This window comes from Streptomyces sp. NPDC046303, from assembly GCF_055588085.1.
Map to the genome: position 1 here is coordinate 167,141 of NZ_JBVJFA010000006.1, position 53,352 is coordinate 220,492.

Genomic DNA, 53,352 nt, shown 5'->3' on the forward strand with positions numbered 1-53,352 from the left:
CGCGGCGGTCCGCCACACCCGGCGGGTGTCGAACACGTCAAAGCCGCTGCCGATGCTCGCGACGTAGAGCAGGTCACCGGCCCACACGACGGCGTGGGCGTGTCCGCCGCTGAGGTTCGTGTAGGTGCCGCCGTCGGCGGACAGGCCCACGAGCTGGACGTGCCGGTAGCGCACCGAGGCCGGGGCGGTGACGTCGGCGAAGGTGAGGCGTTCGGTGCCCCCGGGGCCGTACCAGCTGGTGACGACCGTCTTCCGGCCTCCCGCGGTGCCCTGGGTCACGCCCTGCGGGTACCAGTCGGTGGTCGAGTCGTCCTGGGCGGACCAGCAGAAGCCCTGGGCGCCGGGCACGCCCGGGTCGTGGCAGAGCGGCTGGGCGGCGGTGTTCGCCGGGTCGGCGACGACGCCGGCCACCGTGGTGCGGGTGATCTCCGGGTGAGCGGCCTCGTAGGCGTCCGCCCGTGCCGTGTCGGCGCCGGTGTCCTTCCGGAGGCCGAAGCCGGTCGTGGCGAGGGCGGTGATGCCGTTGGGCGTGGCGAGCGAGGCGTCGGGGACGGCGGGAATCGCCGCGGCGGCGGGGGGCGCGGCCGCCAGCCCGGCGGCGCAGGCGAGGGCGCCGAGGACGGCGGACGCCGCGCGGGCCCGGCGGGGGCTCCCTTGTGGACGTACGGGCATGGCGAGGCTCCTGTTCGGGCGGAGTGGAAGGCCGTACGCCGCCCGCGGACTGCTGCGGGGCGGCGTACGGGCACGGCGTGCGGAGGGCGGTGTCGTGCGGTGGAGGCGGTGTCGCGTCCTACCAGTTGGTGCCGATCTGGACGCGGGGGCCGAGGGTGCCCGTGCCGTTGATCACGCCCGTGCCCGGGTAGGTGTAGAAGGTGCCACTGGAGCCGACCTGCGCTTGGACCGCGTCGACGTCGCCGACGCCGTCGTTGTTGAAGTCGCCGCTGACCAGGTTGGTCATCGAGTTCCAGTTGGTGCCGATCTGGACGCGGGCGCCGAGGCCGCCCGTGCCGTTGCCGGGGTAGACGTACAGGTTTCCGGTCGCGACCTCGCGGGCCACGATGTCGTCCTTGCCGTCCTTGTTCATGTCGCCGGGGCTGACGATCTCGTCCATGGCGTTCCAGTTGGTGCCGATCTGGACGCGGGCGCCGAAGCCGCCCGTACCGTTGCCGGGGTAGGTGTAGTAGTCGCCCGTGTTCGCCTCGACCGCCAGGAGGTCGTCCTTGCCGTCCTTGTTGACGTCGGCGCTGGCCAGGTCGTGCATGGCGTCCCAGTTGGTGCCGGCCTGCACGCGGTTGCCGAAGGTGCCGTCGCCGTTGCCCGGGTAGATCCACAGGATGCCCGCGCTGTCGATCGCGGCGAGGTCCGTACGGGAGTCGGCGGTGAACTTGCCGGCGGTGAGCTCGCTCATCGTGCCCCAGTTGGTGCCGACCTGGACGCGGGCGCCGAGCTTTCCGCCGGTGGTGCCGGGGTAGTAGAAGAGCTTGCCGCTGGCGGACTCGACGGCGACGATGTCCGCGTAGCCGTCGTTGCCGAAGTCGCCGCCGGCCAGGTTGGTCATGCCGGTGTCGGTCGGGGTGGGGGTCTCCTCCACGACGCGGTTGTAGCGGTAGGGCAGGAAGCCGTTGCCGGTGATGTAGCTGCGGGTGTAGGTGGTCTGGCGGGCTGTCAGGCCGGAGCGGGGCTCCTCCTGGACGATCGCGGTGGTGTGGCCCGCGTCCGCCCAGCCGATGAAGAGCACCACGTGGGCGTTGATGTTGTTGAGGGCGTCGCCGGGCTTGAGGTCGTCGAGGCTGCCGAGCTTCGTGGACACGGAGGGCAGCGTCCAGGTGGTCAGGCTGTCCCGCAGGTGCCAGGCGAGGGAGACGAAGCCCGAGCAGTCCTGCCGGTAGCTCTTGCCCAGGGAGTCCCCCGTCCATTTGGTCTGGGAGTACGGGACCGCGTTGTCGACCCAGTACTGGGCGCGCTCCAGTATCTCGGCGCGGGTGATGGGGCCGTTCACCGAGGAACCGGCGGTCGCGGCCACCGGCTCGGCTTTCAGGGCCGGGTCCTGGCCCGCTCCCGGGGCGGCGTTCACGCCGGTGATCACGGCGGCGGCGACCAGAGCGGCGACGGCGGACTTCTTCAGGGCGAGGCGGTACACGGACACGACGGAACTCCTGGAGTGACGAAGGGTAAGAAGAGGGAGAAAGGGGTGGAAAGGTAGGCTGTGGGCCCCTGGAGGGGCGGGGGATCGGCGGCCGGTGCCTCCGCTACCAGTTGGAGCCGATCTGCACGCGGTTGCCGAAGCCGCCCGCGCCGTTGCCGGGGTAGAAGTAGAGCGCGCCGGTCGATGTGAGCGGCGCCTGGACGGCATCGAGGTCGCCCTTGCCGTCGCCGTTGAAGTCGGCGCCGACGAGCTGGCGCATGCCGTCCCAGTTGGAGCCGATCTGGGTGCGTGCTCCGAAGCCGCCCGTGCCGTTGCCGGGGTACGACCAGAGCCGGCCGGTCGCGTCGACGGCGACGAGGTCCTGCTTGCCGTCGGCGTTCAGGTCGCCGGGGCTGGTGAGTTCGGACATGCCGCCCCAGTTGGTGCCGATCTGGGTGCGGGACCCGAGGGTCGCGCTGCCGTTGAGGCCGCCGCTGCCGGGGTACGCGTAGAACGTGCCGGTCGCGCTGTCGACCGCGAGCACGTCGGAGCGGCCGTCGCGGTTCACGTCCATGGCGGTGACGTCCTGCATGCCCTTCCAGTTGGTGCCGATCTGGATACGGGGGCCGAGTCCGCCCGTGCCGTTGCCGGGGTACGCGTAGAACGTGCCGGTCGTACCGTCGACCGCGAGCAGGTCGGAGCGGCCGTCGCCGCTGAACTCCCCGGCCGCCAGACGGGTCATCGAGCCCCAGTTGGAGCCGATCTGGACCCGGGAACCGAGGGTGCCGTCGCCGTTGCCCGGGTAGAGCCAGAGCTTGCCCGTGCCCGCCTCGACACCCGTGACGTCCTTGCGGCCGTCGCCGGTGAAGTCGGCGGCCGTGAGGTGGAGGAGGCCCGCCGGCGCGGGAGCCTCCGGATACGGGTCGGCGTGGTCGTTGGCGAGTCCGGCCTGGCTGCCGCAGCTGCCCCAGGCACCGGCCCCCTGGTCGGCGAGGACCTTCTCCGCTATCAGGATCTGCTCCTTCTTGGAGGCCTGGTGCGGATAGCTGGCGTACTGGCGTCCGCCGTAGTGGTCCCAGTTGTTCTTCGTGATCTGCAAGCCCCCGTAGTAGAGGCCGTTGGAGCTGACGATGCTCCAGTTCCCGCTGGACTCGCACGCCGCGACGCGGTCCCAGGTGGCGACGGAAGCGGCGGCGGCGGGCGCGGTGGGCAGCAGGGCGAGGGCGGTACCGGCGGCCGCCAGGGCAGCGGCGCGGGCGAGTCGGCGTGCAGCGGTCATCTGGATTCCTCGGCTTCGTAAGGAGACGGTCAGGGGGGAGGGGTTACGACCAGCCCATGGAGTTGGTGGTGGCACCGGGCTGCGCGACCGTTCTGCCGTCGGCGACGAGGTGGGCCGAGGCGTTCTGCGCAGCGGCCGTCGCGACGGTGACCGCGCCGAGGAGGGAGAAGACGGCGACCGCGGCGGGCTGGGCGATACGAGCGTGAAGCATGACGACTGTCCTTCGCTGACGAGGGGGTGTTCCGACGACTGCCTCCGACCGGTTCGCGTCCCGCGGTGACGCTGCCCGTCTCGGCTGTGCCGGTCGGTCTCCTTCCGGCGAGACCTACTTTCGTCGCTGTTCAGACCGGGGGGAACGGGGTTCCGGTGGCCTGAAGCGTCATTGGCCGTTTTGGTCCAGACGGCCCAGTCGTAGAAGCGGTGGTCCTTGGCTCCGGCCCCCGCGGACAGCTTCTGCCAGGCCCTCTTGGGCGCCTTCCTGGCCAACATGTCGGCGCGAAACCTCCCGGCGCCCGTGGTGACTTCGTGCGAGCAGACCACCGCGAGGACGGCGTCGTGTGCCCGCGGCGGCCGGCGTAGACCAGGTGGACGGCGACCTGGGCGTTCTCGATCCTGCCCGCGGTGCCGGTGTACTGGCGCTGCACTCCAACGCTGTCGGTGCCCTTCTTCACCCCGTCGCCCGTCTCGTCGACCACCAGCACCGCCTCGTCGTCGTGCAGATGTTCCACCACGTGGTCACCCACCTCGTCGCGGGCCTGGCCGGCATCCCACTTCGCTCTCACGAGCAGGTGCTGCATGCCGTCCGGGGTTCTGTCGCCGGCCCACTCGGCGATGGTCCAGCAGTTCTTGCGCGGCAAGTCCGACAACAGGCCGAGTACCAACTTCCGGGCCCGGTACCGGGATTCGGCCCGTGTGAAGCGTCTCGCTATCCGGCTCATCAGGCCCTCGGACGCCTCCTGCCAGCAGGCAGGGTCTACGCTGTGACCTGCGGCCACCACGTGATCCTGTGTATCGGAGGACTTGTGCACCGTGGCGAAGTCTGGTGGGTCCAGTTCGACGAGCGGAGGTTGGTCGTACTGCTGTCAGGAGACGACGCGTCCGGGTTCCAGGTGATGCAGGTCGTCGCTCCGGCGGGCCTCGACATGAGCGGTCTGGGCATCGAAGTGACGGTCGGCGCCGGTGAAGGGCTGCCGCTCGAAGGCGTGCTGCGGCTCGCGTTCCCGCGTCCAGGCTTTACCCCGTGCACGTGGCTGACCACCGTGTCCCGGGACGACCTGATAGAGCGGGCGGCCGTCCTGTCCTCCAGGAAGCTCAGCGAGATCGACGATGCCCTCCAACTCGCTGAGCAAGCACAGGAGCTGACCCCGGCAACGACGGCGAAGCTCGGCGAGATAAGGGACGCCCTCGGTCGCGGTGAACTCGGGTAGATGGAGAAGGAGCCGAAGCCCGCGACAGCATGGGCGATCTCGGGTGAGATGCTCCACGCTGGACACCTGCCGCCTCGACGCCCCTCACCATCGGGATGACGATCTACGGCTGGAGTACCAGGGCCTGTGTGATGAGGAGGAACAGGACTGGTTCCCGGACGTCCGTAAGGCGATGGGCCGCAACAGGCTCGCGGAGCGGGGCGGTGAGATGGAGGCGGGGAAGAAGCGGGCGCCACGCGATCCGCTGGCTGCTCCCAGCGCCGACTCGAAGTGATCCGCTCACGGCCCCGGCCGGCCGGGCATCCCTGGTGCTGCCTGCTCATCGCGGCTGCGGTGGTGGTCGGTGCGGCCGGCTGCGGGGGCCGGGCGGCACGGCGGATCCTGTTCGTTCTCAGCGGTCGTCTTCTTGGCTGAGGCAGCGCCGGCGGTCTTCTTGGCCGCGGTCTTCTTGCCGGGGAGCTCGTGTACGGTGGCGGGCTCGCCGCGGGTGGCCTTCGTCTCTTGGACAGACTCTCACCTGATCGCTGTCGTGATCGCGCTCGTCCTGCCCGCGCGGTCGCCGCCCGTGGGGGCGCGGCGTTCGCGGGCGACTTCGCCAAACGCTTCTTCGGCTGGGGCTCGGAGTCGAGAGGGGCCCACCGCCCAAAGAACGTGCCGGAAGCCCAGCCTCGGCGACGCGTACTGACCCGGGGGTCGTCCTATGCCCGGCGCCCCGATCGCCAAGGGGGTTTGTCACCTTGCTGACTACCGTCCGCTGGCCCGCACCATAAGCGTTGACGCACGGTAGATCAGGACAATCCAAACCAGGGGACTCCCGACCGCGCCGCCTCGCTGCATCCAGGTCCGGGACCAGCAGGAGCAACGCCTACGGGAGCCCGGGTCGGCGCAGTGTCAGGGTCACGCTGACGCGACTCGACACCCGGACACATCGCCCCGGAGTGAGGGGGGCGGGAAGGGGCACACGATAGGCGCGCCGTGCCGCCGATCTCGAGAGGCTCTCCTCATGTCCTGCGTGTCCAGGCGGACTTTTTCGACGGCCAGAATGTTCTGGCTTCCTGGCCGTTCGACCGGCAGATGCTGGCCGAGGGGCTGCGCCGACCGGTCGGTGAGGGTGACGTCACGTTCCGCCCGCACCCGGGGATGGGCGGCCACGCCGTCCGGATCGGGTTGCGCAATTCTGCCGAGGGCCGACAAGGACACGCGGTGCTCCGTGCGGGTGCCGGAGCACTGAAGAACCTCCTGGCCCGCTGAAGCAGAGGAGCATCGGTCATGGCAAACGACCCGTGGAGTTTTGACCCGTCGTGCGGACAACTGGCCAGCGTCGACCTGACCGGATGGCGGGTCGAGGCCGTTGACGGACGCGTCGGTGAGGTGGACGAGCATTCCGACGAGACCGGCGATGCGTTCCTGGTCGTGAACGCGGGCGGATGGATTTTCGGGAGGCTGCTGATTCCGGCGGGCGCGGTGAAGCGGATCGACCGTGACGGGCGCACGGTCCATCTGAACCTCAGCCGGAGGCAGGTCGAAGACGCGCCGCAGTTCCTGTCCGACCAGCACCGTGCCGACCGGGAGTACCGGGAGGAGATCGTGGAGTACTACTGGAAGGCCGGGCCCTGCTAAGGGGGCTCTTTGTACGGTGGACGGACGGTCCCCGTGGAAACGACCGCGCAGACGCGCCGCCGATCCGCTCCGATGGACGGAGCGGATCGGCCGGCGTTGCAGTATCCGGGTCAGAGGGCCGCTCAGATACGGCCGCCCATGAGCTTGGTCAGCGGGCCGACCTGGGGCTTGGCCGTCGAACGGCCGACCGCGAACGCCGCTCCGGCGACGCCGACCATGCCCGCGGCAGCGCTCGCCGCGATCACCTTGCGGTTCTTGACGATGGTCCACGCGGCGGTTGCTGCAGCGGCGGCCTTGGCGGCGTTGGCTGTCACCGCCTTCTGGCTCGTCTCTAGACCGCTTGCCACCGCTCGGCCGGCGCTCTTGGCGGTCTCACCCGCTGACTGAATGCCCGTCGTCGCCGTGTCCTTGGCGTCGCGGGCAGAAGTCGCGGGGTCGGTGGCCGTCGTGGTGGCCTTCGACTGAGCGCTCTTGGCGGTCGAGGCGGCACGTTTCGCGGGCGACTTCCGGGCGGTGGTATTCCCGGCTGACTTGGCACTTCCATTCGATTCAGTCATGACTTTCCTTCTTGCCTGTCTTGGGTCGATGAAACGGGGGGCGATTCATCCCGGCAGCTCGGCGGCGCGGTTTACGAACAGGGTGTCTCGCGGGGGAGGAGCGAGCCCAAAGGGCCCAAATCCAGGTTGAGGTCGTCCATGGTCAGGCCGTACCGCTCGCAGAGTTCTTCCATCCGCTCGTGCAGGATCATCAGCGTCATTCCGATGCGCTCTTCCTCGTCCTCGCCGAGATCGCCCTGGTCGACGCGGTGGATGGCCGTGCGTTCCATCAGCTGCCGCAGTAGTTCGACGATGGTCAGCACGAGTTTGATCAGGTCGCGTTCTACTGTGTCGGGGTCGACGGAAAGCCGCTGTGCTACGGGGCTGCCCCCGGCTGTGGCTTGTTGGTCTTCCACCTCGGTCACCTCCTGGGCGCTGTGGGGCGGGCGAGGGACGGGTCGTCCTGGCCTGCGGCTCGCGGCCATGGGCCGGGCTCGTCGTGGGTGATCGACCGGATGACCGCGCGCAGGTTGATGTGGACCAGGTCCACGTCGGCGATGGAGAGGACAAGGTCGCCGGTGAGGACGGCGCCGCCGGTCAGCAGACGGTCCAGCAGGTCGATGAGTGCCACCGGCGGTCCGGACAGCCGTTCGGGTGGTTGGGCTGAGCCGTCGTTCAGGAGGGGCGTGTTCATCGCGGCGGCCTGTCGGCGGCTGGATCCGTCGCAGGAGCCGCGAAGGAATAGGGGGCCCATGGGCCGGTCACCTCCACCTGTACCCCGGCTGTCGGACGCGTCGCAGCGTGCACGGCCTGGCGGAAGCGCTCTTCGGCGTCGGCGGGCACCAGATAGGCGTGGTTGGCGATGTTGGTCCCGCGGCGGCCGGACAGCTCGCCCTGCTGAGGGCGGTGTACCACAGCCGCTGTCGCCAGCGTCCGAGCCGCGTGCGTGACCTCGTCGGCAACCGCCGCGGCGGCACGGTAGAGGTCTTCGGTGCTGTGCCGTTTCTGTCTGCGCTGTTGCAGGTAGGCGCGGCCCGGGCTCGGCGCAGTCGCCTCGCGGGTTCCCGCCGAGGGGGCCTGCGCCGCGCCGGCGGAGCCCGGATCGGCGTGGACCTTCACACCGATCTCGACGTGCCCGTCGAGCCATGCAAGCAGTTCGGCGAACCGTTCTCGGTGACCAAGGAGCATTTCGGCCACGCGTGCCTCGTCTCGGTAGACCGTGGCCAGCCGGAGCGGGAGGAACACCGCCTCGCCGAACGCGGCGTCCACCACGGCGTGGTGGGCCCGGGCCAGCTCCTCGAGCCTCCCGAGGTCTCCCAGGCGGTCCTGCAACGCCCTCTCGTCGAAGGCATCGGCGGGTACAGCTGACACGAGGGCGACAAGCCCGCCGACGGTGACGGCGGCGACGTCGTGGCCGTCGACACCGCGCGTTGCACGGGCAAGAGCGCGGAGCCTTTCCTCGTCCCAGCCGACGCCGTACACATAGGCCATCGGGGGGCAGGCCTCCGCGGGCCGATAACCGTCCTCACCGAGGGCCAGGGCCGAGGGGGGCGGCTGGTCGGTGTTCACTGTGCCTCCTCCGTCCGCTTGCGGGTGTCTGCAGCCGGCCTGTGGTCCGGGTCGCCTGCGACGCGTAGGCATGCGAGCTCAGCGCGCAGGCGCTCGTTCTCGTCGGTCAGGAGCTCCTCCCGGCTGCCGTCCCCGTCCCCGCCCCCGTCGCCGTCGCCGCCGTCGATGGGATGCGGGCGGGCGCGTGAGGAGAGGGAGGGGTCGTGCTCCCACCAGTCGATGCCCATCTCCTTCGCCTTGTCGACCGAGGCGACCAGCAGGCGGAGCTTGATGGTCAGCAGCTCGATGTCGAGCAGGTTGATCTGGATGTCTCCGGCGATCACGATGCCCTTGTCGAGCACTCGTTCCAGGATGTCCGCAAGGTTCGCGGAAGAGCCCTGGGGGTGACTCGGCCCAGCGGTGTGCGGTACGGCCGGAAGGCGTCCTGGGAAGGACTCGGACACGGTGGCGCCCCTGTTCTGTGGTGTGCTCTACGGGTCAGCTGCCGACGGGAGTACGTCGCCGGGTGCGGCGTCCGGTTCGGGGGTGGTCCTCCGATTCGGCCGGCTCGTCCTCAGGCTCGTCGTACTCGGGATCCGGTTCGTCCGAAGCGGCCTCGTCATCGGCCTCGTTCTCCGGGTCCTCCTCGAACTCGTCGTCGAGGGGTTCCTCGTCGTAGTCATCGTCATCGTCATCGTCATTGACGAGGTCCCGAGGTTCTGCGCCCTCGTTCTCGTCCTGGAGGTCTTCCGCCTCGCCCTCGGCGTTGTCCTCGTCGCGGACCGCTTCGTCGTGATCCATGACGACTTCGCCGTCCCGGATCTCGCCCCGCCAGCCGTCGGTGGCCTGCCCCCGCAGCATGAGGAACTTGCGATAGAGCTTCAGGTCGAGCCGTGCGCGCCTGCCCTGCGCACGCCACAGGTTCCCGGTCTTCTCGAACAGGCCCTGGGGGACGTACTCCAGGACGAGCAAAACGCGGGTGAGGTCGTCGGTGAGGCGGTGGAAGGTCACCACTCCGCGGACCGTTCCCTTCGCGCCTTGCGTGGTCCAGGCGATGCGCTCGTCGGGGATCTGCTCGGTGACGTTCGCCTGCCAGCTGCGCGTGGACTTGGCGACCTTGACCTTCCAGTTGGTGGTCGTGTCGTCCGGCGTCTCGACGCTGACGACGCCCTTGGCGAAGGTGCTGAACTCCTGGAACTGCGTCCACTGGTCGTATGCCTCGCGCACGGGGACACCGACGTCGATGTCCTCGACGATCGTCACGCTTTTCGCCGCGCCTCCACCGGGGGTCCGCCCAGCGGCCACCAGGCTCTTCGCCTTCTCCTTCAGGGTGTCCTTCAACGCGGACGTACCTGCTGCGAGCACGGCCCTCGCGGGGGACTTCCCGCCGCCGAGGGCCTTGCTTCCCTCGGCGAACCCTTTGGCGAGCTTTCCTTTTGCCGCGCCCGGCTCGGCGAGCCGGGCGACACGGTCGCCGAGGCGTTCCCCGAGCCGCGTGACAGCGTCTTCGGCACGGGCGGTGAGGTAGAGGCGGAGCTCCTCCTTCAGCCGGTCGGTCGCCGGGTTGCCCACCACATCATTCTTGATCTTGCTGAGCGTGGAGTCACTCATCGCTGTCGCCCCTGCTCTTGCGCGTACGGGAAGCCGTGGTCTTCCGGGGGGCGCTCGTCCGTTTGCGGGTCGTCGTCGACTTGCCGGAGCCGCGTTCGGACGAGCTGCCCGGTGGGGCAGCGTCGCTGGTGCTCTTCTTGCGTGCTGTCCTTTTGGCCGCTGTCGACCGTGTCCGCTTCTGCCTGCTCTCGTCGGTCACGCCGTCGCGCTCTGCCCGGTCGTCCTCTGTGGCGTCGAAGTCGCGTGTGCGGTTTTCGGGCTCGTCATCCGCGTCGGCTTCCGGGGCGTCCACACGGCTGAGCGCCTGCGTGCGCCGCTGCAGTGAGTCCGCCAGGCCCGAGGCGCGCTGGGTGAGGGCCTGTGTCGCCGCCGACTTCGTTGCCTCGAACAACTCCCGGCGGAGCTGCTCACTCAGCGCGCCCACCACGGGCGAGGCGGCCAGCAGCTTTCCCAGTCGCCGGGGGTCGAGGTCCAGCCTGCGGCTGGCGAGGAACATGCCCACCCCGATGGCCATCTTGGCCTTCTTCGTTCGTCCCAGGAGGTAGCCCCCCACGAGGGCGGCTGCCGTAGTGGTGTTCTTCGGTATCACCGGGGCACCTCGTTCCGCCTCGCGTGCTCACTCTGTTTCGTCATCAGCCGCTTCCTGTTCGGCTTCGGTAGGCCTCGATGTCGTCGAGACGGTCCAGGAGCGCGTCCTCGCGCCGGTCGAATTCGGCAGCGTCCACGCGACCGTTGGCCAGGTCGTCCACCAGCGCCGCGAGCTGGGCCCGGACGGGCTCTGGGTCGTAGTACTCACGCTCCGCAGCGAGCAGCACCTGGTCGACCACCCATGCCGTGCCGCGCAGTGGTGCGATCGGCAGGGTCAGGATCGTGGTGAGAAGTCCCACTCCGGCCTCCTTCCTGCGTTCGCGATGTGCTCGGCGTGCCGGCTACCGGTCAGACGAAGCTGTACGGAGGCAGCGGCCCGGTCAAGGTGAACGTGCACGTCTCGCCCCGGCGGTCCGCCTCTTCACGTACGGCCTGGACAAACTCGTCCGCGGACTCGGTCGAGACCAGGAAAGAGGCGTTGAGGAAATGGCCGGCGCCCGGCTCGGCGCGCGAGACGCGGGCCGCGACCGGCTGCAGCCTCTCCAGGGTCTTCTCGGCTTGTTCGTTGTTGCGCTCGGCCACCTGGCCTGCGACGAGCTCGCCGAGGGCGATCCGGTCGTCCTGCCCGGCAGATCCCGACCTCGTGCGCTCGTTGAGTTCCCTGATCTGGTCGGAGCTCGAGACGATTTCGAGCAGGAGATCCTGTTCGTCCCGGGTCGCCTTGAGGTTGAACTCGACATGCCCGGCGAGCTCTTCCAGGCGGCTGCGGTATGCGGGGCCGTCCTGCTCCAAGGCTTGCGCCACCTGGTCGTCGTCCGGACCGAGCAGACCGAAGCGCATGGGCAGCGTCGCTCCGTCTGCCATGAGTGCCTCCAGGACCGCTTCGTGTGCCAGCACGTCACGGCGCTTGGCCCGCAGGCCCTCTGGAGCGTCGCCGACGACTGCGGCAACATCGCCGGCGCGGATCGACCTCAGGGGTGACGCCTGCTCACCCACCCCCTGCAGCTCGTCCAGGCGCAGAGGGTGGTCCGCGGTGGTGATGGCGTAGACGTAGGTGGGCACCTGTTACTCCTCCCGGCGGGTGGCGGATGTGCGGCTGGAGGCCGACTTGCGCGCCGGCCGCTTGCGGGGCTCCTCCTCGGATTCCTCGCGCTTGCTCTGCAGGGAGTCCGTTATCGCCTCGACGGCGCCGGTCAGGGCGCCCTTGGACTTGCCCTTTGCGCCGTTTTCGGTCATCTCGCCCACGATGTCGGTGAGCTGGCTGGGTGCCTTCCGCCCGGATTCCAGGTCGAGGCGGTTGCACGCTTCGGCGAATCGGAGGTAGGTGTCCACGCTGGCGACGACCACGCGGACATCGATCTTGAGGATCTCGATTCCGACCAGGGAGACGCGGACGAACGCGTCGATCACAAGGCCTCGGTCGAGGATGAGTTCCAGTACGTCGTAAAGATTTCCCGAGCCGCTTCCGCCGCTCGTTGTACTGCTCTGTTGGACGAGTGTCACGATGATCTCCTTCCAATGTGGCGTCTGCCGACGCGTACGGGCGTCGGCCCTCGCTTCCGCTGGGCCGGCGCCGTCTTCGCCTCAGCGGCGGTCGATCTGGCTCCGGGCGTAGCGCCGTGTGCGCTCATAGCCGATGAGCCGGCCCTCGCTGTCGAGAGTCACGTGGTACGAGGCCATCACGCTCATCGTGTCCGGTACCTTCTCCAGCTCGACGATCTCCACCTCCGCCATCCAGCCGTCCTCGGTGGCCTTCACCGCTGAGACGGAGCCGGGGTCGCACCGCAGGAGCTCCGAGAGCTGCTCGCAGGCGCGGCGCATCGCCGTGGCGACGTCGAGCTTCCTGGGCGTCTTGTGCGTTTCGTCGTCTGTCGCGCTCATGTTCCCGCCTGTGAGACACGGAAGACGGCTTTGCACCATCGTGCTGCGCCGTCTGGACTCACGTTCGCCTGCCCGCCCCTGACGGTTACATGCGTGACGATCCATCAGGGAGTCGGACTCCGCTCCGTACCGGCACAGCGCGTCCGGCGCCGGGGGAGCCACTCTGCCGGCTCCTGGTCGGCCTTGCTCCGGTTTGAGCGGGCCGTCACCGCCGCCAGCGAAGAGGGCCGGCCCTGGTCGTTCGCGTACGCCTTACCGCGCGCGGGCGTCCACGCCGAGGTCCCAGCCGGCGGGGAGCGTCATTCCAAGGGTGCTGTATTCCGGGGGCCGGTCTACCGGTACCAGTCTCCGGTCGCCTGCAGGGGGCCCCGTTCGATGTACTGGTCCAGGCTGCAGGAGACCAGGTATCGGCCGTCCGCCTCGTGGTCCCAGACGAAGACGAGGGCGGATCGTGGGCGGTCGGCGGGGGACATGGGGACTGTCACCGCTCCTGCGAGCGCTTGCGCGCCTGGCGGAGGATCTGCGACTCCTCCGCCAACGCGAACCTTTCCGCTGCTGCGGCCCGCATCCTCAGCGTGACCCTCCGAACTCAAGGCTCTCGATGCGGATGCCGAGCAGAGCGAGGAGAAGCGAGACGCCCCCAAATACGATCAGCGCCGCCGCGCCGGTCCCGTTCTGCGTCGCAAAAACCGCAAGTCCGCCTATGGCGAATGATCCCGCACCCAGGAGGGCCGTGAGCGTACGCAAGGCGGCGTGAACCAGACGGTTGTGGCGCTCGTCTTCACCGACCTCCCCGCTCCTGTTCGGATGGACGCGAAACCACCGGCACATGGGCATGGAGCCGGTCAATCGGGACTTCGTGTCCATGTAGTCCGGGGACAGGTTGAGGACCCGAATTCTCGTATGTCGCGGCGCCGGCGCCAGGCCAACACGGGGGGGTTGGCGCGAGCGCCCGCGGGCCCCCTGGTGGCGTCTCGGCTCAGCAGGTGCGGAGATACCAGACAGGCGTCCAGTCGAAGCTGGAGCTGGCGGAGTAGGCGCCGGGTGTCGTGGAGATGACATTGTGGTTCTGGTCCAGGAAGTGGGCCCGCGTCCCTGGAGTCTGGTTGTTGATCCAGGACCCGTAACCCTCCCAGCCCGTCATCTCGTACGTGTCACACCGGTAGAGGTTGAACTGGGCGCCGGTGAAATCGGTGCCGCTGTAGAGGCAGAAGTTTTGCTCTGGACAGTCGGCGGCAGCCGCCGGAGTGGCCAGTCCGAACAGCGTCGTGGCAACGAGTGCCGTGACCGCGAGCAGTTCTGTGATCGGCTTGCGCAGGATCATGTGAGGCTCTCCATGGTGGTCCGGACGGCTGGTCCGGTGTTTTGACGATGGCCAGGACCGCAGCGATAAGTCGCATCCGGCCCCTTCGTCGAAAGGAACGGCTGGCTGCCCCGGCACCATGACATGGGCCCGCCGCCAGAACGGCAAGGATGGCGATGCATGGCGCCGGCATCCGCACGATTCACCTGTTAGGGCGTGCTTGCTCGGATCGATCTCCGGCATCTGAGCGACGTTCCTCAGCGGTTGCATCGTCGTCGCGCAGCGGTGTAGGACGGCAGGGCGCGACGGGCGGCTGTTGCCAGAAGGGGGGATCGTCATGTTCCATGCCGAACACGCTGCATGGGGGAGGTCCGCTCCTCCTTGCCTGAGCTTGGGTGTGGGCGGACCTGGGAGGACGTCTACAGGGTGAAGCCGTCGCGGCTGGCGCGCCGGAGGATTGTCCGGTGTCGGAAGAGTCGCTCGATCACCTCTACCCGAAGTGGTGCTTGCCGACGGCGGCGCAGGAGGCCGGCGCGGTGGCCGAGGTCGAGGTGCCCGGTCCGGGCGGGGGCGGCGAGCGGACGTGCCGGCGTGCGATGCGGGCGGGCATGGGCGGATCGCGCTGGAAGCCCAGCTGGCCGCGATCACGGGGGACGTCAACGAGGCCGTCTCCGACGCGCTGGAGCTGTCGTCTGCCATCAGAACGTCAGTGGGTTCGTGGCTCAGGAGTCCGTCAACCTGCTCTGTTCCCACCGCCCTGCGGGCACGGGTGGAGCGTGCCCGGCCGTTTCCCGGACGAGCGGGTGGACGAGCACTACGTGGCCGACCTCCGCCTCGCCGTCCGCCGCTCGACGGCCGGTGACTCGAAAACATCCTCGTGGCCCGTGCGGAATCTCGAGGGAAATCGGTGAAACGGAGGGCTGGCCGGGCACGCGATACCGGCCAAACCCCCTTACGTCAACGGATTGTGACGGCCCCTCACTCGCGGTACTTTCGGGTGCAGCTGCGAGGACACGAGCCGTCCGGGGGAGCGATGAAGATCGGCCTTGTTCTGCCACTCTCCGAGTACCCGTCGGGGCAGCCTTCGTACGCGGAGATCAGATCGCTCGCCCTTCAGGCGGAAGACTCGGGCTTTGACTCGGTGTGGGTCTTCGACCACCTGCTGTTCCGGGGGCCGGACGGGACCAGCGAGGGCATCTGGGAGTCCTGGACCGTCCTGGCGGCCCTGGCCGAGGCCACCGAGCGGGTCGAGCTCGGCTCGTTCGTGATGTGCACGGCGTTCCGCAACCCCGCCGTTCTTGCCAAGATGGCCGTGACCCTCGACGAGGTCAGCCGGGGCCGTCTCGTCCTTGGACTGGGCACCGGCTGGCACCAGCCCGAGTTCGAGGCCTTCGGCGTCCCCTTCGAGAACCGGGTGGACCGGTTCGAGGAGGCCCTGCAGATCATCGTCGGACTGCTGCGGACCGGGCGCGTCGACTTCACGGGCCGCCATTACTGGTCGCGCGCCGGCGAGCTCCGTCCCCGCGGGCCCCGGCCCGCCGGTCCGCCTGTTCTGGTCGGCGCGAACGGGCCGCGGACGATGGGGCTGGCGGCGCGGTACGCGGACCTGTGGAACTCCTGCTGGTTCGGCTCTCCCTCCGGCGCCGTGGAGGTCCTCGCCAGGGTGCGGGAGAGCTGCCTGAGAGAAGGGCGCCATCCCGCGACGCTGGGCATCACGCTCGGCGTCAACGTGAGCGTCGAGGGGGAGGACGGTCGTGGCGGGGAAGCGCCTTCGGGTGTCGACGTCCTGACCGGATCGCCGGGAGTGGTGGCCCGGGGGTTGCGCCGGTACGAGGCGCTCGGTGTCTCCCACCTCGTCCTCAACCTCAATCCGCATCACAGCGAAGCCCAGGCCCGCCTCGGAGCAGCCCTGCGGCTGTACCGAGCCGGAGCCTGGTCGAGCACGGAAAGGGTGAACCGATGACGTGGACCGTCGATGAATCACGGGTGCGGCCCTTCCTGTCGGCTGCCGAACGGCGCGATGTCTCAGGGATGTTGAGAGGAGCGCCACAGCGGGGCCGGACCTTCTCCGAGACGGAGGAGGCGGACGCGGGTCCCGTTCCCGCAGTCCCCGAGGCGCGCAAGAGGTGGAAGGACAGCAAGGACTTCAAGGACTTCAAGGACATCAAGGACGGGAAGGACGGCAAGGACGGCAAGGAGTCGAAAGACGTCAAGGACGGCAAGGAGACCAAGGAATCCAAGGACGTCAAGGACAACAAAGACAACAAGGACGGCAAGGATTCGAAGGACACCAAGGACTACAAGGATTCGAAGGACAGCAAGGACACCAAAGACGGAAAGGACGGGAAGGACGGGAAGGACGGCAAGGACTTCAAAGACGGCTTCGACGGGGCCATGACCCTGCCAGGCCCCGACGCCTTCGTGAGCCCGGCAGCCGAGTCCGCCGCCGGGGCCGGCTCCGGCCCCGCGAACGCCGGCCTGGGGCAGGCGGCTCCGGCCCTGGCGGGACGGCTCACGGAGGAGCAGGAGATCGCGGCGGAGCTGCGGGACTCTCGGATCAACCGACTGCTGAGGAGGCGCGGTGTCGTCATCTGACGTTCCCCCCACCGGCTTCTCCGGGCTGGTCATCGTCGCCGACCCCGAGGACCTGGTGGCGGTCGAGGTGCGGGACTTCGTGCTGGAGAGCGGACACGAGGCCGCCGTCCTCGACGTGTTCGACGCCGCGCAGATGTTCACCGTCACCGTCGACGACGACACGGCCGTCGTCGAGCCGGCCCTGCCGATGATCCTCCGACTGCCCGCCCCGCCCCTGCTCAGGACCAGCTTCGACGCCGAGTTCCAGCTCAACGAGTGTCTGGCGCACCTGTGGGCCGTCGCCGCCCTCACCCCGGCGCCCGTGATCAACCGCCCCGCGCCGGGCGCCCTGGGCAGCAGCGTCTCCGCCTCCGCGGCCCTCACCGAACTGCGGGCCGGACTGCCCGTCGGCTCGGTGGAGGTGTTCTCTTCCCGACCGCCGGAGCCCGACGGGCCGGCGGCAGCGGACGAGGGGCACGGGCAGCACGGGCAGCACGGGCAGCACGGGGGCTACGGCGAGGGCACCCAGTGGTGGGTGCAGGACCTGGGCTCGTGGACGACACGGCCCTGGCCCGAGCAGTCGGCGGCCTCCGGCCCCTACCGTGCGCGGTGGTCGGACCCCGACCCCCTGTTCGAGAACGTGGTGGTCCTCGGGGACCACGCCTGGCCGTGCAGCGCCGTCGAACTCGACGGGCTGCGCCTGGAGGAACGCAGCACCGAGATCGTCGCCCGACTCGGACTCCAACTCGCCTCCGTGGTCTGGCGAATATCCCCGGACCTCGCCCGCGCGAAGCCGGTCCTGGTCGAGCCGTTCCCCGACGTGGAGCAGCTGCGCATGGTCTGGCTCGGTCTCGGCCCCCGACTCCTGAAGGTGCTCTTCCCATGATCTACACCGTCGGACTCGCCTCCGAGAGCACCATCGCGCACTTCACCGACGCCGCCGAGGACCACGGAGTCCACGTCGAGACCGTGGACCTGAGCGAGGTCGTACGACAGGACGACTGGCGCCTCGCCATCGGCGGTGCCCGTCCGGCGCGGCTCGGCGAGCACACCCTCGACCCCGAGGGCTCGTACTACTGCCGGATCAGCGACCTGTCGTCCCTCGCGGAGGACCGGGAGCAGGCGCTGCGCTGGCGCTGGCTCACCACCGCCCTCACGGCCTGGCTGGACCAGATCCCCGGCCTGGTCGTCAACCGCCCCTCCATCCGCTCCGACAACGGCTCCAAGCCGCTGCACGAGCGATCCCTGGCCAAGGCCGGGTTCAGGGTTCCGCCCGGCATCACCGGCTCCTCGCCGGATCGGCTTCGGGCCTTCGCCGAGGCCGGGCCGACCATCGTCAAGGCGGTGTCCGGCGTACGGGCCGACAGCCGGCTCCTGCGGCCCGGCGAGCTGGCCGGCTTCGACCCCTGGCAGGGGCCGATCCACCTCCAGCGTTACGTACCGGGCCGGGACGTGCGCGCCCATGTCGTCGGTGACCGCGTGCACGCCGAGGAGATCGCCTCCGGCGCGGTGGACTACCGGACCGACCCCGACGCGGTGTTCACGCCGTACGAACTGCCCGGACCGCTCGGCGAGCAGGTCGTCCGCCATACCGCGGACCTGGGCATGACCTTCGCGGGCTGGGACTTCAAGGTGGCCGAGGACGGTACCCACTGGTGCCTGGAGGTCAACCCGATGCCGGCGTACGACTGGTACGACCGGCGGCTGGGCGGTGACATCACCGCATCGCTCCTCGCACTGCTCCAGGGGAGGCACTCGTGATCGACAGGCTGACCGTACTCACCGAAGCCGGCAGCGACGCGCTCCGCGAGACCGTGCACGGCCTGCGCGAGCACTGGATCCCGCGCGGCCCTGAACCCGCGTCCTTCTTCACCCTGGGCACGCCCAGCTACCTCGACCTCGCCGAGGACCCGGAGACCGGCGAGTACCAGAAGCGGGCGGACGTCTCCAGGCCGCTCCTGTGGGAGTCCTTCGGCGAGCTGTACGAGAGGCTCGCGGACCTCCTCGCAGGACATCTCGGCGCCCCCGTCCACTATCCCGAACACCTCGCCATGCCCGGATTCCACGTGTGGCTGTCCGCCGCCGTGTTCACCAGGCCCAAGGCCCCCGTCCACTTCGACATGCAGTACCGGGCCTTCAGCTGGCCTCCCGGGACGGACCTCACCCGGCTGCTGTCCTTCACCCTGCCCATCCGGCTGCCCGCGGCCGGCGGAGGCCTGAACATCTGGGACGCGGACTACGAGGACTTCCGTCAGGCCGCGGCGAAGGGCTGGATCGAGAGCGCCGCCGACCTCAAGCGCTTCCACACCAAGCAGTACGTCCCCTACACCCCCGGTCAGATGGTGATCCACTCCGGCCACACCCTGCACCAGGTCGCCCCCAGCAGCCGCGTGGAACCCGACGACGAGCGGCTCACCCTCCAGGGCCACGGAGTCTGGTGCGCCGGACGCTGGCTCCTGTACTGGTGACCGGCGGCCCGGCGGCCCGGCGGCCCGGCGGCCCGGCGGCCCGGCGGCCCGGCACGTCCAGGACACCGGGCCACCGAGGGCCTCGGCCGCGAACGGAGCCACGCCTCCCGCCGCTCCCGCCGCGAGTTCGCGCCCATGACCGGCGACGGCGCCCCGGCACAGGAGTCCCGGCTCATCGCCGAGAAGAACGGCCGCGCCGCCTCCTGTCAGGCCCGCGACCTCGCCTTTGCGGCGCGTTGGCGGAGGTCTTGACGCTCTGAGCGTCCAAGACGCACGCGCTTGGTTCGGCGTCGCGGCCATCGGCTTTGCGGTGAGCCCGAGGCCGAGTTCACCCAGGCACCCGACATCGACCGGGAGACCGGCACGGGCTTGGCCGACATCGACACCAGCACGATCCAGCGACTCGTCCAGGAGCACCGGGAAACCCACGGCGACCAGTAGCCGCACAACCGGCACCGCCCAGGGCGGCATCGAAGAAACCTGAACACCGCCCCGCCGTCCGGCTCCCTTCACCAGGGTCCGTGCCGGGGCCGGCCGCGCTGCGCACGGGCGTGACCTTTGAGCAGAAGTCATGGACAGGGTTTGGCTGGTCCGTTGTCCGTTGTCCGTTGTCCGCGAAGAACACGTAGGCGCGTTGACAGAAGCGGCGATCACTCCGTCACGGGCAGGCACTCGGCGAGCAGGTCGAGGACGTCGCGCCAGGCTCGTTGCGCGTGCTGTGGGTGGTAGCCGACGCCGGGGACCGTCGGGTGGTCGACCGGTGGGTGGTGGAAGGCGTGCAGGGCGCCGCCGTAGACCGTGATGCGCCAGTCGACGCCCGCGGCCTGCATCTCGGCGGTGAACTCGTTCCGTTGCGCGGGCGGCATGATCGGGTCTTCCGACCCGACCCCGGCCCACACCGGGCAGCGGATGCGCGCCGCTTCGCCCGGTCGGCCCGTGGTCGTTGCGTTGACTGTCCCGATTCCGCGCAGGTTGACGCCATCGCGCCCGAGTTCCAAGGCGATGGCGCCCCCGGTGCCGTAGCCGATGGCGGCGATCCGGTCGGGGTCGGTCCGCGGTTCGGCGCGCAACACATCGAGCGCCGCATGGCCGATGCCCCGCATTCGGTCGGGGTCGGCGAGCAGCGGCAGGCAACGGGCCAGCATCTCCTCGGGGTCGCCCAAATAGCGCCCGCCGTGAAGGTCGAAGGCCAGCGCTACGTATCCCAGCTCGGCGAGAGCATCGGCCCTGCGGCGCTCGACGTCGCTGAGCCCCATGCCCTCGGGTCCGAGCAGCACCGCGGGCCGGCGGTCGACACCGGCCGGGAGCGCGAGGTGCCCGATCATCATCAAACCGTCGGCCGGATATTCGACCGTGCGTGTTGTAACCGTCGTCATGAGACTCGACGGTAATGATCAGCGAGCCCCATCCGGCCGGTGTTCTGCCGCTGGCAGAACAGCGCGGCTGTAGCTCAAGTTTTGCTCTGAGATGGTGGGAAGGCGGTTGGTGGCTGCGCTGTGAGGTGACACTGCCAACAGTGGGGCGGGGCCAGAACGGGGGCGGGTCTGGTATGCGGTGGGTGTTCCGGTGGATCGTGAGGGGCTCGGGCGAGACGAGACCCCTGGACGTGTATGACGTCGCGTTCTTGGCGGGCGGGGCCCAGCATGTGGTGGACTGTGCGGTCACCGCGCTGCATCAGCGTGGGCTGCTTGTGGTGCGCAACGCGCAGGTGCATTCCGTGGAGGGGAAGCAACCTCTGCATCCGGTCGAGCGCGCGATGGTCGTCTTCTGCGGGCGCCCGACGAACATTGACACCGTACGAGCCGTCCTGCAACGCTCCCCGGAGGTTGAGAGGATCGGCCGCGGGCTGGCCACGTGGGGTCTGGTGGCGGGCGCGGAGCGTCGAATGACCCCTGCGGGCCGGCGACATCTCCAACAGGCCCAGCTTGACCCGCGCATGCTGGCGTACGTCTTCCCTCATCGCAGCCCGCGCTGGGAAGGGGCCGTGCAAGGCCCGGTGGGCCGCGCGCAGGCGGGTCCAGCCCGTCGCGCCCAGCCTCCCAGACGCACGGGCAACCGCCAGTACGGCGACGCCGGCCCCGATGTGGGCACACACTTCGGCGGCGGTCACAGTGGCGGAGGTGGGGACGGAGGCGGAGGCGGAGGCGAGGGAGGGGGCGGGGGCGAGTGAGGTCTGGTGGACTGGCGGGCGGGGACGGTCCGCTCGCGGCCAAGGCCGTCAAGGAGACCGCCTACCGCCGCGACCACGCCGAGCAGTGGACCCTGCGGCTCGGCGACGGCACGGAGGAAAGCCGGGGCCGCATGCGCGCTGCCCTGGACACCCTATGGAAGTACACCGGCGAGATGTTCCTCGTGCGCGTTGCAGCTCTCCGCTAGCGGCCCTCGATGCGAGCCCGATGTGGGAGCGGGTGTTGTTGGCGGAAGTGGCTCTCTGCCCCGCCGCTGGGTCGTCGAGAGATCGCTCGCGGGAAGGCGCCACGCCCGGCCGGCCGAGGAAACCAGTGCCGGCCGACGCCTGAGCGCGTTTTCAGATCCCTGGTCAGGAGGCCACGTGATCTGGGCGCTGAAAGTCATTCAGGGAGGTCGAGTGAACGAAGGCCAGCGTCCAGCATGCGGATCAATTCACCAACCCTTCCTCCGCCACCCGGTGCCGCTGGAAAGCGTTTGAGTACGTCAACGACGACCGGTGTCGCACGATGCACCGCTTGCTCAACGCGTTCGGCGCCAATGCTCGGATTGTCGCCAGCGACGAGTTCGGCTGCTCTGGCCGCGTGAGCGGCCGCTCCGAGAATGTGCTTGACCTGTGTGGCCTTGGCCAGAGGATGCAGGTAGGCGGCGCCTGCCGCAGACATCGCTGCCTGAGCTGCCTCGCGCGCAGCTGCAGTATCCGCGCTCGTGACTGCCTTGAGGGCTGCCCACGCTGTGTCGCGCAGGGATTGCCCACGCTCACCGCCCCGGGCGAACTCCCACGCGGCACCGATAGCGTCCCGAGGACGCGAGTCGTCCGGCTGATCCGCCTCGAATACCTCAAGCACCACTTCCGCGCATGCCGCAGCGAACGCGGCGACCTCACGAAGGTCTTGCTTGCTCAGAGTAATCTCGCTCGCTTGCCCTGCCATGGTTCCATCCTCGCCCATGGCGAAAGGCGCCTGCATCCACTGGTCGAAGAGACTCTGACCACGCCCGGATCCCCCTGCCGCCTTTGGGTCGCCCGAGGATCGGAAACGTGTCGGGTTGTGGCAGGGTGCTCGCATGTCCAGCCCCATGGCGTACCCGGTCTTCCGCACCACCGACCCAGTACTGGCTCTCCGCGTGGCGCGTCAGCTTGTGGCGGTGGGCGATCAGCAGTTCGCGGAGGTGTCCGTGGACGTCGAGCTGTGCACCGTCCCTGAAGTGTTGCGGGTACGCGAGGCGCTGCCGGATGCCTGGTTCCGGAAAGAGGATGTCGAGGACTGGGCGCGGGATCCTTCCGACCCGACGGGCTTGCACGGCGGAGTCCACGCGCCCGAGCTCTCCAGTGATCCGGACTTCCTCGCCTCGCACCTGCCGCTCTGGGCATCAATGGAATACCGGCCCGTGGGCAGCGTCGAAGACGAGTTCACTGCCTCGGTGGGCCTCAACTTCGGCGAGATCTGGTGGTCCGGTTTGATGTGGCCCGACGTACCGGACCGTGACATCCACGGCGAAGCCAACAACGCCCGGGTGTCACTGCTGTTCAACTGCCGCACCAAAGGCCTTGACGAGCACGCCGGTCACCACACCGTGCTCGTCCACGTGCGCCGCGGAAATCTCGACGGTTCCGAGGAACGGCACGCCGCCTGGCTGGCAGAGCAGATCGGCCAGTCCATCATCGGCCCACCACAGCAGTAGCCCCCGATTACGCCCAGCCGCTCCAGGCCGATCACGTGACTGTCCCTTGTTCTCTACCTCTACCTCTGCACCGCGACCGCCGTAGCCCTGACCGTCTGGGGTCGAACGTGACCGGGCACGTCCTGTGCGGCGAACTCCGCGTACGGAAGGAGCCCCGCGACGGCTCCGGGTCCCAAACCGTTTGCCCTCGAGACCCGGCGCAGTGTGACATGTGGGCATGAGCAGAATGGCGCAGGTCATCGTGTTGGCCCGATACGAGGACGAGGTGATGGAGCCGCTGACGCGACCGGACGAGGCCCGCACCTGGCAGGGCTGCTTTGTGCAGATCCCCTGGTTCGTAGGGGGCTGGCACATCGAGTTCGAGCGGTGGAACGGGCGCCGCGGCGTGCTCGAGGACCTGGAGTCCCTGCCGTGGAACGAGCCCGCCTGCGTGCAGGTCATGCTGCACGACGAGGACGACGACCTGTTCGGTCTGTGGATGTTCCGCGACGGAGCCCTCGTCGAGGTGGGCATCCCCGGCACCCAGCGGGTGCACACCGCTGCCGCGCCACGGGCCGTGCACCCCGGCTTCCTGGTCCGGACCGGCCTGGGCAGGGGAGAGGACCAGCACTCGCCGGAGCACGTACAAGACCCGCGGTCGTGCTGGTGACCGGTCCAGACCGGGGCCGGACACGACGAAGAAGCGATACCTCTTCGCCTGGGTGGGTGATGTCGGGCGTCCGGCCATGGTCGCGGTTGGCCGGGCAGGGATATTCAGGGACAACGGACGTCGCCCGTCTCGTCCCGGCCTGTGGGTCTGGACTCTTGGGCGCGCCAGCGACGACATGCGTGTCCAAGACAAGGAGTACCTGTGGCCGACCAGCTTCCGCCGCCGCCGAAGTCCCACACGGCGAACCTCACCGCCTACAACGAAGCGATGAAAGAGCGCGACCTCGACCCTGAGGCATGGGAAAGCATTCCCGTCATCGACCCGGCCAAGGCCCCCTACGTAGAATGGCTGGCCAACGACGGCGGCAAGGGCGTGGTGGTCGTACGGCCGGACAAGCAGTGGTTCACCTACAGTCCTCAGCATCAGGTCAGCCCCAACAAGGTCTTCAACCCCGGCCCTGGTGAGGCCCAGTACGGCATGAACTGGTCGGACTCGGTGTCCTACCAACACAGCATCGGTGTCTCCGGGACCGCCGGTGTCACCCTCAACGGGATCTTCCAGGCATCGGTTACCGCCTCCTACCAGTACTCCTGGGGGAAGACGACGCAGACCGGCGAGAACGTACAGGTCACCGTCAAGCCGGACTACTTCGGCTGGATCGAGCGCGGCACCCTCATCAGCAACGTCGAAGGCTGGATCATCTGGTCCGGCATGCTCGTCATGAAATCGCCGGGCGGTGGGACCGGCGCAAGGATCCCGCTGGCGGGTGAGGCGCGTAAGCCCTTCCGCTGGCGCGGGAAGATGTCGGGCCCGGGCAAGGACGGGTCCATGAGCGGCGTTCTGGTCACCCAGCAGAAGCACAAGTCCGAGATGGGCACCCGGATTCTGCAGGACGGGTTCAACTTCGAGCGGGACGGCGACCTGGTCCTCGTACCTGCTGACTTTCCCAGCTACGCACTGACGGACCTCACTGACCCCGGAATCCGCGAAGTCCTGCCGACCCCCTGACGTCAGGAGTCCTGTTCCGTGTGCACGGGAGGGGGCATCGACCAGCCGCAGGACCGTATTCCGGCTGACCCCCGCACCGAAGATGTCGGCCAGTCGGGCACCCGGCACGACCGGCCAACGCGAGAACTCCCTCGGCCAGCACTGACCGCATTCGTTCGGTGCGCTGGCTGCACCGCCGGGTCAGGCCCGCGACCTGCTCGACGAACGTCCGCCGCCCACAGGAGAGGTCTTCGCACATGAAGCGTCGGACACGAAGACACAGCACCACCCGCCGACCCACCACCGGGAGGTCAGCGGGGAACCGCAGGTAGGACCCGCGCACCCATCCCGACCGGTTCCCGCAGCCGGGCAGGCTCCGACGCACCGAGCCCTGGCCGTCCGACATCGGACGCCGACTCGGACCACCTCTCCGTCGTCCTGCACCGACACCACCCTGATCCCCGGAGTCGACAGGAAGAGCAGCTCTTCCAGCCGGAGCAGTACCTCGGGCACAGCCCAGAACAGTTCAGTCTCAGCTTCCGGGTCGGCGCCCGGACGTGGCGATGACGGCGATGGGGAACGAGAGGTGCCCGGGGTCGTCGATCTCCTCCAGGCCTGCGCGCACATCGGCCTCGCTCAGCATTCCGGCGGCGATGAGGCGGGGTGCGACCGACAGGACGGTCAGTCGGGAGAACTCGGCGATCGGCGATCCCGCATGCAAGGCCGGCAGGTCCGCTGCGACCTGTACGTCCTCGTAGCCAGCGTCGCGCATGACCTGGGGTGCGCGAACGCCCCAGGCGTCGTCCATGCCGAACGAGGCGCTGAGCAAGTCCCACCAGGCGTCGATGACCCGCCGCAGCGGGGAGGCGGCGGGCAGTCCGTGACGGGGGAAGTGGACCAGTTCCTCCAGCACGAGCACGCCGCCGGGGACCAGCCATTCCAGCATCCGCGCGACGATCTGTTCACGCTGGGGCAGGTGCATCAGAACGGCGCGCGCGTGGATCAGGTCGAAGGCCCCCTCGGAGAACGCGTCCTTCGCAATGTCGTGCACCAGCACCGTCAGATTGCCCGGAACCGGCTCCCGGACGAGCGTCACGTCCAGGTCGGTCGCGGTGACCCGCCCTCGGGGACACTGCCCGGCCAGCCAGTGGGCGATGGTGCCGGTGCCCGCGCCGACCTCCAGGCAGGACCAGTCGGCCGCGACCCCGACGGCCTCCAACCGCTGCCGGGTCTGCGCGTCGAACGTGCGGGCAATCGCGTCGAGCCGGACCCGCTCGCCGGGACGCTGGTGTCCCAGCACATCGCCGTACTGTTCACCGACTTCCCCATCACGTCCGGCCGCGCCGAATTCGGGTGCGGATGCAGGTGCGGATTCGGGTGCGCTGCGATGCGTCATTGCTGTTCCGTTTCGTTGCTCTTCGCCGCCAGCGGGTGCTGCTTCGCCGTCCGGCCGGTGCCTGGAGCAGTGCTGCGCGACGAACGGGGCCTCCGGCAGCGGCACTTGTCACTCGCTGCGTTGCGGCGAGGACGTTCGATGGCTACTCGGGCATCGTAAGAACGGCGGCTCGCGCCGCACTGCCCAAGCTGCTGGAAATCCGCTGAACGCGGTGTGGAGCATCGCGCGTTGACGCATGCCAGTGCACCCTCGGCTCCGTTGGAGCGACGCTTTCCCGGCCACGGCATCTCATCCGATCAATTCGTACTACCGGGTGATGGATCCTTGTTCTGGGAGAATTGCCGGTGGACTGCGCCCGAGAGTGGGAGGCCCGTGCCCAGGGCGTACAGGACGCCCAGGTTGGGGGCCGGACCAGAACCCTGGCCCAGGTCGACCATCAAAAGAGAGCCATCCATGCGAAACGAAGCCGTTCAGCGCGCCGCTCTGATTTTCAAGCTGCTCGACACCAACAAGAACGGGGTGCTCGACAGCCAGGACTTCGAGCTGAACGCCGACAGGGTGCTGGCCGCCGCCACGGACTCGGGACCGGAGGCCAGGCAGGCGCTGGCCGACAGCATGCGCCGCTGGTGGGACGTACTGGTGGGAGCGCTGGACACCGACAGTGACGGCGTGATCAGCCCCAGGGAGTTCGAAGCCTCCGTACTTGACCCGGAGCGGTTCGGCCCGACCATTCACGCGTTCGCCGAGGCGCTTGCCACGCTCGGCGACCCGGACGGCGACGGCCTGATCGAACGGCCCCGCTTCCTCGCCCTGATGACCGCGTGGGGCTTCGACGTGCCGAACATCAACGCGCTGTTCGACGCGTTCGGTCCGGACGCCAGCGACCGGATCACGGTGACCTCGTGGGCCGACGGCATCCGCGATTACTACACGCCTGGCCTGGCCGGAATCCCCGGCGACCACCTGGTCTCGCTGCCAGCCTGAGCCTTCGCCGGTTCACTGGCGAGCGGGCGCTGAGCAGCCCGAATGCTGGCACCGAAGAGCCGGACCCAGTCTCACCGGGTCCGGCTCTTTCGCATTGAGCGCTTCTTCACCCTGCGTCTGAGCCGGCCAAATGCAGGAGAGGCTCACTGACCTGTGCGTGCCGTTCACGGAAGTTGTGCCAGAACCCGAGCTGGCTCTGGCACAACTCCTGAGGATTCGTCCTCAGAGAACGATGTCTCTACCCTCAGTCGGAGCGGGAGTGGGCGCATTTCCGCAGGTTGCGGTGCCGTGGCAGAGCGGCCCATTGCGATCGCCGTGGGCGAGGTCCCTCCCACGGCGACTGACGGAGACGGGGCGGACCTGCTCCCCTCTGTCCGCGGGTTCAAATCCCGTCGGCACCGCAGCCGACCTGCACGTCGTCCAGCGCACGGACCTGCTGCATCACGCCAGGTCCACACAGGTTGTGCCAGAGCCACACCCCGTGAACAAAGCCACGCGGTGGGCGGCCGGCGCGATGGCCGCGGTCTGCATGCTGCTGCTCCTGGGCCCTTCCGCACCGGTTGGTGACAGCCGCCGCGTCGGCCCGCTGCCCTTCGACCTCGCCGGGGGACGTCGAACCGGGACCGGGTCGCCCACGTGGAACATCGCAGCGCGACCGCCCGCCGCCCGAGCGCCTCCCAGGCCTTTGACCACCCGCGCCGCGGCCTCGGCATCGCCGACGGCGTGAGCGCAGCGCGCTTTCAGCGTGCCTTGTCTCGCTCTTGGCCGGCCGGCTTCGACCGAATCATCCGTATCGCTTTCGGTGGATACCGGTGCGTCCGGGGTCTGGTCCGGGCAGCCTGGACGTCGTAGGGCCGGCCGCGCGACTGGCCCTCTCGGGACGGCGGGAGGTTGGGGTTGTGGTGGATAGGGTGCTGGAGGCGTTGGGGGCCGCGCATACGGGGTCGGTGGGGGTGCTGCTTGCTGATGGCAGCGAGCCGGGGCGGGTCTATTTCGACGTGGGCAGCGGTGCGGACATGCCGTCGTCGGCGGAGTGGCACGTCTACGACGGCCGGTTCGGCCGGCCCCGGGCCGCGGTCTTGCGGGGCAGCTGTTCATGCGGCTGGCGGGGCATGGCCGAGTACCCGCTCGACTGGACCACGCTCCCGGACGACAAGCCCCTCTATGAGTCGGACGTCGATTTGTCGGGGCCGGTCAAGGACTACGACGCCCACCTGTCGGTCATCCGGGACGCGGCTGTCCCACTCCCTACGGAACTCACCGGTCTCCTCACGGAACTCGTGCGCCGGCTCGACGGCCTGGCCGCCGAGGAGCCTCTGGTGGCGCTCAAGGCACTGGCCGACCTGCGGTACGTCATCGCCCAGGCCGGGCAGGACGCGGCGTATGAGCTCGCCGCCGAGGCGGTACCGATCGAGCAGGTGGCGGTCGCGCTCGGCACGAGCGAGGCCGCGGCCCGCAGCTACCTCAACAGCTACCTCCACCCCTGACCTCGTGCACCCGGCCCGGCGCGGACCTGCCCGCTGCCGGAGCGGGGTGCCTGTCCTGGTGCATGCTCGGTTTTGCGGTGAATCCGCTCGCCCAGCGGAGTGAGGTGTCGTGCCGCACTGAAGGACGACGACTTGCGCCGTGAGGCGCTGTGAGAGGGCTGGCCCGCCGAGGCGGGCGGTCAGGACCGCCAGGCGGAAGGCGGTGCCGGGGTGGCCATGCTCGGCGGCCTGGCCAAGCCACTGCTCGGGCGCCGTGCGCGTCCCCGGCGCGCAGGGCCTTGGAGCCCAGGCGGTAGGCGGAGTTCACGTCAGCCGCGTCCGGCCGCCTTCCGCGATCGGGCCCCTCGGGGGGCGTGGGCGCGGCCCAGCTGCCGTCGGGGCGGTCCCAGAAGTCGGGAGGGCCCGCGAGGCGCGACATCAGGGCGGAAGGCCGTGCGGTGGTGTCCTGTGCGGTGTGCCCGTCCGCTGTTACGGCACTCACCTGATTTCCTTTCCCACGCCGCCCCGTCCGCCTCTCGGGGCGGATCAACTTTCTCAACTTCTGCCGCAACTCCTCCCAGGCCCGCCGCAGGCCGGCCGCCCGGCCGCGCACAATGCGCGCTGCCGGCCTCGAACTCGACGCGGTCCGCCGTACCGCCCTCCGGGCCGGCCGCCTGCTGGACCTCTCGGTCAAGGAGTTCGCCGTCCTGGAGGCGCTCCTGCGCGCCAGCCCGGACTTCTTGAGCGCCGAAAACCTCCTCGAACAGGTCTGGGACGAGAACGCCGACCCGTTCACGAACACCGTGACCGTCACGGTGGGCCGCCTGCGCCGCAAACTGGGCGGCCCCCCGGTCATCACGACGACCCCCCGGGGGCTACCGCATCGCCGAGTGAAGGAAGGGGCCGCCCGCCGAGCTTCCGGAGCCGCCGGCCAGCGGCGGAGTCTTATCCTCCGCCCGCGGTCGCGACCGCGCCCGCCGGGGGCTCGCTCCCTCCCATGTCCAGCCGGAACGGCGGGTACTCGTCGGTCATGAGGGACGCGTAGACGAACACCCGCAGAGCCCAGCGCAGCAAACCCATGAGGAGGTCGAACAGATCCCTCGGGTAGGTCCCCGTGAAGGTCAGGATCACCATCGCGACCAGCGAGAGCAGGCCGATGAGGCCGGTGGAGAACGGACTGTACTCCTCGACGTAGCGGAATACGCTCCAGCCGCTGGTGAGCAATATGGCGATCACCAGGAACTGCGGGATGACCAACAGCCACTTGACGAGGACCAGGCCGCGGGAAAGTCGTTCGGGATAGGCGATATTGACCCGGATCGGATAGTCGGGCACGTCTTTCAGGGTGAAGGGGGGATACGCGTCGGTGCCAAGTACCGCGGAGCAGTAATAGGTGACGCGCATGCTCCAGCGTATGACGCCTACATTGAAACGGAAGAGCGGCCGGGGATAGCTGCCGGTGATGAGGATGCTGAAGAACGCCGCAATGCTCAGCAGCAGGAAGGCGACCTGCAGGAAGAACAGGGCCACGTAATGCGGGAGGGCGAAAATCCACTTCACCAGCCACTGCCATCGGCTGAGCCGGGGATCCAGGGTCGCTGTGACGCGCGCGGGATGAGTGGAAGCGGGAAACATCGCTGCCACATCCTTTCTCGTAGGGGAGTGGGAATATGTCCGGCGCATCGCACCGTCCAGCATTTCCGGCCATGCGATATGCGGGCCGCTTGCGCGGTGTGCGCCGTATCGCAATTAAGCCCCTGAATTCAGCTCCGGTCATGTCCCTGCATTGCGTGGCAGGAGAACGCGTGGCTTGACGGATCGCAGTCGATCTGGCCGTACTGGCCTGATCTGGCGCTGACCAGTACGGATGCGAGCTGGTCCTGACCTGCCTCCGCTGTCAAGCCACGCAAATCCGCGACATGACGCGAGGCGCGCAGTCGATTTCCCTGGATGAGGAGACTCTTCCCGATTTCGCAGAGGACAGGAGATCCAGGTGCAGATCATCGCCGTAATCGTCGCCGCCGTCACTGCGGCAGGTACCAGCATTGCCTACCTGCGCAATCTGATCGCGGGAATCCGGGAGCACCCCATACCACTGTTCTTCGGAAGACTCGCCTGTGTTCCGCTCTGGGTCGACCTCGTCTGCTTCCCGGCCTGGGTCGCGAGCGCCCTCCTGCTCGGCTTCGCGCTGCCGTCATGGGCGGCCCTGACCGCCTATGGCGCAGCAGCAGTACTCCCCTGGGAAGTAGTGCGCCGTCGTCACAACCGGCGCGTCAGGAACGGCATCGCCATCTGACCCGTCAGGGCCGCGGGCGCACGGCCCTGGCTTCCGGACCAGCTCCGGAGACCCCGCCCCGGACCGCGCCGCGCCGCCCGCGTGTACGTCGCCTACGGAACCTCGGCATCCGTGTCCGGCCCCGGCCCGGGGGCGGTCTTGTTCGAAGGTCCGGAGGAGGTCTGCCGCGACGCTCACCCCGAGCTCCAGTCCGACGTGTCCGACGCCGAAGACCGCCACGGACGGGACCACCGGCAACGGCTCGAGCAGGACGCTGACGGCCCCGCCGCAGCACTGCACGCCGTGTCGTCCCCGCACACGCTGGATCTGCACCTGCTTGCGGGGGATCCCCAGGGCGGTCGATGAGGGAGGTGTCGTCGCAGGCTTCTTCCGCCCAGGGCCGCGTACCGGCCTGGAGGCCGTCCGGGGCCCGCCTGGGCGTCGCCCGTAGCGGCGAGAACTGCCTGGTGGCTCAGCAGCCGTTGCCATACCGATCATGGAGTGTGTCGATCGGACGGGAGTCTTGTTCGGGTGATCGCGGGCACTGTCCGGCATGAGAGCAGGGTCTGGCGGTATGCGGGAAAATTCAGAGGAGCGGACGGCCGCGCGCTGCTACGGTCGGGCGCCATGAGCTGGCTTCCCGATAACTTCGTCCATCCCGTGCTGGTACCGCTGCCGGGCGGTGGTCATCATCTGCGGCCGATCCGGGAGGCGGACACCCCGCTCGACTATCCGGCTGTGATGGGTTCGCGCGAGCGGCTGTGGACCATTTTCGGCCCGGCCTGGGGCTGGCCCGCGGCCACCATGACCTATGAGGCCGACCAGGCCGACCTGTTGCGGCACGAGAAGGAGATGGCCGCACACCAGTCTTTCAACTACGCGCTGTTCGACTCGGCGGAGACAGCTCTGCTCGGCTGCGTCTACATCGACCCGCCGGAGAGGGCCGGCGCCGACGGTGAGATCTCCTGGTGGGTGGTGGACGAGCTGGTGGGCAGCAAGGTCGAGCAGGCCCTCGACGAGCTGGTGCCGCAGTGGATCGCCGCCGACTGGCCGTTCGAGCAACCGCGCTACCTCGGCCGAGAGATCTCCTGGTCGGACTGGCTCGCCCTGCCGGAGCACCCCGGCGCGTAAGTAGCTTTTCTCGTATTCCTCTGGGGACTGGTACTCGAACGGTCGTCTCGCTTGGGTGCTCGTCGGGTGCTTGGCGCATGCGAGGACGGCCTCCTGAACAGCTCGCTGGTGTCGGCAGCCGAAGGCGTACTGCCGCCGGGCGATGCCAGCCGACTTCCCGCGCCCGCCGTTTCCAAGCGGCCTGCCACACCCCCCACTTCCGGCCCTAGGCATCCGGTTCCCAGCGGAGCCTTCTACGGTCGCTCCTGCCCGTCCCCGTCCGTCACGCCCTCCACGAGGGCGTGACGGACGGGGACGGGCAGGACCTCTTGTTCAGGTCGGTCTCGGCTCCATGCCCTTGATGTGTTCGAGGGCTGTGTCCAGGAGTTTGCCCACGTCGTGGAGGCTACGGGCGGTGGCGGTTGCCAGGTAGGCGGGGTGCTGGGCGAGCGGGGTGAGAACGGCGTGGCCTGCCTCGGGATCGTCGCCGATGAGGATCGGCGGGTGATCGGGGGTCAGGTAGGGGTCCACGACCAGGAGTTGACCAGTAGCGCGGTATCCGCCCAGCACGGCGGGGCCGTCCCAGGCCGGCGCCGTCCCGCCGTAGGCGGTGTGCTGGTCGAGGACGGGACGGCCGCCTCGACGCACGGTCAGGCGGGTGGTGAGGTGGCCGGGGGGCTCGGGGGTGCGGCCGAGGAGTTGCTCTTCGCGCAGGATGACGGCGGCGGTCGGTGCGAGGTCGACGGTGCAGGCCTGGTGGAGGGTGCTGTTCTGGACGCTGATCAAGGGTTTGGGCAGCCAGGTCAGGATGGCGTGGTCGGCGACGGTGAGGCGTACGTCGTAAGTGGCGGGGGCGGCGGTGGCGCCGGGCAGCGCGATGGTGGCGGCCGCCGTGGACACCTCCAGCTTGGCGTGTTCCTCGGCGGTGACGTCGAGGGCGAGACGGTCTCCGCCGAGCGGTGCGCACATGGCGCTGATCACGCTGACTCGGGCCCACCCGTTGCGGGGCTGCGTCCGGTGCAGGTGGAAGGGACCACTGCTGCGCAGGCGCGGGACGGTGGTGGCGGAGCCGTTGTGCACGGCCCTGATGATGGCGGTGGCCTGGACTCCCGAGAGCTCGGGGTCCGTTGCGGGCCTGCGCACCACGGCGGGTGCCTCGTTCGTCCGCCCGCTGTCCGTCTCCCTTCCTTCGGCCACCGGCGCCGGCGTGAGGTGTTCCGCCGTGGGCGCCGGGCACGCCTGTGGTGCGGTGGCTGTCATACGGCGGCCTCGGCACGCCAAGCGGACAGGCAGCCGTTGACCCACTCGGCGACCGGCTGGATGCCGTCGTCCGAGGCCAGGCTGGTGAAGACGACGGGGAGGGATCCGCGCTGCTTGCTCGCGTCGGCGGCCATGGTCTCCAGGTCCGCGCCGACGTACGGAGCGAGGTCGGTCTTGTTGACGACGAGGAGGTCGGCGGTGGTGATGCCGGGGCCGCCCTTGCGGGGGATGTCGTCACCGCTGGAGACGTCGATGACGAACACCTGGTGGTCGACAAGGCCCTTGGAGAAGGTGGCGGTGAGGTTGTCGCCGCCGGACTCGATGAGGATCAGATCCAGCGGGAGCAGTGCCTCCTCCAGCTGTTCGACGGCTTCGAGGTTGGCGGAGATGTCGTCGCGGATCGCGGTGTGCGGGCAGGCGCCGGTCTCGACGGCGGTAATGCGCTCCGGCGGCAGCACGGCTTCGCGGAGCAGGAACTCGGCGTCCTCGCGGGTGTAGATGTCGTTGGTGACGACCGCGATGGACAGCCGGTCGCGCAGGGCGCGGCACAGTGCGGCGACGGTGGCGGTCTTGCCTGATCCGACGGGTCCGCCGAGGCCGATGCGCAGGGCGCGGCGGCTGCCGTTGGCGCGCAGTGCCTCGGCGCTGGGGGTGTGGTGGTGCGGCAGGGCCGTGTCGTGGTCGAGGTGCATGGCGTTCTCCGAACGGTGTGTATGTGGGGGTCAGGAGGCGAAGAGGCGCATGGGCCAGGCGGCGTGCTGTTCGCCGGTGATGTCAAGGAGTGGCGAGGACGCGGCGGGCAGGACTGCGACACCGTCGGTGGCGAGCCGTGCTGCCGCTTCGGCGGCGGCGTGGGCGACGTCGTCGAGTTCACCGGCGAGCCGGGCCAGCAGGGCGGTGGCGTCGAACGGGTTGAGGCTCAAAAGCCGTACCGCGGCCGTCGCAGGGCCGCTGATGCTCTCGTAGGCGGCGCACTGGGCGGCATCCGACGGGGTCAGGCCGGCGGCGCGCGCGGCGACGCCGAGGACCACGGGCTGGTGTGCGCCCTGCGGGAGCGAGTGGGCGATCTGGTCGAGCTCGGGGCAGGGCCAGGCGGCCCGGGCGGCACGCAGCATCTGCCGGCCGAGCTTGCGGGCGACGTGGCGCAGTGCCGGTACGGGGGTGCGGGCGTCCGCGGCCTCGTCCAACGCCATCGGGTCGTACCCGGTGGCGGCGCCGGCGGCGAGGCCGGCCGCGGTCAGCCCGGCGGTGTGCAGGCGGCCCCGGCAGAACGCCTGAAGACTTGCGGCGTCGTGGACGCCGTGCGAGGCGACCGCGGCCTCCACGCCGCCGGAGTGGGCGTGCCCACCGGCGGGGAAACGGCCGTCGGCCAGAACGAGCAGGGCGGCATGGCTCATGGGAACGGTGGCCTGCCTTTCACAGGTACGGGGTGAAGAGGAGGGCAAGGGGAGAATCTTTCCCCGGGAGAGCGGGCCCGGCGGCCAACCGCCGGGCCCGCTGCCGTGCTCAGAAGAGGAAGTACAGCTGCGTCATGGGCAGAGTGTTCTCGTAGAGGCCCTTACCGGCCGGGTTCGGGACCGGGGGCGGGCTCGGGGTTCGGGGCTGGCCGGAGAACATCGTTTGGTTCTCCACCGTGGTCTTGGCATCCGTGGTCGTGCCCCAGTACGCACCCGGTTCCTCGGACCCGCTTCTGGCCGGGCTCGGCGGCGGATTCTTCAGGGGGAAGGGAGCGGGCCGGCGCGTGCCCGTGTCCGTGCCGCCGCCCTCGCCGATGGTGATGTCGAAGTAGTCGGGGCCGATCTCGATGTCCGGCTGTTCCGTGTTGAGCTTCATGTCAGCTTTGGTCTTGCCGCGGGGGGAAGTGATCTCCAGCAGCCCCTTGGTCAGCCCGTACGTGGTGGGCTTCCGACCTGGGGCCGAGGCACCCTCCACTACGAAGTTGAAGGAGTTGCCCCCCGGTGCCGTGCCGCATGACCCCCACACCGGACGGGGGAGGTACGGCTGCGGTGTCGGGATCGACGCGTTGGCGTCACCGATCTGCGCGTAGGCGATCTGCCCGCCCTTGATGATCATGTGCGGCTTGACGCCGAAGAACTTCGGCTCCCACAGCACCAGATCCGCGATCTTGTCGGGGCCGGCCTCGACGGAGCCGACATACTTGTCGATGCCGTGCGCGATGGCCGGGTTGATCGTGTACTTGGCGATGTAGCGCCTGACGCGGAAGTTGTCGTGTCCCGGGGAGCCAGTCGTTCCCGGGATGCCGGGGTCCGGCAGGTGACCGCGACGGCCCTTCATGACGTGCGCGGTCTGCCAAGTTCGCATGATCATTTCGCCGATACGCCCCATGGCCCCCGAGTCGGAGGACATCATCGAGATGGCACCGGTGTCGTGCAGCAGGTCCTCAGCGGCCATCGTGGAGGGCCGGATACGCGAGTCGGCATACGACGCGTCAGCGGGGACGTCGAGGTTGAGGTGATGGCAGATGACCATCATGTACATGTGCTCAGCGACGGTGTTCTTCGTCAGGGGCCGGGTCGGGTTGGTCGACGCGGGCAGCACGCTCTTCTTGCCCACCAGCTTCATGATGTCCGGTGCGTGGCCGCCGCCGGCGCCTTCGACATGGAAGACGTGAATGCCCCGGTACACGCTGGTGTTGCGATCCTTGGTCGCCTCGAACGTGTCCTCGACGAACCCGGACTCGTTCATCGAGTCGGCATGCAGGGCGACTTGGGCCTTCTTGGCCTCACAGACCTCCAGCGCCACGTCGATGGCCGCGGGGGTGGCCCCCCAGTCCTCGTGGATCTTGAGGCCGATGGCCCCGGCGTCGATCTGGGCTTCCAGCGCCTTCTTGTTGACCGTGCCGCCCTTGCCGAACAGGCCGATGTTGACCGGATAGGCGTCCAGCGCCCTGAACGTCTGCTTCATGTGCCACTCGCCGGGCGTCATGGTGGTGGCCCTGCTGCCGTCCGCGGGGCCGGTACCGCCGCCGATGAGCGTGGTCACACCCGACGCGAGCGCCTCGTGGATCTGCCCGGGTCCCAGGAAGTGCACGTGGGTGTCGACGCCACCCGCGGTCATGATTTTCCCATTTCCGGAGATCACCTCGGTCTCCGGCCCCACCACGAAGTTCGAGGCACCTTTGGCCTGGTCCGCGGGCTTGGGTGTCATCGTCTCCGGGTTGTAGGCCTGGCCGATCGCGTAGATCTTCCCGCCCCGCAGGCCGACGTCGGCCTTCACCACGCCCCAGTGGTCAATGATCAACGCACCGGTGATCACGGTGTCTACCGGCAGGAGGAGGCTGGTGGCGCCCGGCGGAAGTGTGGAGCCGTCCCGGGCGATGTGTGACATGCCCATCGACTCGCGCATGACCTTGCCGCCGCCGAAAAGCATCTCATCGCCGCTGCGCTCCGGCCCGCCGCACCAGTCCTCCTCGATCTCGACGACGAGGTTGGTGTCGGCGAGCCTGACCCAGTCGCCCTTCGTCGGGCCGTACAGCGTGGCGTAGTCCTCCCGCTCCAGCGGAACCGGAGGGCGCACGGTGAAGCTGGGAGTCGAAGCCGCCTGGGCAACACACTTCGTCATCGCTGGGTCACCTTCGCGTCCGCTGTGGTCGTCCTTGCCTCATGAAGGCCCCATACCTCCAGAGCTCCCCGGATGGGCACCACCCATACCCTGCGCGCGGCCGTTTCGCCGGGCTCGAAGCGCTCCGACGTACCGGCCGCGATGTGCAGCCGGTACCCGTTCACGTCGGCCGGCCGGGAGGACATCTGGTCATTGCCATCGTCCTCGTAGAAGTCGAGCCCCCTGCCGCCTACGTTCCCGCCGTGCCTGTTGACGTCGTCCAAGTGATAGTGGGAGCCGACCTGGATCGGACGGTCCGCGGTGTTCTGCACCCACAGCTTCTTCCCGGTCGGGAACGTGCTGCCCCCGTCCAGGTTGTACGGCACAGGGGTCTTGTCCGGGTGCTCCCACTTACCCGGGTGGACCGTCGTCGGGAGCTGCACGTCGCAGAGCGGATCCGGGATGACCACCAGCTTGGTGCCGTCCTTGAACGTCGCCTCGACCTGCACGTTGGCGATCATCTCCCGGACCCCCGGCAGGACGTTGAGGGTCGGATCATTGTTCGCCGAGGTCGGCAAGGTAGTCCCGAACTTGGTGAGGCGCACTTGGAGCTGCGCCGCCACATCGCCCAGATTGGTGTCCATGAGCTCGGCGACCGTCTTCGTGTCGTGACGGGCCTCCTCCAGCACATAGGCCGCAAACAGCGCCATGACTTCCGGATAGTTCAGCTCGAGAGTGGGATCGCGCATGAGGCGTCGCTCGACCAGATCCGCCGCGGCACGGATCATGAGCCGCTCCTGCTCATGTGGCGTCAGATGCATCCAGTTCCCCTTCTTGCTCCTCGTTTGGCACCTGCGGCGAACACCGCCAGGGCGGCGTGAACTGTGCTGATGCGCAGGACGCCGCAGGTTGGTCAAAAAGGATGTATCCAGCAAGAAAGGAAAGAACCCTCATCACTCACAATCCATTGAAAAGGGAGCCATGTGGGCGAACAGGGCGCACACGTCGCACGGCCCGTGATTCCAGGCCGGCCGCCCCTGGCGAACTCTGAGGCTCCTCGGACACGTGCCGCCTCTCCTGATCCAGCGAGGGGCCACCCAACGACACCCTGGGGCGCGTCAGGACGGGATTCGGCGTCTCGTACACGCACGGGTGGAGGCGGCCTCATCCGACCGTGCGCGTCACCTTGAAGACAACCGTGGGCCACGGCCGTCACACTTCGTGCTCGCAGAAATGACCATCTGTGAGAGTTCTGCGAGAACCCCGGTAGTGATCACGTTGGCTTCGTGTCGGCGTAGAACCGGACGTGCGATGCGAGGCGTTCGACCCCAATGCCCTCGGGTTCGGAGGAGGGGCGCTCGCTATGGGGCCGTCGTACGCCTGGACCGCCAGCCTCACCGGATACGTCCAAGGGGGTCGGATCCGCTCGAGAGTCTCCCGTTCCTCCGGAGTCAGGTCCCGGCCGTGAGAGGCGGCGAAGATCCGGAGGTAGCCCTCGGGGGCCGGGTTGCCGTCCGGGACGTTCTGCTCGCCGCTCTCCTCGTAGTTGAGGAGGAGGCTCACGGCGGCCCAGGCGCTGTTGTGCCGGGCGGCTGGGCGCGCCGTAGCCGGCGAGGTCGCGCTGGTGCTCGGACACGGCGGCACCCTGTCGGCGGGTGTGCCTTCCACCGCGGTGACGGGGCCGGGGTGGAACTCGGGTCTCCTCATCCCGTCGTCAAATTTACTGTTCCCCTGACCGCTCCCGGTGGAAAGATGATCTTCATGACGACGACGCGTGTGATCATCCAGCGGAGCATCGGCGGCTCCGACGTGTTGGAACTCGCCGAGACACCCCTCCCTGTACCCGGCCCCGGCGAGGTGCTGGTCCGGGTGCGGGCCACCGGCATGAACCCGGCCGACTGGAAGGTCCGGGTCGGCAAGGTGGACTTCTTCGGGCCGCCGCCCTACGTCCTCGGCCACGAGTTCAGCGGCACTGTGGAACGGCTCGGCGAGGGCGTGGACCGGTTCGCGGAGGGCGAGGAGGTGTACGGCTGGACCGTGCCGCCGCACGGCAGCCACGCCGACCACGTCGTCGTCCCCGAGGACCGGATCGCCCCCAAGCCCCGCACCCTCGACCACGTCGGCGCCGCGGCCCTGCCCATCTCGGGTTTCACCGCCTACCAGGCCCTGATCACCCTCGCGGACGTGGGGCCCGGCCACCGGGTGCTGATCCACGGCGCGGCCGGCGGCGTCGGCCACCTCGCCGTCCAGATCGCCAAGGCCAGGGGCGCGTACGTCATCGGCACGGCGAGCGCCGCCAAGCACGCGTACCTGCGGGACCTCGGCGCCGACGAGCTGATCGACTACACGGTTGCGGACTTCGGCGCGCTCCGCGACATCGACGCCGTACTGGACACCATCAGCCTCGACTACGGGCCGCGCTCCCTCGGCACGCTCAAGCCGGGCGGCATTCTGGTGGACGTGGTCGGGGTCGGCGTCGACCGCACCGAGGTCACCGCCCGTGCCGCCGAACTGGCCGTGCGCTTCGTGGAGTTCTTTCTCGAGCCGACCCCTGCCCTACTGACCGACTTCGCCGCGCTGATCGACGGCCACGGCATCCGGCCCACCATCTCCGAGACTCTCCCGCTCACCGAGGCGGCGAAGGCGCACGAGCTCAGCGAGACCGGGCGGGTCCGGGGCAAGATCGTGCTGGTTCCGTAGGGTTCGTGCGGCCGGCGGTCGGGGGGCGTATCCGGCTTCGGCCGTACGGGGCTACCGGGGCGCGGGCGGCGTACGCGCGAGGCCAGCCGACGATCGCGGAGATGTGATCGGCTAACACGGGCCAGTGGCGCCGGATCCGTGCCTTCACGAAGGAGACCAGCGCCTGGGGGGAGCCGACGGTGATCGTGGCGCGGGAGGAGGGCGGCTTCGCTTGTTTCCCCGCCCAGGAGAGCTGCTGCTCGGACCGCCGGGATCTGCCTGGGCTTCTCCGGCACCGACAGCCGTGCCACCCTACCGGGGCGTGCCGTAGCCGGCATGCGCGAGGAGGGGCATGTCTTGCGCCGTGTCGGCGGTGCCGAGGCCTGGGCATGCGGCGGGCGGAGATGGGCCGGCTACGGCTACGGCTGGGATGGCCGGGGACACTGGGTTGTCGATGTCCCGCCCGGCGATGAAGTCCGTGAGCTGAGGGACGGAGAGGTGAGGGCCGCCGCCGTGTGGTGGCGGCCCTTGAGGGGTCAGTTGACGACGGGTCCGGCGTTGGGGTTGGGGCCGTTCCAGCCGCCGAAATCGATGTCGTCGCGGGGGCCGGGGTCACCCTGCCCGGTGCTTTCGGGGGGTCCGCTGACGCCACCGTGACCGCTGTTATGGCTGCTGCTGCTGCCGTTGCTCGCGTCGTCCGTGCTCCCGTTGTCCGTGCCGGCGGGGTTCGGCGGGGCATCGTTCATGATCGGGCCGGGGCGCGCGTCGTCGGTGCGGCTCTCGGAGGGGTAGTGACCGCCGAGCTCGGAGTCGTCGTAGATGACGATGTCCAGGTCGTGGGTGTTGGGATCCCCATCGTCGTGTCCGTTGCCCCCGCTGCCGCCAGTGCCCCCAATGACGCCGGACATGTCGGTACCGCCGGCGCCGCCGGTGGGGGGCTCGGTCTCGCCGCTGGCGGGAGGCTGGGTGCCGTCTCCGGCGCCGCCGCCCTTGCTGAAGACGTCGAGGAGGCGGGAGGGGTCGACGTCGGTCGTGACTCCCATGGCGGGGGAGGCCGGGGCGGCGAACGCCGAGGTGGCGGTGAGGGAGAGGCCTGCGGTCGCGAGGGTCGTGGCGATCATGAGAGGAACGAGGCGGCGGGTCCTGGTGATGGCCATGGGAGAGGGTCCTTGAGGGGGTGGTCGCTGAGGGTGGGGCCCGGACGAGGCGGCCGGCTGGTGCCGTCCCGGCGGGGGTTTCCGTGCCTCCATTGGGCCTCAGGCGGCGGCCCGCGGTCATGGCCCGGAAACTCGGGACTTGACACGCCGCCCCGGACGGGGCAGCGCTCCGTGACCGCCTCGGTGGGGCCGGACACACTGCGTGGTTCCGCGTGGCGCGGCGATGAGTTCCGGATGCTCCGGGAGTCTGGTTCGGTGTAGCGATTCACGGCCTGCTCGGCTGCGCCACTCCACTCCGAGGGAGGCGAGGGCGGCGAGCTGGTCTGTATCGGGTCGGTTGCGGCGCTGTTGCTGGTTGACGATCTACTCGAGTGGTATAGCGCGACGGCATCGGCCCGCCACTCAAGGGAGGCCCACAGCAAGCTGCACGATCTCGGAGCGGCGCTGGGTGCCAGGGCCCGCCAAAGGCGTCCTGGTGGTCGGCGACGAACTGGAGGCGGCTGCGGGTCGAAGTTCACCAAATTGGAGAGCACGCGGCTGAGGCCGAGGCCAGGCCGTGCGCACAGAGCCGGCTATATGACCTTCACCAGCGTCCTCTGCAAGCCCTGAACGGCGGTGCCGGTCAGGGTGTCGACGCCGCTTGCGCATGGAGCGACCGGCCGGCGTCGGCGGCGGCCAGGTGCTCCGCGACCGGTGGGGGGCCTGCTCCGGGCGCAGGGGCTTACGGGCAGGCCGTTGCCAGGCTCCGGGCAACGGCCTGTCGCGTGGCGGTCACATGCCGTGCGTGGGCGTGCCCTCCGTGCACGTGAGGTGGATGACCAGATCGGCGGGTTCCACGTCGGGGTTCGGGCGGCGCTCGGGGTGCTCGGGGTTCCCGGAGTGGTCCGGGTGCTCGGGCTGCGACGAGCGGATCTGGTGCTTGCGCACGGTGACGATCCAGCCGGTGGCGTTCGCGTTCGGGTGGCTCTCGATGACGTCGGCCGGTTCCGGCGCGAGATGTGCGCCCTCGCTCGCGGAGATGGCGAAGCCACCGCTGTAGGCGCTCTGGGGCGCGGGGCAAAACAGCTCGTGGGGCTGGCCGTCGGCGCCGCCCGGGATGACCTGGCCGGTGATGTGGGATCCGGCGTCCAGTGGCAGGGCTGCGGCCTGGGTGGCTACGGGACCGAGCAGGGCCGCTACACCTGCAACAGCCGCAACGGCGATACGAGTTCTCGTGTCCATGGCAGTAGTACTCCCTTACAGCGATGGGGTCGGGGTCGAGGCCATTGCAGCAGCGCGGCGGCCGACTCCACAGCGGACACGCACAGTGACATGCCATGGATCGAGGCGAATCGTTTCAGTCGAGCGTCTGCTCGCCTGTCGCTACAGTGTGTGCTCTACTGTGCGCGTTCAGTTACTTTGCGTGGCCGTCCCGGGTGTTACCCGGGGACCGTCATCACGCCTTCATGAGGAGCCTCATGCCCCGCAGAGGGAGGTGGGCTCTCGCGGCCGGCTGTGCCGCGATTGCCCTGTCCATCACCGCACCCGCCCGCGCGACCGTTCCATCCATCGGCTCGGCGCCGCCCGCGGCGTACGCTTCCGACGTCCGCCCGGGCGGAGTGCGCATCACCGACGACCAGGTCCGCAAGGAGGTACGCCCCGCTGAGGTCAAGGCGCTGGGTCAGGCTGTCGCCGAGCAGCGGGCCCGTGATCGCATCGGTCTGCACACCATCACCTCGGACTACCCGCAGACCACCCGGACGCTGCGCTACAACCGGCTCACCGACTCGCAGCGCAAGCTCAACGCCGCGTTCGACGCGGCCGAGTTCGGGAAGTTCACCGACTACTTCTCCAGCCCCGACTTCGGCGACCACGTCGCCCTGCTGCCCACCGGGAAGGTCCTGCTCTTCTCCTTCGAGGCCATCGAGGAGAACCCGACCAAGGAGCCCGCGCCCACCGACATCATCGGCAAGGAGAACGCCGGACGGGCCTACGTATGGGATCCCGCCAAGGGCGAAGGAAGCAACGCCTTCAAGGCCGTGCCGCCGCCCGTGGTCGACATGCCCGACGGCAAGGGAGAGCCGCGGCCCGCCCCGGTCTTCTGCGCCGGACAAGCCTATCTGCCGAACGGCATGGTCGGCGTCTTCGGCGGCAACCTGGGCGGCAACGGCGGCACCGGTGCCAAGCTCGCGCTCGTCTTCGACCCGTGGACCGAGACCTGGCACCAGCAGAAGGACATGGCCGAAGGACGCTGGTACCCGACCGTGGTGACCGGCGCCGACGGGCGGCAGTTCGTCACGTCCGGTCAGTCGGACATCGGCTGGGGCGACCTGTCGACGGGGATCGAGCGCTTCCCCGCCAAGGGCACTCCCGTCTCGTACGACCCGGCCGTCGCACCCAAGGGCCGGGCGCTCGACCTGTGGAAGACGGACGCCCCGTACAAGATGGACTACCCCCATCTGTTCTCCCTGAGGGACGGACTGATCTACGGCTTCGGCCGCAACTTCGACGAGCAGTTCGTCTTCGACCCGCAGACCGAGACCCGCCGCAAGCTGCCCGACCGGCCCGACGGCGGCATGCGCAACTACGGCTCCGCCGTCGCCCTGCCCAATGGTTCCAACGGCCCGGACTCCGCGCTGATCCTCGGCGGGAACCGCAACGACCCCAACACCTACAAGTTCGCCGCCGGAAGCTGGACCAAGGACACCCCCCGTGCCTTCGGCCGCACCCAGGACAACACCCTCATCTTGCCCGACGGCAAGCTGTTCACCGTCAACGGCGCCTACGACATCCGTGACTACGGCAACGGCCCCTACAACCCCAACGCGGACCTGAAGTACCGCCAGACCGAACTACGGGACGCCGACGGCACGTGGCGGCTCGGGCCGCACCAGCGGCTGCCGCGCGGATACCACTCCAACGCCGTCATCCTGCCCGACGGACGCATCATGCTCACCGGCGACGAGCTCCAGCAGATCGCCAACAACCCCGACATCAAGTCAGGGATGAACGGCACCATCGAGATCTACGAGCCGTCCTACCTGCACCAGGGCCCCCGCCCCCAACTGACCGCCGTCCCGAAGGGCGCGCAGCGCTACGCATCCACCTTCCGGGCGCGCACCAGCACCCCGGACCGGGTCAGCCGGGCCGTCCTGGTGGCCCCCATCACCTCCACCCACTCGGTGAACACCAGCCAGCGGCACCTGGAGCTGCCCATCGCCAGCCGCTCCGGCAACGACCTCGTGCTGCGCACCCCGCAGTCCGCCAAGGAGGCACCTCCCGGGTACTACATGCTCTTCCTGCTCGACGAGAAGGGCGTACCGAGCACCGCGCAGTGGGTCCAGCTACGCCCCGGTGCCTGACCTCGGCACCCGCCCCTGTCGCCGGACGGCCCGGACGCCAGCACCGTGCCACCCCCTCACCGAGCAGGTGACCTACCACCCGATGCCGTCCGCATCTCCGACGTGCAGCGGTCCACTCCCCAACTCCACGCCGCCGGTCTGCTGTCGCGTGTGTGTGGGTGGGCGGCTATCGGTGTTGGAGGCAGTGCCTGGTTCCGTGCCATCCGGGGAGCGGGGCGCGCTCCACGAAGCCGCCCCGCCATCTTGGTGAAGAGCCGTATGCGGCTGAAGCGACAGGCGCGCCCGGCCAACCCCGGAAGCAGTCGAGGCGGTGGAGCCGACATGCCGAAGCATCTCCGCCCCCGCCACCGGCCCAAGTTTCTGTGGGTACATGTGGTCGGGGTCATGCCGCCCGGTGCCGCTTCGTGTATGACCACGTCACGGCCGCCATCAGGACCGGGATGGCGCACAACGGGGCGAAGGTGAGGGCCCAGACGGTCTGTGCCGCACCGCTTGACATATAGGTCTGGCTCTCTACGGTGAAGGCGACCACGAGTTGCCACAGTGCCACCAGGACCGAGACGGACGAGGCGGTCCAGGCCAGCGCGGCGAGGGGCCGGGGCCGCAGTGGCCGCCACCGGTCGCTGACGAGGAGTAGCGGGAACAGGGCGGCCAGCTCGGCGATGATGGAAAGGCCGACGACGTACGCGATGCCCCAGCCCGGGATGTCGAAGACGTCGCGCAGGACTTGGTCGCTGTAGCCGACGTAGACACCGGATGCCATGGCGATGCGCCACAGGCCGGATGGGAGGACGCACAGGGCGATGGCGTGGGCTGCGCGGCGGGCCCAGACGGGCGCGGGGACAATGGAGGCGGCAGAGAGTGGAGCAGAGGCTGTCGTCATGATCTACATGCTGGCCGTGGACATGGCAGAGACGCATCGTCCACTACAACGGTTCGTCTCCCCCGTGCGGCGGAGAGCTCACACAGCTGAGGTACTACCTGAGCGGGATGAGCCCTCCACCGAAACCGGCGATCAGCCAGACCGCTGCGCCGAGCCGCGTCTTGGCCCGCCACCGCGCCGTCAGGGTCTGACTGACAAGGCATGTCGTCAGGCATAGGAGGTCCTTCTCTGTCGATCACGCGATTCTCTTCACCCCGGCCGGCCCGGGTGGGCGGGTGTTGTTGCAGACCCGCCGTGGGTCCCTGATTCAAGACCGTTTCCCGGACCTGGTGGCGGCCGCTGAGCGGCAGCTGCCCGCGGGTCTGGCGTTACGGGGGGAGCAGGATCATGGGCGTGGGCAAGAGTGCGAGCAATGCGGTGGACGGCGAGTCCGCCGTGATCTCCGCGGTCCGGGCTGGAGACACGGACTTGGTGAGGATCCTTCTCGACGAGGACAGCGACCCTGATCTTCGGGATGCCGCGTTTTGCCTGGCGGTCCGGATGCGTGCCGGGCACATCGCGCAACTGCTGCTCCAGTACGGTGCGGATCCCGGCCAGAGCAGGCAGGAGGACCTCCTTCGCCCGCTCTGTTCGAGGCGCTCCTAGGCCACAAGGTCCGCGGCAGGTACCCCGAATCTGAACTCCTGGAGGCGCGGAACCTCGCGCGCCGCTGGCACGAGACGGGGGCGAGGCCGAGTTGCGCCGCCGTACAGGTTCCCGGGATGCCATCGCCCGTACGCCAGTTCAAGACGATGAGTACAACAGCGTCGACGAGTTCACCCTTGGTGGCATGACCGTGCGGGACGGCCATGGGGCGATCCTCACGTACGCCGAGGAACTGCTTGGGGTCCGGACCTCGTTCGACGAGCTAATGGACCGCGCGTTGGCCCACGCTGGCCAGGAGAACCACACGACATGAGCAGTGTCGCCATCCTGCTGGCTGGTCGTCGCGACCAGGCGACCTGGACACTGCCGCAACGCTGCGGACGAGCCCGGACCCATCCCGCCGATTGTTCGGTGCCGAGGTGCTCCGGCTGACCCATCTGTTCGACGACAGCGACGAGGACGAGTTCGCTGGTCCCGCACTGGACATGTTCACCGACTGGTCGGCCGAGGAGACGGACCTTGCCGTGCGGAAAGGATGAGAGGACAACGCGGCTATCCGCTCCAGGAATCCCGCCGTGCGCATCAGCTCGGCCGAGTTCGGGTCGTGGCCGGTGTCCGGGTTCCCGGTGTTCCCACCTCCGTGCCGCCTCGATCTGCTCGTTGATATCCATCGTCCGCAGCTCCTCGTCCTGGGACGCCACGACCCATCCGGCGACCTGCGCGGGGTCGGCCGGACGGTCCCGCTGCGTCCGGAGCAGGCCCGGCAGGTCGGCGAGCACCTGAGGTAGCCGCCCCCGGGCGCCCCTGGACGGGCGGCCGGGGGCGGCGGCGTGGGGGGCGCGTGATGTCCTGGACGCGGTTCTTGTCCGCCCGGAGCTGGTCGCGGAAGCCAGCGCCGACCGGGCCGTGGACCACGGGGGATCTTCCGGCACCCCGTCGGGTTCAAGCGGCTGCGCCTGGACGTTCCGGCGACGTCCCGCCTTTGGCGGCGGCCGGTCCGCCGCCGGCTGATCTGCCGTTCAGGGTGATCGCTGCCGGTTCGAGCTCGCCGTCGAGCAGGGACGGAAGTCTTGGTCGGTGGTGATCACGGCCGGGCAGCGGGGTGATTCTCCGCAGTTCGAGCCGGTCCTGGAGGCAATCCGGGTGCCCAGGCTGGGGCGCGGGCGGTCCCGCAGACGCCCGGACCGGGCGCGGGCCGACAAGGCGTACGACTCCCGCCGAAACCTGGCCTACCTGCACAGATGCGGGATTGGGCGACCATCCCGGTCCCGGTCGACCGAGTCCGCAACCGCCAGAAGCTCGGCTCTCGAGGCGGTCGGCCACCCGAGTTCGACACGGGGGACTACCGCGAGCGGCATGCCGTCGAGTGCGGGATCAATCGCCTCAAGCGCTACCCGGCCGTGGCCACGAGATCCGACAAGCCTGCTGTCCGCTACGAGGCGACCGTGCTGGTCACAGTCCTCAACGAGTGGCTGCGACCGGTGAGCCGGCGCCCGCCGGGTGCCTGGCAGTCGTGTTGGGTCCACACTGCCTTCACGTGATCTCGGTCTTCCCCTGGGCCAGCGGCCCGCTTACGCTCGGACCGTTTCGGTTGGAATTGGTTTGCTTGCTCCCGGCACAGTGAGGCGGCTTTCATGCCTGGATGGATGGACCTGGCATATACCACGGGCGGCGGTGTGGTCGGCGCCGCGGTGACCAACTACCTCTCCAAGAACCAGGAACGTAGGCAGCAACGAGCAGCGGTCATGCAACAGCTCCTCCGCGTCGCAGCGGTGCGCGACAGGGTTTGCGACATCGTGCCTAGCCGGAGGGGGAGTGCGGCGCGGCACTTATCCGGGGCACGACTGCTTGCCACGGCACGTTTTGGCGTCACGGCGGTTCTGGAGGATGGCCATGACGCCGAGTACGCCCAGCGGGAAGCGATCTCAGATCTTGTGGTGGCTGCGCTCTCGGCGGGCATACCCCGCAGGGTCTTGGACTTCGCCGGAGGCAGCGAGGAACGTGCCTTGCAATGCGAGGTCATCAGAGTGGTCGATCTCCACCTGGGCGGTGTCCTGGGTGAGTCGCTCGAAGAACTCATGACGCAGTGTGAGGAATATCGGCAGGGGACAGCTCAACATCTGCTCCGGGCGCTGTGGTACCCATGGCAGACGCGGTTACGGATGCATGCGCGCCTTCGCGTGTTGCGTCAAGACGTCGCCGCACTCCATCGCAGACAAGAAGCGGCGATGTCTGTCCTGGCTCAGCCAGAGCACATCGATGCCCTCACCGAGCGACTCGGTCGCCTTTCGGATCAAAACCCACAACGCGTCAACAATCCGGGACCCACGGCATAGACAGTGCCGCGTGGCATCGAATCAGATCCGTTGCGAAACGTCACTTCCGACACTTTCGCAACAGGTGTCCGCGTACTCATGAGAATGGCTCTGCAAGATTTTCCATCCGGAGGTCATTCTGTTGACGCGGGCTCGATCCGGTCACGTTCGCTTGAGGTGGTACAGGGTGGAGCGTCCGGGTCCCCGGCAAGGTAGTAGGGCTGAAGACCTTTCTTGGTCCGCTCCATGCCGAACTTCCAGGTGTACTTGCCGATCGGAGCGTACGGCGCGGCCGTCCACTCGTCTATGTCCCTGGCTGGACGCTGGATTTGGCCCGTCACGGTGGTGATGGAGATCTGGACAGCCGGCGCAGCCATGCCGACCCCTGCACGTGAGAGAGCCTGGTGGGGGAAATCCGCTGGTGGCGAGGTGACGTGCTGAGTGATGCTGCGGTCGTGATCGAACGGGATGAGGCAGTACGCATCGTTGAGGAAGAGCTGGAGCGTGGCCATCAGGCGGGGGGTGCCGCTGGCGTCGAGCAGTTCCCTCGTAGCGTGGTCGTGCACGTAGACGAGCACGAGCTTGTCTGGAAGGTCTACGTCCAATCCGAGGAGTATGCGCGAACGCGCAACGCAGCCGCGATGCTGGTAGGACACGGTCCGTATCTGGTCGACCGCATCGACGGCGGGCTGCACTCGATTGGGGTCCTCTCCGAGATCGAGGGGGCGTGGGAGGACGACTACCGTGGTCGTATCCGAGGACTGCCGGTCCGCACTCCGGTGGATGATCTCCACGACGAGCTACGGACGACAGCTGAAGCAGCGGGCGGGCGCATGGCCGCTGTCCGTTCCCTTCGCCGGAAGGTGGTCGGACTCTCCCCGACGCATGCCCTCGCATACGTAACCGGGCTGCTCGCAGGCGAAGTACCACCTCAGCTCCTGGCCATCGCTCACCAGGAGCTGGTGAATCCTGTTGATCGTGTACTCGCCGTGCGTACCCACGGCGTGATGCGGATTTCTGAGACGCGCGGTTCGGCTGAGGTGGGACATCACGGTGGCTGTGCGAGGACGAAGGTCCGCAACAGGGCGAATGAGGTGCGCCCGTATGACCGGCGTTTGATCCGTGTGACCTGTCCTTCGACAGCGCCGGAGCTCCAGTGCAGGGTGAGGCCGTTGATGACGGCATCCCAGTCGTTTTGCAGGAACGCGGCGAAGCCCTGGACGGGTGGCGGCCCCTGGTCCAGAGCTCGTGCCATCCACTGGGTGAGGTCGAGACCTCGGCGTTCGCGGGCGATGGCGCTGACTCATGGGCCAGGTCGCGGGCGGTGGCCAGGTCCGGGCAGGCATGAATTTGGTTGAGCTGCTCGCGCTGGCTGTGGTGAGGGACTCGGGCCGGCGCGTGATCCAGGTGGTGATGCGCCGAGGTGGCTGGGTATTGGCCGGCGGGTTCGGGTACGGCGGTGCCGGCACGTAGGGCTTGAAGCGATTCACGTGGCCGTTGGGGCGGCGCTCCCGCGCGGAGGCGAGGATCTGGTCGAGGTCGGTGGCCAGGTAGTGGCGGACGGTCTTGCGGTCTCGGCCCAGCCGCCTTGCGATCGCACTGATCGTCCAGCCGCCGTCGGGTGCCGGCGGCCTCGTCAGCGCCGCCAAAGCTGGTGAGGACGGCTGCCCCTGGCGCGGTTCTGGATCGTCGACTTCGGCGTCTTTGCGTAGGCAGGCACGGAGCAGGTGAGCGGTTCTTTCAACGGACGGGCGAGCGAGTGAAGCAGATGTCAGTGATCTGCCACCTGGATCGCGTCGGGGGCCGCGCGGGCTGCGGCCTGGCTGAACATGCTGATCGATCCCGGCAGATGACCTTGATGCCGGGATGAGCAGCGAGCCAGGAGGACACCGCCCCCAACCTCCTCACCGGGCTAGTCCAGCACGGATACCGCACCGTGTGCGTCGGCGGAGTCACCTATTTCTCCCGGGAAACCCCGCTCGGCTCCGTCCTGCCGGAACTATTCGACGAGGACCACTGGCGACCGGAGTTCTGCTCACCCGAACCCGACTCCACCCGCCACCAGGCCGATGAAGCCCTCGGCCTTGCCCGTCAGCATGAAAACCGGCGGCTGTTCCTGTTCGTCAACGTCTCCGCCACCCACGTCCCCCACGGCCACTACCTCGGGCTGAGCACCGACACGTAGGCACCCCAGAGCGCGGCCCTCGCCTACGCCGACGAACACCTCGGCCGCCTGGTCACCGGCCTCACCAGCACGAAGCGCTGGCTCGTCATCATGTGCGCGGACCACGGCGACGCCTTCGGGGAGGACGGATATTACGGGCGCGGAATCATCCACCCCACGGTGATCACCGTGCCGTTCGCCTGCACGTTGGTCGGGTAGCGTCCTACGCTCGACCCATGACCGACACACAGCCCGAGCGGGATGCCTCCGTCATCGTCGCCCGCGACGTCCACGGCCTGGTCGCGGTCCTGACCGCCCGCTTCCCTCGCCACGGCGACGACTACCTGTTCCTGCCCGGGGGGCGGCGAGAGGACGGGGAGACCGCCGAGGGATGCGCCCGGCGGGAGCTGCTGGAGGAGGCCGGTATCACCGCCTCGTCGTGGCGCCCTCTCGGCTCCTACGCGATCACCGCCCGTACGACCGCCCGCATCCACCTCTTCGAGGCTTCGGGCCTGACGCTCGGGCCGCAGCAGCTCGCCGACGACGAAGTGGACTTCAAGCTCACCTGGTGGCCGATGCGGGATGCCATCACTGCTGCGGTCGAAGGCAAGTTCCTCCTCCAGGGCGGCCCGCTCGCCTTGTTCCTCGCCGACCGCGCCTGACCCATGGACGACGAACCCCTCGACCGGTGGGCCGCACGACGCCAAGGACGCCTGCGCAAGCCCGGCGACAAGACGGCAATCACCCTCTCCACCGGCCCACAGCGCGCCGCCCACCTGGACCCCGACGCCCCGCGCGTGATCCTGGAATGGGACGGCTTCGCCTGGCAGGCGCTGACGATGGTGGCGAACTACGCGGCGGCCTGCCGCGCCCTCAGCCCTGCACCCGAAGCCACGGCCGCCGACCAGGCCGAGACGACTGGCCCCGGCACCGGACGTAATCCGTTGGCCCCGGGCACCGGTCGCCACCGAAAGGGTGGGGCGGAACGCGGACATTCCGGGACGGCGAGCCAATGAGTCCGATGGCGGATCATGACAGGCGGCTTTGGGCTACCTCGGGCACCGAACGCCCGGTCCGCATCGGGTACGCCCGTACGTCGACCGCCGCGTTCGGGAAGTCGCCGACGCCGCGGCTGTCACGGCGGCACGCGCCCCCGGCCCCGGCGCCTGTGGAACGTTCGGCCGCTCGCCCGACCCTGCCGACGAGGATCCCCACACCGGCTAACAAGGGAACGCCGCCGCGCAGTAGCCGCTGGACTGGGCGCGATGGGGGACCAGCCGCGCGACCTGGACATGCGCCAGCCTGCCTTGCAGGTGTACTGAGCAGGCCGTCGGCGGGGGCGGGATGAGCAACCGCTACTAAGCGCAGTCAGCGCACGAAGTTCGTTACCGTGCCGTGGTTGTCGGGAGAGGTCAGGCCCAAGAGGATGAGCCCTACGATGATTGCCAGCAGGATCAGCCCCGGCACGGTGTCGGGCCCCCAACTGACGGGCTGCCGAACCGGTGGGCTGGGTGCTGCGTCGTCGCGTGCAGTGTCGGAGTCGGCATGCTGCCAGGGCGCGACATCGGCCTCACCCCGGGCGATCCGCGCTGCCACGTGGCGTACGTCGGCCGCGTGGTAGGTCGGCTCGCGGGTCAGGTCCGGGGAGGGCGCACCCGAGGTACGTACGCTGTTGGCCCGCGCCACCGCCCTGATGCTGCTCGGTCTGATCTGCGGCCAGATGTCACGGACTTCGGCCTTCGTTAGCCAGCCTTCCCCGTCCTCAAGGTCCTGTTTGTCCGCTGCCCCCATGCGAAGTCGCCCCCTCGCTCGCCGATCACCCTTGTCCTGATACCCAGACGGCGGAAAGATCACCCAGCTGGCTTTTCACGAGAACCGGCTCTGGCACATCTTCTGTCTAGCGGCCCTTCCTCGGGCCGTGGCCCGCGGCCGCCGGCGGATGCGGATGTGTTGCGGGCGGTTTGAGTGGAATGGCGGCTCGGTTCCGTTCCTGCCGCTGCTGCCGCCGTGGTCTGTCCTGAGCGGTTGACGGTGTTGGCGCGCGTCGGGCGGAGTGGGGCCGAGGCGGTGCAGTCGGGGTTCACCCGGTCGCCGTGGTTGCTGATGCTCGCTTTCACGACTTGAGCCGGCTGCGGACACGGTTCTGGCCGTTCCGTCGCCGGTATTGAGCCCGCTTCGCCCATCCGGGGCAGCTGCCACCGCTGAACGCGGGAACTGTCGCCGGTTCAGTGTGGCGAGGTGAGAGATGGTCCGCCCGCGCCGCATCGTGTCTGACGACCCGATTGCTGAGCATTTTGCCTGGCAATCGGCTGCCCAGCCCGCTAGGTGAAGGACAAGTAAGTGAAGCTAGCCAAGAGGATCAGCACTCTCTGCGCTGTAGCCGCCGCGGGTGTACTGCTCGGTGGTACCGCGGCCCACGCGGACGGGAACGAAGGACTACTCGGCCTCGGTCTCCTCAACACCCCCACGATCACCCTCGCCTGCTTCCCCGCCGGGCAGATGGGTGCAGGAAACTCCTTCACCGGCACCCAGAACATCAACTGCAGCCAGTCCGCCTCTGCTACGGGGACAACTCCACCCCCGAGCGACAACGGTCTGACCGGGTTTGAAGTCGTTACCGCGAGCGATACCGCTGGGCCTGGCGAGGAAGCCGTTGCAGTTGCACCATGCCCGGAAGGGAAGACGGCGACGGGTGGCGGCTGGAGTGAACAGCAAGGGTCCGGTGACTCCTGGGACCAGACGACTGACGAACCTTGGATCAGCGTCGACGGTGGTACGTCAGGTTGGAGTGCGATCGCCACGAACACAGGCACTGGACCCCAGACCCTGTTCGTTCGCGCCGTTTGCTACAACGGCACACCCGAGGGTTAATGAGAAGTCTCTCCGCGTCCCCAGGGCTTGAGACCTCCACCCCCGACACTGGATTGATTGATTCCAAGGGGTAGCTGCAAGTGTCCTGCGCGCGGCTTCTGCCCGAGCAGCAGAAGCGGCTGGTCGCGGTGGGCGTAGAGCCGCCCAGGCGCCGCCTCCGGCCCCGGCGGCCGGTCGTACGGCAAAAAGGGGGGCCCGAGCAAGGCGCAGCAGGCGTTCCCGCGGGGCCTGACAGGCCCCCCGCCCAGTGGGTTGCGCGGGAAGGGTATGACCTTCGCGCCGTGTTCTTCTTCCTCGTCTGGTTCGAAGGGCATGGCGAACATGAGCCGGTTCACGTTCGGTTGGTTGGTGGTGTCGGCGCGTGGATCGGGGCGTGGTGGGGGTGGCGGTGGGGGTGGGGAGGCTGTGTCCGGGGGTTGGTGTGGCGGGTCGGGGCAGGAGGGCGTCGTGCCGGCCGGTTTCGAGGACGGGCGGTGCGGGGGCCAGGAGCAGAGTGAGCAGCAGTCCGGCCGAGCGGCTGGGAGTTTCTTCGCCGCCTGCAGGAGTCAGTGGCTCAGTGGGGCGCTGTGAACTGGCTGGTGCCGACGACTGTGAGGAGGGCGAGGCGGTCGGCGGTGTCGCTGCCGATGGGCGGGGTGTACAGGACCACGCGCTGGTCGCCCTCCGGGGCGAGCAGGACCTGGCAGTCCAGTTCGACTGGGCCGATCAGCGGGTGGACGACGCGCATGCGTGAGGTCCGGCGTACGGAGACCTCGTGCAGTTCCCACAGAGTGGTGAAC

61 protein-coding genes, 1 tRNA gene and 6 pseudogenes (2 of these 68 only partly in view) are annotated in these 53,352 nt (G+C 68.9%); 31 read left to right on the forward strand and 37 right to left on the reverse strand.

The features are described 5' to 3' along the window. The 5 genes and pseudogenes from ACZ6I1_RS08840 to ACZ6I1_RS08860 form a co-directional block, all read right to left on the reverse strand. On the reverse strand, positions 1-672 hold the 5' end (the start) of the coding sequence (locus tag ACZ6I1_RS08840; RefSeq protein ID WP_469284736.1) for an FG-GAP repeat domain-containing protein. 1,311 nt of this gene lie to the left of the window's left edge; 672 of the gene's 1,983 nt are visible here — the first part of the coding sequence; it begins with the start codon at positions 670-672; its stop codon lies beyond the left edge, outside the window. A gap of 118 nt (positions 673-790) precedes the next feature. Further along, positions 791-2,146, reverse strand: coding sequence for an FG-GAP repeat domain-containing protein (locus ACZ6I1_RS08845; RefSeq protein ID WP_469284737.1), 1,356 nt, complete (start codon positions 2,144-2,146; stop codon positions 791-793). A gap of 103 nt (positions 2,147-2,249) precedes the next feature. Next, entirely contained in the window at positions 2,250-3,404 is a 1,155-nt protein-coding gene (locus ACZ6I1_RS08850) for an FG-GAP-like repeat-containing protein (protein ID WP_469284961.1), read from the reverse strand. A gap of 43 nt (positions 3,405-3,447) precedes the next feature. Continuing rightward, the gene (locus ACZ6I1_RS08855) at positions 3,448-3,615 is read right to left on the reverse strand and encodes a hypothetical protein (protein ID WP_469284973.1); all 168 of its coding nucleotides are present in this window, start codon (positions 3,613-3,615) and stop codon (positions 3,448-3,450) included. A 191-nt stretch (positions 3,616-3,806) separates the two neighbouring features. Then, positions 3,807-4,342 (reverse strand): annotated as a pseudogene (locus tag ACZ6I1_RS08860) (transposase); the annotation flags it as partial. An 84-nt stretch (positions 4,343-4,426) separates the two neighbouring features. Between ACZ6I1_RS08860 and ACZ6I1_RS08865 the strand changes: the two are divergent. The 3 genes from ACZ6I1_RS08865 to ACZ6I1_RS08875 all read left to right on the forward strand — a co-directional run bounded on the left by ACZ6I1_RS08865 (position 4,427) and on the right by ACZ6I1_RS08875 (position 6,451). Beyond that, entirely contained in the window at positions 4,427-4,831 is a 405-nt protein-coding gene (locus ACZ6I1_RS08865) for a type II toxin-antitoxin system PemK/MazF family toxin (protein ID WP_469284963.1), read from the forward strand. A gap of 975 nt (positions 4,832-5,806) precedes the next feature. After that, the gene (locus ACZ6I1_RS08870; RefSeq protein WP_469284738.1) at positions 5,807-6,082 is read left to right on the forward strand and encodes an SsgA family sporulation/cell division regulator; all 276 of its coding nucleotides are present in this window, start codon (positions 5,807-5,809) and stop codon (positions 6,080-6,082) included. A gap of 18 nt (positions 6,083-6,100) precedes the next feature. Then, positions 6,101-6,451 carry a PRC-barrel domain containing protein gene (locus ACZ6I1_RS08875; protein WP_469284739.1) on the forward strand — a complete coding sequence of 117 codons (351 nt, stop codon included), beginning with the start codon at positions 6,101-6,103 and terminating at the stop codon, positions 6,449-6,451. A gap of 122 nt (positions 6,452-6,573) precedes the next feature. Here the strand turns inward: ACZ6I1_RS08875 and ACZ6I1_RS08880 are convergent, their stop codons facing one another. The 15 genes and pseudogenes from ACZ6I1_RS08880 to ACZ6I1_RS08950 all read right to left on the reverse strand — a co-directional run bounded on the left by ACZ6I1_RS08880 (position 6,574) and on the right by ACZ6I1_RS08950 (position 13,939). Further along, positions 6,574-7,008, reverse strand: a complete 435-nt coding sequence (locus tag ACZ6I1_RS08880; protein ID WP_469284741.1) for a hypothetical protein — start codon at positions 7,006-7,008, stop codon at positions 6,574-6,576. A gap of 71 nt (positions 7,009-7,079) precedes the next feature. Beyond that, positions 7,080-7,472, reverse strand: a complete 393-nt coding sequence (locus ACZ6I1_RS08885) for a gas vesicle protein K (protein ID WP_469284743.1) — start codon at positions 7,470-7,472, stop codon at positions 7,080-7,082. Beyond that, positions 7,409-7,681 carry a gas vesicle protein gene (locus ACZ6I1_RS08890; protein ID WP_469284745.1) on the reverse strand — a complete coding sequence of 91 codons (273 nt, stop codon included), beginning with the start codon at positions 7,679-7,681 and terminating at the stop codon, positions 7,409-7,411. Before ACZ6I1_RS08890 ends, ACZ6I1_RS08885 begins: the two co-directional genes overlap by 64 nt. Beyond that, complete coding sequence (locus tag ACZ6I1_RS08895; RefSeq protein WP_469284747.1) at positions 7,678-8,556, reverse strand: GvpL/GvpF family gas vesicle protein; 879 nt, start codon at positions 8,554-8,556, stop codon at positions 7,678-7,680. Before ACZ6I1_RS08895 ends, ACZ6I1_RS08890 begins: the two co-directional genes overlap by 4 nt. Beyond that, complete coding sequence (locus tag ACZ6I1_RS08900; RefSeq protein WP_469284749.1) at positions 8,553-8,999, reverse strand: gas vesicle protein; 447 nt, start codon at positions 8,997-8,999, stop codon at positions 8,553-8,555. Before ACZ6I1_RS08900 ends, ACZ6I1_RS08895 begins: the two co-directional genes overlap by 4 nt. Positions 9,000-9,033: 34 nt before the next feature. Further along, positions 9,034-10,146, reverse strand: a complete 1,113-nt coding sequence (locus ACZ6I1_RS08905) for an SRPBCC family protein (protein WP_469284751.1) — start codon at positions 10,144-10,146, stop codon at positions 9,034-9,036. Beyond that, positions 10,139-10,735, reverse strand: a complete 597-nt coding sequence (locus tag ACZ6I1_RS08910; protein ID WP_469284753.1) for a hypothetical protein — start codon at positions 10,733-10,735, stop codon at positions 10,139-10,141. Before ACZ6I1_RS08910 ends, ACZ6I1_RS08905 begins: the two co-directional genes overlap by 8 nt. 43 nt (positions 10,736-10,778) lie before the next feature. Beyond that, positions 10,779-11,033, reverse strand: coding sequence for a gas vesicle protein GvpG (locus ACZ6I1_RS08915; protein ID WP_469284754.1), 255 nt, complete (start codon positions 11,031-11,033; stop codon positions 10,779-10,781). A gap of 49 nt (positions 11,034-11,082) precedes the next feature. Beyond that, positions 11,083-11,796, reverse strand: a complete 714-nt coding sequence (locus ACZ6I1_RS08920) for a GvpL/GvpF family gas vesicle protein (RefSeq protein WP_469284756.1) — start codon at positions 11,794-11,796, stop codon at positions 11,083-11,085. Positions 11,797-11,799: 3 nt separating this feature from the next. Next, positions 11,800-12,237: a gas vesicle structural protein GvpA gene (locus tag ACZ6I1_RS08925; protein WP_469284759.1), complete on the reverse strand. Its 438-nt coding sequence runs from the start codon at positions 12,235-12,237 to the stop codon at positions 11,800-11,802. Between the two features lie 81 nt (positions 12,238-12,318). Beyond that, positions 12,319-12,615 carry a gas vesicle protein GvpO gene (locus ACZ6I1_RS08930; RefSeq protein ID WP_469284761.1) on the reverse strand — a complete coding sequence of 99 codons (297 nt, stop codon included), beginning with the start codon at positions 12,613-12,615 and terminating at the stop codon, positions 12,319-12,321. Positions 12,616-12,732: 117 nt separating this feature from the next. Beyond that, positions 12,733-12,902: pseudogene (locus tag ACZ6I1_RS08935) on the reverse strand (HNH endonuclease); the annotation flags it as partial. A gap of 45 nt (positions 12,903-12,947) precedes the next feature. Further along, positions 12,948-13,100 carry a hypothetical protein gene (locus ACZ6I1_RS08940; RefSeq protein WP_469284762.1) on the reverse strand — a complete coding sequence of 51 codons (153 nt, stop codon included), beginning with the start codon at positions 13,098-13,100 and terminating at the stop codon, positions 12,948-12,950. An 85-nt stretch (positions 13,101-13,185) separates the two neighbouring features. After that, on the reverse strand, positions 13,186-13,482 hold the full coding sequence (locus ACZ6I1_RS08945) for a hypothetical protein (RefSeq protein WP_469284764.1): 297 nt from the start codon (positions 13,480-13,482) through the stop codon (positions 13,186-13,188). Positions 13,483-13,594: 112 nt separating this feature from the next. Continuing rightward, positions 13,595-13,939 carry a peptidase inhibitor family I36 protein gene (locus ACZ6I1_RS08950; RefSeq protein ID WP_469284766.1) on the reverse strand — a complete coding sequence of 115 codons (345 nt, stop codon included), beginning with the start codon at positions 13,937-13,939 and terminating at the stop codon, positions 13,595-13,597. 1,012 nt (positions 13,940-14,951) lie between these two features. Here ACZ6I1_RS08950 and ACZ6I1_RS08955 point away from each other — a divergent pair. The 6 genes from ACZ6I1_RS08955 (at position 14,952) to ACZ6I1_RS08980 (ending at position 19,401) form a co-directional block, all read left to right on the forward strand. Next, positions 14,952-15,881, forward strand: coding sequence for an LLM class flavin-dependent oxidoreductase (locus ACZ6I1_RS08955; protein ID WP_469284768.1), 930 nt, complete (start codon positions 14,952-14,954; stop codon positions 15,879-15,881). Next, positions 15,878-16,513 (forward strand): hypothetical protein, encoded by a 636-nt coding sequence (locus ACZ6I1_RS08960; RefSeq protein WP_469284770.1) that lies wholly within the window; start codon positions 15,878-15,880, stop codon positions 16,511-16,513. Before ACZ6I1_RS08955 ends, ACZ6I1_RS08960 begins: the two co-directional genes overlap by 4 nt. Then, complete coding sequence (locus tag ACZ6I1_RS08965; RefSeq protein WP_469284771.1) at positions 16,500-17,378, forward strand: hypothetical protein; 879 nt, start codon at positions 16,500-16,502, stop codon at positions 17,376-17,378. Before ACZ6I1_RS08960 ends, ACZ6I1_RS08965 begins: the two co-directional genes overlap by 14 nt. Then, positions 17,375-18,253: an ATP-grasp domain-containing protein gene (locus ACZ6I1_RS08970; protein WP_469284774.1), complete on the forward strand. Its 879-nt coding sequence runs from the start codon at positions 17,375-17,377 to the stop codon at positions 18,251-18,253. The genes ACZ6I1_RS08965 and ACZ6I1_RS08970 overlap by 4 nt, the downstream gene beginning before the upstream one ends. Beyond that, positions 18,250-18,960: a hypothetical protein gene (locus tag ACZ6I1_RS08975; RefSeq protein WP_469284775.1), complete on the forward strand. Its 711-nt coding sequence runs from the start codon at positions 18,250-18,252 to the stop codon at positions 18,958-18,960. Before ACZ6I1_RS08970 ends, ACZ6I1_RS08975 begins: the two co-directional genes overlap by 4 nt. Before the next feature lie 279 nt (positions 18,961-19,239). Beyond that, a complete protein-coding gene (locus tag ACZ6I1_RS08980; protein WP_469284778.1) occupies positions 19,240-19,401 on the forward strand; it encodes a hypothetical protein in 162 nt (53 codons plus the stop codon). Positions 19,402-19,610: 209 nt separating this feature from the next. Here the strand turns inward: ACZ6I1_RS08980 and ACZ6I1_RS08985 are convergent, their stop codons facing one another. Further along, positions 19,611-20,336 carry a dienelactone hydrolase family protein gene (locus tag ACZ6I1_RS08985; RefSeq protein WP_469284779.1) on the reverse strand — a complete coding sequence of 242 codons (726 nt, stop codon included), beginning with the start codon at positions 20,334-20,336 and terminating at the stop codon, positions 19,611-19,613. A gap of 173 nt (positions 20,337-20,509) precedes the next feature. Here ACZ6I1_RS08985 and ACZ6I1_RS08990 point away from each other — a divergent pair, with 173 nt between their 5' ends. Beyond that, positions 20,510-21,130, forward strand: a complete 621-nt coding sequence (locus tag ACZ6I1_RS08990) for a TIGR04222 domain-containing membrane protein (protein ID WP_469284780.1) — start codon at positions 20,510-20,512, stop codon at positions 21,128-21,130. 11 nt (positions 21,131-21,141) lie between these two features. Beyond that, positions 21,142-21,309: pseudogene (locus ACZ6I1_RS08995) on the forward strand (Phenylacetic acid catabolic protein); the annotation flags it as partial. Positions 21,310-21,530: 221 nt separating this feature from the next. Here the strand turns inward: ACZ6I1_RS08995 and ACZ6I1_RS09000 are convergent. Beyond that, positions 21,531-22,079, reverse strand: coding sequence for a putative immunity protein (locus ACZ6I1_RS09000; RefSeq protein ID WP_469284782.1), 549 nt, complete (start codon positions 22,077-22,079; stop codon positions 21,531-21,533). 133 nt (positions 22,080-22,212) lie between these two features. On the opposite strand from ACZ6I1_RS09000, the gene ACZ6I1_RS09005 reads away from it, so the two are divergent. From ACZ6I1_RS09005 to ACZ6I1_RS09015, 3 genes are all read left to right on the forward strand, one after another. Further along, positions 22,213-22,830, forward strand: coding sequence for a hypothetical protein (locus ACZ6I1_RS09005; RefSeq protein WP_469284784.1), 618 nt, complete (start codon positions 22,213-22,215; stop codon positions 22,828-22,830). Between the two features lie 217 nt (positions 22,831-23,047). Then, on the forward strand, positions 23,048-23,479 hold the full coding sequence (locus ACZ6I1_RS09010) for a hypothetical protein (RefSeq protein ID WP_469284786.1): 432 nt from the start codon (positions 23,048-23,050) through the stop codon (positions 23,477-23,479). A gap of 201 nt (positions 23,480-23,680) precedes the next feature. Then, positions 23,681-24,487, forward strand: coding sequence for a hypothetical protein (locus ACZ6I1_RS09015; RefSeq protein ID WP_469284788.1), 807 nt, complete (start codon positions 23,681-23,683; stop codon positions 24,485-24,487). On the opposite strand, the gene ACZ6I1_RS09020 is transcribed toward ACZ6I1_RS09015, so the two are convergent. Next, positions 24,447-24,872, reverse strand: a complete 426-nt coding sequence (locus tag ACZ6I1_RS09020) for a transposase family protein (RefSeq protein ID WP_469284790.1) — start codon at positions 24,870-24,872, stop codon at positions 24,447-24,449. The two genes, ACZ6I1_RS09015 and ACZ6I1_RS09020, sit on opposite strands and share 41 nt — an antisense overlap. A 126-nt stretch (positions 24,873-24,998) precedes the next feature. Further along, positions 24,999-25,967 (reverse strand): methyltransferase, encoded by a 969-nt coding sequence (locus ACZ6I1_RS09025; protein WP_469284793.1) that lies wholly within the window; start codon positions 25,965-25,967, stop codon positions 24,999-25,001. Positions 25,968-26,315: 348 nt separating this feature from the next. Between ACZ6I1_RS09025 and ACZ6I1_RS09030 the strand changes: the two genes are divergently transcribed. The 4 genes from ACZ6I1_RS09030 to ACZ6I1_RS09045 all read left to right on the forward strand — a co-directional run bounded on the left by ACZ6I1_RS09030 (position 26,316) and on the right by ACZ6I1_RS09045 (position 29,346). After that, a complete protein-coding gene (locus ACZ6I1_RS09030; protein WP_469284795.1) occupies positions 26,316-26,846 on the forward strand; it encodes an EF-hand domain-containing protein in 531 nt (176 codons plus the stop codon). Between the two features lie 282 nt (positions 26,847-27,128). Beyond that, positions 27,129-27,247: transfer RNA gene (locus ACZ6I1_RS09035), tRNA-Gly, on the forward strand. Positions 27,248-27,799: 552 nt separating this feature from the next. Next, positions 27,800-28,333, forward strand: a complete 534-nt coding sequence (locus tag ACZ6I1_RS09040; protein WP_469284798.1) for a hypothetical protein — start codon at positions 27,800-27,802, stop codon at positions 28,331-28,333. Between the two features lie 593 nt (positions 28,334-28,926). Then, positions 28,927-29,346 (forward strand): winged helix-turn-helix domain-containing protein, encoded by a 420-nt coding sequence (locus ACZ6I1_RS09045; RefSeq protein ID WP_469284801.1) that lies wholly within the window; start codon positions 28,927-28,929, stop codon positions 29,344-29,346. Here ACZ6I1_RS09045 and ACZ6I1_RS09050 read toward each other — a convergent pair. After that, positions 29,258-29,947 (reverse strand): DUF4389 domain-containing protein, encoded by a 690-nt coding sequence (locus ACZ6I1_RS09050; RefSeq protein WP_469284804.1) that lies wholly within the window; start codon positions 29,945-29,947, stop codon positions 29,258-29,260. The genes ACZ6I1_RS09045 and ACZ6I1_RS09050 overlap by 89 nt on opposite strands. A 358-nt stretch (positions 29,948-30,305) precedes the next feature. On the opposite strand from ACZ6I1_RS09050, the gene ACZ6I1_RS09055 reads away from it, so the two are divergent. Beyond that, complete coding sequence (locus tag ACZ6I1_RS09055; RefSeq protein WP_469284975.1) at positions 30,306-30,608, forward strand: hypothetical protein; 303 nt, start codon at positions 30,306-30,308, stop codon at positions 30,606-30,608. Positions 30,609-30,788: 180 nt separating this feature from the next. Here ACZ6I1_RS09055 and ACZ6I1_RS09060 read toward each other — a convergent pair. Next, positions 30,789-30,908, reverse strand: a pseudogene (locus tag ACZ6I1_RS09060) (xanthine dehydrogenase accessory protein XdhC); the annotation flags it as partial. Between the two features lie 306 nt (positions 30,909-31,214). Here ACZ6I1_RS09060 and ACZ6I1_RS09065 point away from each other — a divergent pair. Beyond that, positions 31,215-31,718, forward strand: a complete 504-nt coding sequence (locus ACZ6I1_RS09065; RefSeq protein ID WP_469284806.1) for a GNAT family N-acetyltransferase — start codon at positions 31,215-31,217, stop codon at positions 31,716-31,718. A 312-nt stretch (positions 31,719-32,030) separates the two neighbouring features. Here the strand turns inward: ACZ6I1_RS09065 and ACZ6I1_RS09070 are convergent, their stop codons facing one another. The 5 genes from ACZ6I1_RS09070 to ACZ6I1_RS09090 form a co-directional block, all read right to left on the reverse strand. After that, positions 32,031-32,894, reverse strand: a complete 864-nt coding sequence (locus ACZ6I1_RS09070) for an urease accessory protein UreD (protein WP_469284808.1) — start codon at positions 32,892-32,894, stop codon at positions 32,031-32,033. Between the two features lie 59 nt (positions 32,895-32,953). Then, positions 32,954-33,649, reverse strand: a complete 696-nt coding sequence (gene ureG / locus ACZ6I1_RS09075; RefSeq protein WP_469284810.1) for an urease accessory protein UreG — start codon at positions 33,647-33,649, stop codon at positions 32,954-32,956. Between the two features lie 30 nt (positions 33,650-33,679). Continuing rightward, the gene (locus tag ACZ6I1_RS09080; RefSeq protein ID WP_469284812.1) at positions 33,680-34,354 is read right to left on the reverse strand and encodes an urease accessory protein UreF; all 675 of its coding nucleotides are present in this window, start codon (positions 34,352-34,354) and stop codon (positions 33,680-33,682) included. A 109-nt stretch (positions 34,355-34,463) separates the two neighbouring features. Next, a complete protein-coding gene (gene ureC, locus ACZ6I1_RS09085) occupies positions 34,464-36,539 on the reverse strand; it encodes an urease subunit alpha (RefSeq protein ID WP_469284814.1) in 2,076 nt (691 codons plus the stop codon). After that, a complete protein-coding gene (locus ACZ6I1_RS09090; RefSeq protein WP_469284816.1) occupies positions 36,536-37,339 on the reverse strand; it encodes an urease subunit gamma in 804 nt (267 codons plus the stop codon). Before ACZ6I1_RS09090 ends, ureC begins: the two co-directional genes overlap by 4 nt. A 940-nt stretch (positions 37,340-38,279) precedes the next feature. Here ACZ6I1_RS09090 and ACZ6I1_RS09095 point away from each other — a divergent pair. After that, positions 38,280-39,218, forward strand: coding sequence for an NADP-dependent oxidoreductase (locus ACZ6I1_RS09095; RefSeq protein ID WP_469284818.1), 939 nt, complete (start codon positions 38,280-38,282; stop codon positions 39,216-39,218). A gap of 515 nt (positions 39,219-39,733) precedes the next feature. Here the strand turns inward: ACZ6I1_RS09095 and ACZ6I1_RS09100 are convergent. Together ACZ6I1_RS09100 and ACZ6I1_RS09105 are read right to left on the reverse strand one after the other, a co-directional pair. Continuing rightward, entirely contained in the window at positions 39,734-40,354 is a 621-nt protein-coding gene (locus ACZ6I1_RS09100) for a hypothetical protein (protein WP_469284820.1), read from the reverse strand. Between the two features lie 771 nt (positions 40,355-41,125). Then, entirely contained in the window at positions 41,126-41,575 is a 450-nt protein-coding gene (locus ACZ6I1_RS09105; protein ID WP_469284822.1) for a hypothetical protein, read from the reverse strand. Between the two features lie 377 nt (positions 41,576-41,952). Here ACZ6I1_RS09105 and ACZ6I1_RS09110 point away from each other — a divergent pair, with 377 nt between their 5' ends. Beyond that, positions 41,953-43,695, forward strand: a complete 1,743-nt coding sequence (locus ACZ6I1_RS09110; RefSeq protein ID WP_469284824.1) for a galactose oxidase-like domain-containing protein — start codon at positions 41,953-41,955, stop codon at positions 43,693-43,695. Positions 43,696-44,077: 382 nt separating this feature from the next. Here ACZ6I1_RS09110 and ACZ6I1_RS09115 read toward each other — a convergent pair whose 3' ends face one another. Next, positions 44,078-44,578 carry a hypothetical protein gene (locus ACZ6I1_RS09115; protein ID WP_469284825.1) on the reverse strand — a complete coding sequence of 167 codons (501 nt, stop codon included), beginning with the start codon at positions 44,576-44,578 and terminating at the stop codon, positions 44,078-44,080. Positions 44,579-44,965: 387 nt separating this feature from the next. Between ACZ6I1_RS09115 and ACZ6I1_RS09120 the strand changes: the two genes are divergently transcribed. The 5 genes and pseudogenes from ACZ6I1_RS09120 to ACZ6I1_RS09140 form a co-directional block, all read left to right on the forward strand. Further along, entirely contained in the window at positions 44,966-45,223 is a 258-nt protein-coding gene (locus tag ACZ6I1_RS09120) for an ankyrin repeat domain-containing protein (protein ID WP_469284827.1), read from the forward strand. 404 nt (positions 45,224-45,627) lie between these two features. Further along, entirely contained in the window at positions 45,628-45,762 is a 135-nt protein-coding gene (locus ACZ6I1_RS09125) for a hypothetical protein (RefSeq protein ID WP_469284829.1), read from the forward strand. Between the two features lie 36 nt (positions 45,763-45,798). Next, positions 45,799-46,011 (forward strand): hypothetical protein, encoded by a 213-nt coding sequence (locus ACZ6I1_RS09130; RefSeq protein WP_469284831.1) that lies wholly within the window; start codon positions 45,799-45,801, stop codon positions 46,009-46,011. A gap of 858 nt (positions 46,012-46,869) precedes the next feature. After that, positions 46,870-47,559: a hypothetical protein gene (locus ACZ6I1_RS09135; protein WP_469284833.1), complete on the forward strand. Its 690-nt coding sequence runs from the start codon at positions 46,870-46,872 to the stop codon at positions 47,557-47,559. 434 nt (positions 47,560-47,993) lie between these two features. After that, positions 47,994-48,194 (forward strand): annotated as a pseudogene (locus tag ACZ6I1_RS09140) (YrhB domain-containing protein); the annotation flags it as partial. A 392-nt stretch (positions 48,195-48,586) separates the two neighbouring features. Here the strand turns inward: ACZ6I1_RS09140 and ACZ6I1_RS09145 are convergent. Further along, positions 48,587-48,832, reverse strand: a complete 246-nt coding sequence (locus ACZ6I1_RS09145; RefSeq protein ID WP_469284965.1) for a transposase — start codon at positions 48,830-48,832, stop codon at positions 48,587-48,589. 642 nt (positions 48,833-49,474) lie between these two features. On the opposite strand from ACZ6I1_RS09145, the gene ACZ6I1_RS09150 reads away from it, so the two are divergent. From ACZ6I1_RS09150 to ACZ6I1_RS09165, 4 genes and pseudogenes are all read left to right on the forward strand, one after another. Further along, positions 49,475-49,723, forward strand: coding sequence for a hypothetical protein (locus ACZ6I1_RS09150; RefSeq protein ID WP_469284835.1), 249 nt, complete (start codon positions 49,475-49,477; stop codon positions 49,721-49,723). A gap of 24 nt (positions 49,724-49,747) precedes the next feature. After that, a pseudogene (locus ACZ6I1_RS09155) lies at positions 49,748-49,921 on the forward strand (STM4013/SEN3800 family hydrolase); the annotation flags it as partial. A gap of 17 nt (positions 49,922-49,938) precedes the next feature. Beyond that, positions 49,939-50,364 carry an NUDIX hydrolase gene (locus ACZ6I1_RS09160; protein ID WP_469284837.1) on the forward strand — a complete coding sequence of 142 codons (426 nt, stop codon included), beginning with the start codon at positions 49,939-49,941 and terminating at the stop codon, positions 50,362-50,364. 3 nt (positions 50,365-50,367) lie between these two features. After that, positions 50,368-50,718 carry a DUF6087 family protein gene (locus ACZ6I1_RS09165; protein ID WP_469284839.1) on the forward strand — a complete coding sequence of 117 codons (351 nt, stop codon included), beginning with the start codon at positions 50,368-50,370 and terminating at the stop codon, positions 50,716-50,718. Between the two features lie 352 nt (positions 50,719-51,070). Here the strand turns inward: ACZ6I1_RS09165 and ACZ6I1_RS09170 are convergent, their stop codons facing one another. Then, on the reverse strand, positions 51,071-51,493 hold the full coding sequence (locus ACZ6I1_RS09170; protein WP_469284841.1) for a hypothetical protein: 423 nt from the start codon (positions 51,491-51,493) through the stop codon (positions 51,071-51,073). Positions 51,494-53,126: 1,633 nt separating this feature from the next. Continuing rightward, positions 53,127-53,352, reverse strand: the final stretch of a protein-coding gene (locus tag ACZ6I1_RS09175; RefSeq protein WP_469284844.1) for a helix-turn-helix transcriptional regulator. It continues 626 nt past the right edge of the window; only the last 226 of its 852 coding nucleotides appear in the window; its start codon lies off the right edge, out of view; the stop codon is at positions 53,127-53,129.

What these genes read in the sequence shown, in the direction of transcription:
- ACZ6I1_RS08850 (WP_469284961.1), bottom strand. Translation starts at nt 3,404, where the DNA reads ATGACCGCTGCACGCCGACTCGCCCGCGCCGCTGCCCTGGCGGCCGCC.
- ACZ6I1_RS08855 (WP_469284973.1), bottom strand. Translation starts at nt 3,615, where the DNA reads ATGCTTCACGCTCGTATCGCCCAGCCCGCCGCGGTCGCCGTCTTCTCC.
- ACZ6I1_RS08875 (WP_469284739.1), top strand. Translation starts at nt 6,101, where the DNA reads ATGGCAAACGACCCGTGGAGTTTTGACCCGTCGTGCGGACAACTGGCC.
- ACZ6I1_RS08880 (WP_469284741.1), bottom strand. Translation starts at nt 7,008, where the DNA reads ATGACTGAATCGAATGGAAGTGCCAAGTCAGCCGGGAATACCACCGCC.
- ACZ6I1_RS08885 (WP_469284743.1), bottom strand. Translation starts at nt 7,472, where the DNA reads ATGGCCGCGAGCCGCAGGCCAGGACGACCCGTCCCTCGCCCGCCCCAC.
- ACZ6I1_RS08890 (WP_469284745.1), bottom strand. Translation starts at nt 7,681, where the DNA reads ATGAACACGCCCCTCCTGAACGACGGCTCAGCCCAACCACCCGAACGG.
- ACZ6I1_RS08905 (WP_469284751.1), bottom strand. Translation starts at nt 10,146, where the DNA reads ATGAGTGACTCCACGCTCAGCAAGATCAAGAATGATGTGGTGGGCAAC.
- ACZ6I1_RS08930 (WP_469284761.1), bottom strand. Translation starts at nt 12,615, where the DNA reads ATGAGCGCGACAGACGACGAAACGCACAAGACGCCCAGGAAGCTCGAC.
- ACZ6I1_RS08945 (WP_469284764.1), bottom strand. Translation starts at nt 13,482, where the DNA reads ATGGACACGAAGTCCCGATTGACCGGCTCCATGCCCATGTGCCGGTGG.
- ACZ6I1_RS08950 (WP_469284766.1), bottom strand. Translation starts at nt 13,939, where the DNA reads ATGATCCTGCGCAAGCCGATCACAGAACTGCTCGCGGTCACGGCACTC.
- ACZ6I1_RS08955 (WP_469284768.1), top strand. Translation starts at nt 14,952, where the DNA reads ATGAAGATCGGCCTTGTTCTGCCACTCTCCGAGTACCCGTCGGGGCAG.
- ACZ6I1_RS08960 (WP_469284770.1), top strand. Translation starts at nt 15,878, where the DNA reads ATGACGTGGACCGTCGATGAATCACGGGTGCGGCCCTTCCTGTCGGCT.
- ACZ6I1_RS08970 (WP_469284774.1), top strand. Translation starts at nt 17,375, where the DNA reads ATGATCTACACCGTCGGACTCGCCTCCGAGAGCACCATCGCGCACTTC.
- ACZ6I1_RS08985 (WP_469284779.1), bottom strand. Translation starts at nt 20,336, where the DNA reads ATGACGACGGTTACAACACGCACGGTCGAATATCCGGCCGACGGTTTG.
- ACZ6I1_RS08990 (WP_469284780.1), top strand. Translation starts at nt 20,510, where the DNA reads ATGCGGTGGGTGTTCCGGTGGATCGTGAGGGGCTCGGGCGAGACGAGA.
- ACZ6I1_RS09000 (WP_469284782.1), bottom strand. Translation starts at nt 22,079, where the DNA reads ATGGCAGGGCAAGCGAGCGAGATTACTCTGAGCAAGCAAGACCTTCGT.
- ACZ6I1_RS09005 (WP_469284784.1), top strand. Translation starts at nt 22,213, where the DNA reads ATGTCCAGCCCCATGGCGTACCCGGTCTTCCGCACCACCGACCCAGTA.
- ACZ6I1_RS09010 (WP_469284786.1), top strand. Translation starts at nt 23,048, where the DNA reads ATGAGCAGAATGGCGCAGGTCATCGTGTTGGCCCGATACGAGGACGAG.
- ACZ6I1_RS09020 (WP_469284790.1), bottom strand. Translation starts at nt 24,872, where the DNA reads ATGTCGGACGGCCAGGGCTCGGTGCGTCGGAGCCTGCCCGGCTGCGGG.
- ACZ6I1_RS09030 (WP_469284795.1), top strand. Translation starts at nt 26,316, where the DNA reads ATGCGAAACGAAGCCGTTCAGCGCGCCGCTCTGATTTTCAAGCTGCTC.
- ACZ6I1_RS09045 (WP_469284801.1), top strand. Translation starts at nt 28,927, where the DNA reads ATGCGCGCTGCCGGCCTCGAACTCGACGCGGTCCGCCGTACCGCCCTC.
- ACZ6I1_RS09050 (WP_469284804.1), bottom strand. Translation starts at nt 29,947, where the DNA reads ATGTTTCCCGCTTCCACTCATCCCGCGCGCGTCACAGCGACCCTGGAT.
- ACZ6I1_RS09065 (WP_469284806.1), top strand. Translation starts at nt 31,215, where the DNA reads ATGAGCTGGCTTCCCGATAACTTCGTCCATCCCGTGCTGGTACCGCTG.
- ureG (WP_469284810.1), bottom strand. Translation starts at nt 33,649, where the DNA reads ATGCACCTCGACCACGACACGGCCCTGCCGCACCACCACACCCCCAGC.
- ACZ6I1_RS09080 (WP_469284812.1), bottom strand. Translation starts at nt 34,354, where the DNA reads ATGAGCCATGCCGCCCTGCTCGTTCTGGCCGACGGCCGTTTCCCCGCC.
- ureC (WP_469284814.1), bottom strand. Translation starts at nt 36,539, where the DNA reads ATGACGAAGTGTGTTGCCCAGGCGGCTTCGACTCCCAGCTTCACCGTG.
- ACZ6I1_RS09090 (WP_469284816.1), bottom strand. Translation starts at nt 37,339, where the DNA reads ATGCATCTGACGCCACATGAGCAGGAGCGGCTCATGATCCGTGCCGCG.
- ACZ6I1_RS09095 (WP_469284818.1), top strand. Translation starts at nt 38,280, where the DNA reads ATGACGACGACGCGTGTGATCATCCAGCGGAGCATCGGCGGCTCCGAC.
- ACZ6I1_RS09100 (WP_469284820.1), bottom strand. Translation starts at nt 40,354, where the DNA reads ATGGCCATCACCAGGACCCGCCGCCTCGTTCCTCTCATGATCGCCACG.
- ACZ6I1_RS09105 (WP_469284822.1), bottom strand. Translation starts at nt 41,575, where the DNA reads ATGGACACGAGAACTCGTATCGCCGTTGCGGCTGTTGCAGGTGTAGCG.
- ACZ6I1_RS09115 (WP_469284825.1), bottom strand. Translation starts at nt 44,578, where the DNA reads ATGACGACAGCCTCTGCTCCACTCTCTGCCGCCTCCATTGTCCCCGCG.
- ACZ6I1_RS09120 (WP_469284827.1), top strand. Translation starts at nt 44,966, where the DNA reads ATGGGCGTGGGCAAGAGTGCGAGCAATGCGGTGGACGGCGAGTCCGCC.
- ACZ6I1_RS09135 (WP_469284833.1), top strand. Translation starts at nt 46,870, where the DNA reads ATGGACCTGGCATATACCACGGGCGGCGGTGTGGTCGGCGCCGCGGTG.
- ACZ6I1_RS09160 (WP_469284837.1), top strand. Translation starts at nt 49,939, where the DNA reads ATGACCGACACACAGCCCGAGCGGGATGCCTCCGTCATCGTCGCCCGC.
- ACZ6I1_RS09165 (WP_469284839.1), top strand. Translation starts at nt 50,368, where the DNA reads ATGGACGACGAACCCCTCGACCGGTGGGCCGCACGACGCCAAGGACGC.
- ACZ6I1_RS09170 (WP_469284841.1), bottom strand. Translation starts at nt 51,493, where the DNA reads ATGGGGGCAGCGGACAAACAGGACCTTGAGGACGGGGAAGGCTGGCTA.